Source organism: Aeoliella mucimassa, from assembly GCF_007748035.1.
Taxonomy (GTDB): domain Bacteria; phylum Planctomycetota; class Planctomycetia; order Pirellulales; family Lacipirellulaceae; genus Aeoliella; species Aeoliella mucimassa.
The window spans coordinates 6,458,740-6,516,410 of sequence record NZ_CP036278.1 but is presented as its reverse complement, the minus strand read 5'-3'; the positions used below and the strand labels follow the sequence as shown (position 1 = coordinate 6,516,410).

Genomic DNA, 57,671 nt, shown 5'->3' with positions numbered 1-57,671 from the left:
CAGCGGTCGGTTGCCGTTGGCTCCGGCCGCTGCTTTGCTTTCTGGCTCACTCCCCCTGCCACCCAGGCACCCCGCGCCGTGTCCCCCCGATATTGCCGATGCAACTGCAAGAACTGCTCGAAGTAGCCGGACTGCTCGCCTCGAACGCCCGCTGGCTTGCGAACGAACAACCCTCGTTGGACGAACAGTCGATTGTCGACTACTGGGTCGCTTCGCGATGCCGATTCGACCGCTGGGGCTACGACTTACGAACCTACGCGAAAGCAGCCGAGAAATCGGACAGCCGCCCGCTGACGCCGCGACTGTACCGCCTGGCGTCCGAGATTGAAGTGAGCGAAGTGCTCGCCCGCACGCTGGCCGCGCTGGGCTACGCTCACGACACCGCTGCCGGCCGACAAGACACGGCGCCGATTACCACGAACATCCTGGCCGGGCATCGCGACATCACGAAACGCTTGAATGGACTGATCGCAAACCGCGACGATACCGCGTTCCGCGACGTGGTGCGGTTCCGCGACTTGCGAAGCAAGCTCCGCAGCCTGACCGACGAACTCGTGGCTTGTTACTTGCCGTTTGCCCAGGTCGCGCCGTTTGCCCATGATCCTCGCCAGGTGGTGAAGCACGGGCAGCGAGCCGCTAGCCGAGTGGCCCGCGGCGGCGAATCGGCCGATTGGTCGACACTGCGAGGCACGATCGCGACGTTCCGTAACCTGTGCAACGAGTACGGACCGAACAACGAAGAGAACCACCGCGTGGCGGCTGCCGCCATGGGGTTCTTCGCTCCCGAGCTGTTCGACAGCTACGGGCTGCTCCGCAGCACCTGGCTGCGGCGGCTCGAACGAGTGGAGGGGGAAACCAGCGTGCTGCTCGACGAATGGATGGCCACCGAGGTCTCGGCGAATCCTCAGCCGGTGAACCGCATCGCCGAGTTGTAGCTTGGTTTTCAAAGGGCTGCGTGCTAGCACTCCGTTGAGAACTGCTCTGTGACGGCTAGCCTTGGTCTTCTAAACTCGTCGCCCGAATAGTACTGCTTCCAGACCTGCGTCGGCAAAGGATTGCCCCTTATGCGCTCGATTGCCATTATCAACCAAAAAGGTGGTGTGGGAAAAACCACCACTGCTGTGAACCTGAGCGCTGGCTTGGCGAAGGCCGGTAAGCGTGTCGGTCTTGTGGACTTGGATCCGCAAGCTCACGCAACGCTGCACGTAGGGGTCGACCCTCGCAGCCCCCGGAACACGACCTACCATCTACTGACCGGCGACGCAGAGTTCGCTGGCATGTGGCGCACCGTGGACGACGGACTGAAGGTGGCGGCCGCGCATCTCGATCTAGCAGCGGCCGAAATCGAACTGGCTGGCGTCGTCGGGCGCGAAGTGATTCTCCGCGACAAGCTCGCGAAGGTGGCCGACGACCTCGACTACCTGATCATCGATTGCCCCCCATCGCTCGGCCTGCTGACGCTCAACGCCCTGGCGGCCGTGGAAGATGTGTTTCTGCCGTTGCAGCCGCACTTCCTCGCACTGCATGGTTTGAGCAAGCTGATGCAAACCGTCGGGCTGGTAGCCAGCCGCTTGAACGACCGATTGCGCATGGCCGGCGTGGTGCTCTGCTTGTACGAGTCGGGCACTCGGCTCGCGAACGAAGTCGCCAGCGACGTCGACGACTACTTCTCGCGCCTGCGGGACGAAGGTCCGGTATGGCAGCACGTGCGGCTGTTCAGTTCGAGGGTTCGCCGCAACATCCGCCTGGCCGAAGCTCCGAGCTTTGGGCAGTCGATCTTTGGGTACGACGCGACTTCGGCCGGAGCATCCGACTACCAGGCACTCACCAGCGAGGTGCTCTCCTACTACGCAGGGCGTGCGTTGTTGGAGACGACAACCGCCCCGAGCCCAGCCCCTCCGGTGCTGGTGGATCAGCGACGCGCGGCATAGGGAAACTGGCTATTTCTGGCATGGTTGGGTTATAGCGGTCGTGAGATATACGGCCGACAACTAAGCGCAAACTTGCTAGTGTTTGTCTGCTAGTTCCGCGTGCTGCAGGAAACCGATGTATCCTATAGCAATTCACCTAATGAGAGTATTTGCTGTGGATGCCCAGCGGTGACCAAGCACTAGGCATTTGCACAGGCAAGCAGCTGGATGGAAGCAGGGAGATCCTTCCATCCGACGCGAGCCAAGCCCCCCAGAGATTTACAGGCACGCGGGATTGAGACGATGCACAACGTACTTGCCCCCTTTGCGGACAGCGATCAAGGCGCGCCAGCCAGATGAATGCCAGTGAGACGCCTCAAGGGATGCTCTCTGCGCGGGAAGTAGAAGACATCCTGGAGAAGGCCATGCCGAAGGGGATGCGGCTGCCAAAGCCGGCGCACGTAAATGTGGCGGAGAGTCGCGACGAAAGCGACGACGACTAGTCGCGGTTGGCCAAGGCTAGCCCCCTACCCTGCCCTGCTCTACTGTACTTCGCGAACTTCAACCCGACTGCCGCGGGTGCTGACGACTTCGACCGTTGCGCCGCGATCAATGGCGCTACCCACGGCGATGACATCGACCAACTCGCCATCGAACTCGGCTCGTCCTGATGGCATCAACGGTGTGGTCGTTACGCCGCGATGGCCCATCAGGTGGGAGAACTCGGCCAGGCTCTCTCGATAATTGAGCTGCTGCAGTTCTTCGCCAGCAGGTCCGGTGAGCATGATCTCGTTGAGGATCGGAATGCTCGGCAGAAACCGGCGCAGCACCAGCCCCATTACCACCATAAGTATGCCGGAGGTCGCCACCACGGCGAGCGAGGTTTGCAGCTCCTGGTAGTCTTCGGCGGTTCGCGGAATCAGGTGGTGCTGTCCAGCCAGAACCAGCGAAGCGACCACCATCAGGGCGCCGCCGAGTCCGAAGATGCCGAGCCCCGGCAGCACGAACACTTCGAGCATGATGGAGAGCATGCCGCCGACGAACAGCAGGATCTCGAGCCAGGAGGCCGAGCCATCGGTCGCCTTGCTCCAGAAGAACAGCAAAATCGCGAGCGCGGCGATGAAGCCACCAATGCCCATGCCGGGGGTGTGGAGTTCGAAATAGATACCACAGAAGGCAATCACGATCAGCAGTACCGCGACGCCGGGCGAGGCGAGTCCCTCGGCAATTTCTTGAGTCCAGGTCACACGGACTTCGGGCGGGCTGGATTCGAAACCGTAAATCTGGTTGAGTTCTTCCGCGTTGCGAACCACATGGCTGACAATGTCGAAGGCGACGAGTTGGTCGCTATCGAGCTTGAGTACCTCGCCTGGCGTGGTAATCGGATCGCCGCGGCGCCAGTCTTTGCTGTCGCTTTGCTGTTTGGCTTCGTCTTCGCAAAAAAGTCGCTCGGCGCCGGTTTGGGTGTTGGTGTAGCGGAACACCTCGAGATCGGGATCGACCATGGCCAGCAGCAGCGACCAGGTTCGCGTGGTATTGGGGATCGTCGCTTGGATCGCATCGCGGAGCGCGGCGATCTGCGATTCGTCGAGCGGCATGCCGTTTTCGCCGCCGATTTTGGCTCCAGGGTGCACCACCAGTTGGTTGGCCGACAGGGCAACCAGTGCAGCGACTCCGCCCGCTTCTTCCGGCACGTAGGCAACCACTCGGCGGTTATCGGCACCGATCTCGGCCAGGTACGAAGCCAGCCCCATCGCGGCGGAAGGCCGGCCGCCGAAGCTGTGGATGCGGATGCCGATCCAGTTGCTGTCGTTCATCAAGATTTCGTTGTCGATCAGCCGCACCGCGCGGCGCTGCGACGAAGCATCGATAGGCCCTTCCAGCGTGTACATCACGGGACGCCAGTCGGCTACCATGCTGGCCGCTTCGGAGAGCGACCCATCCTTCAAGCCAAGATCTCTGGCAAGCTCATCTAGGGTATCGAGCTTCAGACGCACCGTGCCTGAATCGCGTGCTTCGCTGGCGGAGAGCAATCCCATCGATCCGGCCGGGATCAACGTGGTGGAATCGATCACGGTTTCCTTTTGCTCCAGTGCTTCGAGCTGGTCGGCCTCGATGTACTCGTTCCGCGCTTCGGTGGTCACCTTGAGCACTTCGACCGAGGGATCGATCAGACCGACGACAATCGCTTCGGGAGCGGTACGGCGGTCGCGGGCGATCTGGCGATAACCTTCGATCACCGCCGGATCGATCGGGCGAGTCGGATCTTCGTCGATGCCGGCTTCCCCGAACTCGGCGGTCGAGGCGATCGCGATCTTCTCGCAAGCGAGGGCGACCAGAACGTTGTGGCCTTTGATGCTCTGGGGAAGAAAGGCACAGGTCTCGATGCCGGTCATGTTGGTGCTGGTTAGGTAGCGGGCGATCGACTGGGCGCGGGAGAAATCGGTGCCTTGCCCAAAACCGTCGGCCCCGGCCAGGGGGACGAATTCGATGACAATCACCGGACGCTGGCCATTGCCCGGCTCGGCCAGCAGTTGCTTGCGAGTGCGGTCGAGCATGCTGCGAAAAGCCGAATCGGCGTTGCCGGTGATCGGCAGACGCAGCCGGAGCAATCGCGCAGGTCGCTTCTCCTCTTGCTGCTGTTCGGCGGGGTCAGCCGCATCGGCCTGGTCTGGCTGGGCGTGGGCGAAACTCCCCGCGACGACCGCAAATAGGCACAAAACAGGTACCAAAAGCAATGGTTTTGTGACTATTCTGGAGTAGGTATCGGTGGTCAGCGGCATGACAAAGCGTCCTAGCATGGGGCGGGTATCTGCGGCGAAATTATAGGTCTGCTGGTGCCTGAGGGCAAAGCGTTTCCCGCGATAGCGACTACGCCATGGATACGGGTATTTCGGCCTTTAGCGAGGCATATTGCCCTGAGAAACTAGGGAATTAAGCAAAGCGAATAACTGGCCGGTCGCAAGGCGATTTGTTAGGATAGAAAGATGGAACAGGTCTGGCTCCTTCTCTTTTGCTAGACGAAGTCGTCCCATGACTTAAACGGGTGCGAGAGGTACATGGCTACATCATCATCTTCCCCTGATCTACCCGTCAACATTGTGACCGGCAGCGCGGTGGCAGATAAACCGAATAAGGGACAGAGCCCCAAGCCACAGCGAGCGCAGGCGGAAGCTGCTGACGACCAGCTGCTCGAAGAAGATTCGCGTGGTTTTCTCGGCCGGTTTTTCACCAGTGGTGCAAGCTGGATGACAAGCTTGATCGTGCACATGGTCATCATCATCGCGCTGGCGCTGATGATCGTGCCGATGCCGCCGCAGGTGACCGCGCTGCTGTCGTCGGCCCCCTCGGAAGACATTAACGACGAAGTGCTGGATGTACCGGATGTCGACTTCAGCGAAGTCGACGTGGAGATCACTCCTGAAGAAATCGTCGACCAGCCCGACGTGGAAGCCATTGAAGAGGTGGTGAAAGAGTCGCTGTTCGAGGATCAGTTCTCCGCCCCGCCGGCTGCGGTGGAGCTTTCGGACTTCGGCCTCACCAGCGCTCCTGAGGTGGCGACCGCGGGCATTGGCTCGTACGACGAAGGCGAGTACACCGGCCGTGGCCATGCAGCCCGCGCAAAAGCCGTACGCGACGGCGGCGGCAACGCTTCGAGCGAAGCGGCCGTGGAAGCCGCGCTCGCCTGGTTAGCCGAACACCAGAACCGCGATGGCTCTTGGCACCTCGATCACCGGGGTGGTACCTGCCAAGGCCAGTGTGGCAATCCTGGCTCGATTGAAGACTCGTACCGCTCGGCGACTGCCTTGGCGCTGTTGCCCTTCCTGGGAGCTGGCCAAACGCGGTTCGAAGGCAAATATCGCTCGGTCGTGGGTCGTGGACTCGACGCGTTGGTGCGGATGGGCGAGAAGCCCCGCCAGGGGGCAGGCGTCTCCTGGGCCGACGGCGGCACCATGTACGCCCACGGCATCGCGGCCATCGCCATGTGCGAGGCCTACGGCATGACCAACGAAAGTCAGCTGGCCATGCCCGCTCAGGCTGCGATCGACTACATCGTGTCGTCGCAGAATCCCAACGACGGCGGCTGGCGTTACAACTACCAGATGGCCGGCGACACTTCGGTCACCGGTTGGCAGCTCATGGCCCTCAAGAGCGCCCACTTGGCCAACTTGCAGGTGCCTCACTCCACGGTGGAGGGAGCGATGCGGTTCCTCGACTTCGTGGAGCAAGACGACTACGGCAGCGCGTACGCTTACATGCCCGAAGGCAAGAACGGCGGCTATCGCCCTGGTATGAGTTCCGTCGGCCTGCTCTGCCGGATGTACCTCGGTTGGAAAAAAGACAGCCAGGGGATCACTCAAGGCGTCGAGCGGATTGCCAACGTGGGACCCTCGGCAAGCGACTACTACTACAACTATTACGCGGCTCAGTTGCTGTTCCAGTACACGAATGGCCGCGGCCCCATGTGGCGTCAATGGAACGAACGCCTGCGGGATCAGCTGATCAAAACGCAGGAGAAAGAGGGCCACCTGAAAGGCAGCTGGTTCGTGAACAACGGGCACGATAGCGAAAAAGGTGGTCGGCTCTACTGCACCGCTCTGGGGTGCATGACCCTGGAGGTCTACTACCGCCATATGCCGATCTATCGCACCGATGCGGTGGAGATGGAGTTCCCCGAGTAACTTGCGTCCGTTTGCACGGGGCGGCGGTTACTTGCTGTACTTGGCCTGCATCTGCACGTTGAGCTTACCGCTGACGAACGTGGTTTCGGCCGAGCTGTAGCTGCCAATGGTGGTGGCCATGGCGAGCGGTCCGCTAAGCGACATCGCCCGGGTGCGGCAGGTGTCGGACTCGACGACCAACTCCCCGGCCAGCGAAAGCTTGAGCTGTGTGGTCTCGGCGCCTGCGGTTTCCATCTCGATTTGGAAGCGAGCCAGGTTCTGGTCGACAACATGCTCCAGGAGCGTCAGTCGAAACGTGGCGACCGTGCCGAGGGTGCCATCGGCCGACAGCAGTGCGTCGCCGACCTCTTTGGGTACTTCCACGGTTTCGCCGACCTTCAGGGTGCGACCATCGAGGAAGTCGGCCATCGGATTCGGACGCCCGAGCGCTACCATGCTCTCGCTCACCAGCGAGAACTCGTCGGGCGTGGCAAAGCTGCCGTCGGCCCGGGTCACGGTGAGCGTATCGTCCGCTTCGCGAACGCAGGCGTACGTGTTGCCGACCACAGGTTGCTTGACCGATTCGGTATCTTTCCGGCGATCGTACTTGCTGAAGTACACGCGGGCAGCACTCGTTTTGCCTTCGCCGACGCGGTCGATCAGCACCGTGCGGTGCTGGGTACGGCCGATGGTGTTATCGCTGGTGTCGACCACCTGCTGGCCACGGCGGACCGTCGATTTCATTTCGAGCGAGACTTCCAGCTGCTGATCGATGCGATCGCCCTGCTTGGCGGGTGCCTTGGTGAAGGTTGCCTGCTTGGCGACGTTGGTCGGCAGCACCAGCGACTCGTAAGCGGCCAGCTTGGGGCGGTCGGTTTGAGCGAACGAGCAAACAGGCAGCGCAGCACTCAACAGCAGTGCAAACAACGAGCAAAGACGCATCGGGAACCTCGCCGGCAGGACGGGCAAAAGGAATCGCCGGCAAGAACGCCTCGCCGACGGCGAGGCGGATGATTCCTGGTTTGCTGGCAGAGGTCAAGGCCGACTTGAGCTGGCAAGGTCGATTTACCAGCACTGCTGGCAGCAGCAAAGAGAGGAGAAGCGGAGCAGCGCGACCCGCAGGCCGCGGCGACGATTAATCTTCGTCGTCCTTCGACTTCTTCTTTTTCTTCTTCATGGTGAGCTTGCGAACCCGCACCTTCGGCAAGCCGAGCGGCGAGTCGCCTTCTTCCCAGCGGCCCGACTCGACGAGCACCTTGAGCCGTTCCACGCGTGTCATCACGCTGCGGTTGGTTGCCATGCCACGCTTTACTTTCAGGCTCTTATCGATAGTCATCGTAACAATACGCTGGGTAAGGGGTTGCGTTTAGTCACCCTAAGGTGAGCAGCAAAAAACACTCGACGGCCCCGTAATATAGACGTTGGTGAGTCGAGGTAAAAGGGGGGAACCTGCACGCGGACGGGAATTTGGACCCCCAAACGCTAGCAAAATCGGCCAATTCGCGAGATTCTGGCAGCTGGCAGGGGGGGCAGGAGGCTCCTCCCCGCCGGGGGGATTGGGCTACTGCTCGCGTTTTGGCACCTCGGCGGCAAAGTCGCCCTCGCCCCGCAGCATGCGGCCAACCTGCCCGGTGAGCCACAGGTAGTGATCGCTGGGCAGGCCGGGTTCGGCGGCGAAGCTCGACTCCCCGACCGGCGGGTCGTTGCGGACTTTGAAAATGGCGGTCCCTTCGTCTAGCTCGTCGAACATCGCAACGTACTGCATGCGGGTACCCTGCTGGTGGTAGTTCCAAACCTGGCTCCAGAAGAACTCGCCGGCGAGCCTCGGCATGGCGTTCAGCTTGGCCTTCTGACCGCGAAGCTCCATCAGGTTGTGCCAGCTGAACCCAGGAAACGCGACCGGCAGGTAGTCGATCTTCCGCTCGTTGCACCAGGCCAGATCGTCGGGCACGACCGACTGGATGTGGCGGGCGGCCTCGGCCGGGGTGCCGAAGCGACCGACTGCCCACGGGCTAACGACCTCGGCCTGAGCCATCAAGTCGTGCAGGCGGGGATCGTCGATCGTGTCGCGATTGAGCGTGCGCCAGTAGGTGGGCACACCGAGCATCAGGCTAAAGCCGCCGTCGATGGCTTCGTGCTGAAAGAAATCGATCAGCTGTCGCCACTCGTCGAGCCCAGCGGCCCGGTCGTTAAAGCCGAGTCCCCAGAGGGCGATCAGTGGTTTGCCGCGATGCTTTAGATAAGCGGGATCGTGCTCGGCGTTGGCGACGTTCAAGGTTTGCTGCAGGTGCCGCCAGTCCTGTTTGACCTCGGCAAAGCGATTGGGAGTCATGCCGCTCAGGTCGTACATGAGCACCCACTGCCGGCCGGTGTCGCGGGCGGCTTGCTGGCTGTAACGCAGCACCGCATCCATCGTCTGGCGATGACGCTGATCGCGGCAGTCGGTCGGAAAACGCTGCACGAACACCCCGTCGATGCCATACTCCTGCATCCAGCGAAAGTGCATGGCGACCGTCGATTGTCGCGGCGAGCTGAACACCTGGGCCACACTGCCATCGGCATGACGAAACGGAGTGTCGATGCGATCCTCGGGAGAAAGCTCGCGGACGTCGGGCCAGAGGTCGATGGTGCACCGCCCTGGTTCGAAGCGGGAGCCGCTCGCGTAGTGACGCCAGTTGCCGCCAGCATCGTCCTGCGGCACCCGGAACCATCCTTGGTAACCGCACATGACTTTGCCTTCGAGGCCATCGACGGTTTCCGCCTGAACAGCGGTCGAGATGGTCAGAAACAACAGCGTGAGTAGCAGGCGTGTGATGTTCATGCGCCTGATCTTACCCGCAGGCGATTCGGGATACGACTATTTTCGCTTGGCTAGCTGCTGCTGGGCCCCGTGGTCGCGGTGGTTGCTGGAACCGTCGCCGGGGATGTGGCTGGAAGGGTGGCGGGAGCAGTCGCCGGAACGGTCGACGGCCGAGCGGGTGGCTTTGGCTCTTCCGCCGGTAGTTCGCCCCCTTCGACCGCCTTGAAGCGATAGATCAGCACGCGGCTGCCGTTGATCTCTTCGGCCCGCAGTCGCAACGTGTTGCCGAGCAGTTGCTCGCCATTGGGGTACTGATACAGCTTGGTGTTGCCATCGGGGCCGAGCATCACCACCTGGGTCCGTTTACGTCGTCGCCCTTTCGCGTAGAGCAGGCACTTGAAGTCGCTGGTCTGCCCGTTGTTGTTGGTCATCCGTTGTTCGACGATCAGTTGGCCGCGTTCGTCGATCTTCGTGGCAATGTCGATGGTGATATCGCCTAGACCAACATGCAACGTGCGCCAGACACTGAACTTGTAGATTTTGTCGGCTTCGATTTCGAAGTCGATACGGACTGCTTGCGGCCCGTAGGTGGCTTCGTCGAGCACGATGTTTATTGGCACTTCGTACGGTTCGTTGGAACCGATGGAGAACTCGCCGGAGCGGGGCAGGATCTCCCACTTCTTGTTCCGTCGTTCGCCGAATACCGAGAGTTCTTCATCGTCGTCATCGTCGTCGCCTTCGTCCAATCGTTCCGGCACGAAGATGGTGTACTTGCCGGTGACGCCTTGGGTGAAATGGTTCGAACCCCGAATGAGATTCGCATGAGGGCGAGCGAAGACGCTGGGGATGTTTAGCCGGTCGAACTCCACGGCCATCCGCCATTGGGTCACTGCGGGATTCAGGCCGATGATGAAGGAGGGATTCCGATCGATCTCCACCGAGACCTTGTCCTGGTCGTCGAGTTCTAAGGTCGTCCGGCGACCCCACACATCGATTTGTTCCACTTGTTCGCCGAGGTACAGATGTTCGGTCACAGGAGTATCGTTCCAGGCAATCATCAACACCTTCCCATTCGCGTCCTGAAACACGTAGTTTCGGCTATGGCTGGGCAGATCGAGCTCGCCGAGGTAATGGCATCCCCCCAGCAAACTGGCCGCGGTTCGCCACGGCAGCAATAGCTCGCCGGGCGTGCCATCGGTGTTCATCACCCCTTCGGGACCGGTGAACGGATTGCCCACGAATATGCCATCGGCACCGTGAATCTTGGCAGCCACCATCTGTCGCACGAACTGACGGACGTGGTCTTCGTGAAGCACCTCTTTTTCGTCGTCGTTCAAATCCTTCTCTTCGCGATCAAACGACGAATACATGGTGGGATCCACGAGCACCCAGCGGGCGGGTTTGCCTGGAGGGTGTTCGGCCATCTGTTTGTCGAGCTGGTCGGCCGAGAGCGGCGGAAGCGACGACATCTGTTCATATTCCCAGATCGGATCGTCGTGCGGCGGCAGCCACTCTTCCTCTTTGCCTTCCTGCGGCCATCGCCAGCCGAGTCCTAGCCGAACGTCCTGGCCGAACCGGAACAGGTGCTTGCGGATGCTCAGCAGTTTCTTGGGAAGCTCCGAGTAGCCGTAAAAGCTTGTGTCCCAGTCGTTGCCGAGCTGCCACCAGCGAAGTCGCAAGCTGAGCCGGGTCATCACGTGTTCAAACTGTGGTTGCCAGAACGACGGGTCGGTAAGCAGGATGTCGGCAATATCGGTCGGCGCGTTTGGATCGCGTTTCACAAGCGTGTCGACCAGCGGGCTATCGAGAATGCCGACCATCTCGATGTCGTTGGCCGAGGTTCGTTCGGCAAAGCGAATGATCTCTTCGCCCCGGTTGTGGTCCCCCACGGGATACCAGACGGGGAGCTTTACCCAGTGCACGCCGACGCGAGGGAGCAGCTCCGACAAGATGTCGAAGTTCAGTGGATCGTCCGCCATCGGCAGCGTCCAGCCGAATTCTCCATGTATCGGGCGGGGGAGCTTCGGTAGCACCGCCAGTGTAATCACCTTTTTCTCGAGCTGACGCTCGTAGTCGTCGACCACGTCGTTGTCGCTCGACGCTTCGCCCCCCTGCTCCTCGCGAAGCATCTCGACCCGGATCTTATAGAAGCCATAGTCTTCGATGTTGGGGGTCCAGTACTGGGTACCCTCGTAGCCGCTGGGACGGTTGCCGATAGCACCGACGATGTCGTCTGCGTTAAAGGTGTCTTCGACGATCAATCGGCCATTCAGGCGTTTGGTCGCGGTTTTGTCCTTGATTTCGCGGCTGGTTTCGTCGAGCAACTGGAAGCGAATCTCGGGATTCTGTTCACGAATGCCCGACAGCGTGCATTCCACACGCACTTCCTTGAAGTCGTTGTACACGTTGTACTGGCTGCCGGTTTTCACGACCATGCTGGGGAGCCGGTCGAGGATCACGTAGTCGAGAAACAGCTCAGCATCCAAATCGCCCCGGCGGCCGCGAGGAGCGTCGAGGTAGATCACCGCCCGGTCGATGTCGTCGGTCTTGGGACGAACCGAATCGATCTGCACGTCGTGCCATTTGCCATCGGAGATGATCGGATCGCTGTACTCCACCTGCAGACGTTCTTGTTGCCGATTGCGGAACTCGATCACCATGCGGGCTTCGGTTCGCTTGAGACCCGAGGCCTTCGCGCGGACGTAAATCTTGTAGCCGAACTTGGGGAGAATCGGGATGTCGGGAGTCGAAAGAAACGCTCCACCGCCATCAAAGTCGACTTTAAGACTGCGACCATCGTCGGCGGTTGGGTCGTCGATGATTTCAATCTTAGTGTAGTGGGGATATTCGGGGCTGGTTTGCCGCGTCCAATAGTCGGGCCAGGTGTCGTAGTTCGTGTCGTTCGACTCGTCGAACGAGTTCGCAAAAATCGCCGATTGCCCCACCTTGCGCCCATGCGCCAGCGGAGCTCCGATTAGCAGGGCAGCGATGGTCAGCAGCGAAAGCAAACGACAGAACATAAATAGCAAAATGGTTAAGGGCGAAGGCCGAGGGTAGTTGCCAATGGGTACCACGAAAATGTACCGTAGCACTACGGCCATGTTTGTATTCGGCCGAATCGCTCACCATAAACCGTCTGCCATTAATCGTGACAATCGTTAAAATAGGCTTGCCGACCCGCTCGTTAGCCAGTTCGCTCCGTCGAGCACTGATGACTGCCGCCCAGTTGCAGGCCGACGGGGTCGAGCTTGATTTCCGCACCGAGGTCCCGCTGAGCGATCTGTCGCAGACCGGCATCCGTCAGTTGCGCAAGTGGTTGGACGATGCCAACGTGCGTTTGGCCGCGGTTACTTACCCCACGCGGCGCGGATACGATGTCGCCGCCGAACTCGATCGGCGGTTGCAAGGCACTTGTCAGGCGATGCAAATCGCCGCCAAGCTCGGCGCCCGCGTGCTGGTGGGACGCATCTGCGACGATCTGCCGGCCGACGACGATCCCCGCTGCGAGGTGCTGCAGCAATCGCTCGAACTGCTGGCCCGCGAAGGCAATCGACTCGGCGCCCGCTTCGCGATCGAAACCAGTGATTTCGAACCGAGTGAGCTGGCCGCGTTGCTAGGGAAGTTCTCCGAAGGAACCTTGGCCACCGCAGTGCATCCCGGCAAGATCACCGCCGCGGGGCACGATGTGCATCAGGCCTTGGAGCAGCTGAGCGACTCGATTGCCTACGTCACTGCGGGCGACTCGATCCGCGAGTTCGGCACCGGCAAGTCGGTGGCCGTGGAGCTTGGGCGAGGCTCGGTCGACTGGCCCGCAGTCATGGCGCAGCTCGACGCCCAGGGCTATCAAGGTTGGGCCACAATCGATGGCTCGGGCACGAACGACCCAGAAACGTTCTTCGGCAATGCGGTGTCGTACCTGCGGAGCCTAAGCGGGTTCTAGCGCGGCCGAGCGAGTTGCCCGCCTGAGCAATCGGACAGCATGCTGGGGCGGTTACCACTCCAGATCTTCCGCCCGGCGCTTCTTGCTGTTGTAGTCGGTGCTGGCAATCCGCCCGTCGGAGACGTGAATCACCCGGTCGGCCATTTCGGCAATGATCGCGTTGTGGGTAATCACCGCGGTGGTGGTGCCGAGTTCTTCGTTGATGCGTTGGACGGCGTCGAGCACGAGAATGCCAGTATGCACGTCGAGCGCGCCGGTCGGTTCGTCGCACAGCAGCACGTCGGGACGCTTGGCCACGGCGCGGGCGATTGCCACCCGCTGCTGTTCGCCGCCCGAGAGTTGGGCGGGAAAGTGGGTGCGGCGTTTGGCCAGGTCGACCAGCGCCAGGGCCTCGATCGGGCTCATCGGGCTGGTGGCAATCTCGGTGATCAGGGCCACGTTCTCTTCGGCGGTCAGGCTGGGAATCAGGTTGTAGAACTGAAACACGAAGCCCACGTGCTTGCGGCGATACTGCGTAAGCGCCCGATCGTCGAACTTGGTCAAGGTTTGTCCACGGTACTCGATGGTGCCGCTGGTCGGCACGTCGAGCCCACCGAGGATGTTCAGCAAGGTGCTTTTGCCGCTACCGCTGGGGCCGAGCAGTACCACGAATTCGCCGGAGTAGAGTTCGAGGTCGACTCCCCGCAGGGCGTGCACGTCGACTTCGCCCATGTGATAGACCTTGGTCACGTCGCGGGCGGCGAAAACCAGTTCGCGTTTTTCGAGATTGCTGGACATCGTGGCCAATACCAACGCGGAAAGGGAGGACTACACGTGACGATTGTACCGGCAAAACGGCCGCAAGCGTAGCGAGTCGCCTGATGCTGGCAGCGGCGTTTGATTTGCGGCCACCGGCGTGGTGGCGTACAAAGAAAGGTGACCTTACCCCCCGCGCCCTACGAAGTTCGTCGGTAGACCGACGCTGGAGTCTTCATGCGATTGCTGAACGCCTGCCTATTTCTCGCCTTGTTGATGGCCGTGGTTTGCTCGAGCCGAAGCCAGGCGGCAGGTGGGCCTGAGAGCATCATGCTCGTGGTCAACAGCCATAGCGACTCGTCCATGGCGATCGCGAATCATTACATCCGGCTCCGCAAGATTCCCCCGCGCAACGTGATGTACCTTGATTGGCAGGGGGACACTACCAAGATCTCTGGCACCGAGTTTCGCGAGCAGATTCTGGTGCCGATTCTCAAGGAGATCGACCAGCGGAAGCTCTCCCGCCAGGTGGAGTACGTGGTTTACTCTTCCGACTTCCCCTACCGCATCGATTTCCGCGAAGAGTTCAAAGACAACAAGCCTCCGGCTCCGTTTAACTCTCAAGCGTCGCTCACCGGGGCGACTTACCTGTGGGTGTACGTGCAGCAGAACCAGCCTGGCATGGTGATGCCTTCGGTCAACTGGTACGTACCGCCAGAGGCTCGCAAGAATCAGGCGAAATGTACCACCTGTGGCAAGGTGGTCACCCGCGGTTTCGAGGCCCGCACCTACTGGTCGAAAGAAGGGGAGCCGACGACCGACCGCGAAAAGGGGCAGATGTACTTCATCTCCACCATGCTCGGAGTGACCGTCGACCGGGGCAACACCGTGGAGGAGGTCTGCAACTACCTCAGCCGGGCCAAAGCGGCCGATGCGACCCAGCCAAAGGGGACGTTCTACTTTATGAAGAACAGCGATATTCGCTCGAGCACGCGCCATGGGTGCTTCGCCGAAACGGTCGCCCAGCTGAAAGCCGAGGGGGCCCAAGCAGTGATCGAGGACGGCAAAGTACCGACCAACGCGAAAGACGTGCTGGGAATCATGGCCGGCACCGCGGGGTTCAAGGTCGACAGCTCGGTATCGATCGCCCCCGGGGCGATTTGCGAGCACTTTACCAGCTTCGGTGGCCAGTTCGATGCGATTTCGCAGACCAAACTCTCCGCCTGGCTGCAAGCCGGCGCGGCTGGCTCGAGCGGTACGGTTCGGGAACCTTACGCCGTGCAGGCAAAGTTCCCGCTCCCCAACATGCACCTGCACTACTATCGCGGTGCCTCGTTAGGCGAGGCCTATTACCAGTCGATCCCCGGGCCTTACCAGTTGCTGATCGTTGGCGATCCGCTGTGTCAGCCGTGGGCCAAGCCGCCGGAGGTGGAAGTCGCCGGAATCGAGCCCGGCCAAACCGTCCGCGGGCAGTTTCCCCTGCAAGTGAAAGTCACCCCGCAACCAGGCACCCAGGTGGAGCAGTATCAGCTGTTCATCGATGGGCTGCTGCTGGCGCAGGTTCCCAAGGCCGTGACGGTGCCGGTCGACGTGACCAAAATGGGGCATGGCTGGCACGAGTTGCGGGTTGTAGCGTCGACCAGCGACGAGATTGGCTTCCGTGGTCGAGATGTTGTGCCGTTCTACGTGGCAGCTAGCGAAGAATCGCCAGAAGAGCCGGGCGAATCGGGCGCGGACTCGGCTGAATCGTCACCTGAGCAAGGGAATTCACCTCCGATTCAACTCCAAGTTTCCCCCTCCCCATTGGTACCTGCGGATTCGATCCTCAAAGTCCGCGTGATTGGCCCTGCGGATTCTCCAGGATTTGCAATTCTGCAGAACTATCGTCAGGTAGGTTACGTAGAGGGGAGTAACGGTGAGGTGGAAATCGACACCAAACTGCTAGGACGCGGCCCGGTGTCGTTGGTGGCCCAGGAATCGGCCAGCCCCGAGGCTCCGCTCGAAACGCCGGAAGCTGCCCCGCGATCGGCTCCTTACTGGTTGTTGATTCGTTAATCGACAATCAGGTTGGAATATGCCGAGCGTGGCGACCATGGCGATGGCAGTGACTTTTTTGGCCGAGCAGAGCCGCAATCCACCGCCAGCGAGGCTTGGGTTCGTTGACAGCTACCCCCTCACGGATAGGATGAATGGAGATTGCGCAGGCCCGGTTTCCCGGCCTAGCAGCATGTAACTCCTCGATGGAACGGTTCGGTTGTGTCGATCGGCACCCACGCCTGTATCGCCCGGCCGAGGCACCAGCTACCATTTTGATTGTTTTTCAGCGCTCAGGCTGTTTACCCAGTCGACCGCTAACGCACTTCTACTACCAAGTATTCGGGATAACCTGATGCAGCGCTATCGCGTTAATTACACCTTGTTGGTCGGTATTTTAGTAGGCTCCGTCGTGGCCGCAGGTGCCATCTACGGTGTCTGGCGTTGGCGAATGACCGGCAATGCCAGCAACTTGCTCGACCGCGCCGCGACGGCCAAGGAAGAGGGCGATATTCGCAAGGCCATTTCGATCTACAACACCTACCTCGACTTCAAGCCGGAAGACGAGGAGATCCTGGTCGACCGCGCGATGCTCTACGTCGACTACGCGAACCAGTTGGTGGAAGAGAAAGAGTTCTACGAGTTCAGCAAGATTCGGAATGTGATCTCCGACGCGCTGTTCAAGTTCTCGGGCCAGGACGATCTGCGACGCCATTATCTCGATCTGCTCTGCTCTCCGGAGCTGGAGCCCTATTTTGCCAAAGATTCGCTCGACCAGATCAAGATTCTGATCAATAAGAGCCCGGAGGATCAGGAATTGCTCGAGCGGCAAGCTCGCTGTCTGGTCTACAACAAGCAACCGCGCGAAGCAGTCGAAGTGTTCTACAAGTTGGTTGGTTACAACCCCAAGACGGAGAAGTTCTCTGTCGAAGAAGCGATTGCTCCCAACAACGCGAAGAACTACGCGATGCTGGCTCGTACGCTGAATCGCGATTTGGACAATACCAAGCTGGCGATGCGAGTCGAAGAGCAGATGGTGCAGGTCAATCCCGATTCGGCCGACGCTCAGCTTGAGTACGGGATGTATCTCGGGTCGGTAGACAAAGGCGAAGGATCCGATGCCGACTATGGCCAAAAAGCCTCCGATGCTTTGCAGAAGGCCTATAAGCTAGAGCCCACCAAACCCGAAGTGCTGCTCGCCCTGGCCGAAGAGGCCCTGCGCAACGACGACTCGGAAACCGCAGAAAAGTACCTGAAAGAAGGTCTGCAGAGCGACACCGACCTGGCCGTGTTCTACGCCCAGTTGGCTGCCATGGAAAGCAGCAAAGGCAAGCATCAGGCTGCCTTGGAAGAGATTGAAAAGGGTCTGAAAAAAGTTAGCGAGAATGGCAAGCTGCAGCTGTTGCTGGCGAAGATCGATGTTCAAATCGATTCCGGCGACCTCACCGGCGCTCAAGCCACGGTCAACGAGTTTGAGAACGAGGCCAAGATGCAGAGCCCCCGGCTCGAATTGCAGAAAGCTCGACTGCTGGCCGCCAAAGACGAATGGTTGCCTGCGAGTAAAGCCTTGGAAGATGTTCGTTCGAAGCTGGTGGGCAACATCCGTCTGCAACTGCAGGCCGATCTGTTGCTCGGCATGGCCTATCAGAAGATTGGTTACGACGAAAAAGCCTACGAGGTCTTCAAACGCCTGGTGAATCAGTTCCCTGGCAACAAAATGGCCCTCGAGATGCTTCGCCAGGCCGAACGCCGGTTAAAGGGTGGCATCGCCGCCTCGGCGACAGCCGCGAGCAGCTTTGATGAGCGGCTCAAGGCCGAGTTGGCCAAAGACGAAGCCAGCCAGAACTGGAATGCCTTCGATCAGTATGTGCAGAAATGGTGTGACGACAACGATCGGACCGAAGTGCAGCGAAAGCTGATCGAGGCCCAAGTGCTTGTGAGCCGCAAAATGTACGCCGAGGCTCGTGGTAAGCTTCGCGAAGCGTATGAAATGGCCAAAGACGATTTGTCGGTCCAACGAGCAGTGGTGAAGTTGGTGGCGGTCGATCCCGAGCGGGGTCCCGAAGACGCGCTGCTGCTGCTTGATCGAACCATGAAGAACTTTGGTGATCAGCGACTGCTGCGGCTCGACCGCGCCGATTTGTACATGGCAATGAACAAGGAGACCTTGGCCGACGAGCTGATGTCGCTGACCGAAGGAATCGATGGCTGGAAAGATAGCGACCAAATCGAGCTCTGGAAGGGGATCGCTACTCGGCTGATCCGTGCCAAGCTCCGCGACGAAGGCGAGGCCGCCTGGAAGAAGGTGGTCGAGATGAGCCCGAACGACCTGCCATCGTTGATGCAGGTGTTTGAGCTGGCCGCTAGTCGCAACGACGATACCGCCATGCAGCAAGCCCAAGAGCTGCTGCTGAAAGCTGCAGGAAGTAAGGACGACCCGACCTACGCGTTTACCGAAGCGGTTCGCAATGCAGCGAAGTACCGGAATGATCCGAAGAACGAGAAGCTGAAAGAAGCGGCTTTCCAACAAGTGAAACTCGCCTTGCAGGAGCGTCCTGATTGGAGCGATCCCTACATCGTGCGTGCTTCGGTAAAGATGCAGGATCGTGACTTCCTGGGAGCCCTGGAAGACTATCGCGAAGGTTTCAAGCTTGGTCGAGGCAATGCGGCTGCCTTGGTGCAATACGTCAAGCTGTTGCAAGCTCAAGGCAATTACAAGGAAGCCTTGGATCAGCTGGAGCCTTATGGAGCGAGCGTCAGCGTGTTGCTGATCGGTCGCGACTATCCTCAGCTGTTGTTCCGATCAGGCAAGTTCCGCGACGCAGCCGAGGCGGCTGAGCGGTATGCGACCTCTGGCAAGGGACCGGAGAGTGCCAGCGTGCAACTCTGGTACGGTCAGTTCCTCGAAGCCCTTTCGGGCTTGGGGCTCGTTCCCGAAGAAGTCCGCAACGAATCGCGTGAGAAGGCAGGCGAAGCGCTGGCCAAGGCGGTGGAGTTGAATCCCGATTCGGCAGCTACCTGGATGGCTTACATCAGTAACCTGCTAGTGAACAGCGGCCGACTCATGGCGGAAGCCAACGACCTGGAAAAGAAGAGCGGTTCCGAGACAGAAATCAAGAAGTTGCGAGAGGAAGCCGCCGAATTGCGGAGCGTCGCTGAGTCGTCGTTGCGTAAGGCACAACTCACGCTGGAAGAGGATCAGCAAGCCCTGCTCGTTGCTCGTAGTTACGAGAACATGGGTCGCTGGTTCGATGCCGAGAACACCTATCGTCTGGCCTACGAGCAAAATCCCAATGCCGACGATCTCGCCAAGCAAATGGCCTTGTTCTACATGAGTCGCCGTTATCCGCTGCCAGATGGCAATGCCAAGGCGGTTTCGCTGATCAACGACATTCTCGAGCAGAACAACGAGGATCCCGAGTCGGTCTCCAAGCAAAATGCCAACTGGGCTCGCCGAGTCGCGGCTCGTATTTACGCTTCGACCGGTAGCTACCAGGACTCTCTGAAGGCGGAAAAGCTGTTGGCTTCGAATGCCGAAAACAAAACGCTTTCGGTGGAAGACAAACTAGAAATGGCCAAGCTTCTGGCCGGACGTCCCGAGCCTGTTTCGCGGAACAAAGCGATTCGCTTGCTGGAAGAAGTACAAGCCCAGCAACGTTTGACGCCCGACATGGATCTGATGCTCGGCAAATTGTACTTCGCGGTCGGCAACTGGCCAAAGTGCCGCGACCACATGATCTCGGTGCGTACGCGTTATCCCGATGCATTCGCGGTGCGTGACACTTACATTCGCATGCTGCTCGATCGTGGTGGTGATAGCGACCTGCGAGATGCCGAAGATCAGCTTCGCCAGTTGCAACGCATTGCTCCCACTTCGTTAGGCACCTACGAACTGGCTTCGATGGTGTACGATCGCGTCGGGAAGAAAGCGGAAGCCCAGCAAGCGGTCCGCAAGATGTTGCCCAAGAATATGGAGAATCTGCAGGAGAACGAATATCGTCTGATTGCTCGCATTGCTCAGCTGCTTACCGCGATGGACGATTTGTCAACGGCCGAGAATCTCTTGAAGTTGTTGGTTTCTCGCCCCGGTGCCTCGCTGGGAGATCAACTGGCGTTCGTCCAGTTCCTGGGCGTGCATCGCGACGCGGATAAAGCCTTCAGCATGCTCGACGAAATGGCCAAAGATGATACGTTGGTCGCAGTAGCCGAGTCGGGCATCAGCATCGTTCGTGCCCGTCGCAGCGAACTGCAGGACAAGTACGATGCCCAGATCGTAGGTTGGCTCGATCGTGCCGATCGTGAAGATCCCGGGGCTATTCCCATTGCTCTGGCTCGCGCCAGCCTGCTCGACGTGCAAGGCAACTACGAGCAAGCTGCGAACATCTATCGCGAGGTGCTGAAGAAAGATCGCCTGCAGGGTCGCCCCAAGGCGGCAGTGCTTAACAACCTGGCTTACTTCCTGGCCCTCGGCGCCGCGAAGGAGCAATCGCCCAACGAGGCGGTGAAGTTCCTCAACGAGGCGACCGAAATCATGGGCCCCACGTCCGACATTCTCGATACCCGTGCATGCATCCTGATCAATCGGGGTGAATACCAGAAGGCCATCGACGACATGGAATACGCGGTAACGGACAAGCCGACTGCGTCGAAGTACTTCCACAAGGCCTTGGCCCACATGGGGCTCAAGCAGAATAGCGCCGCCCTGGCGGCCTGGAACAAGGCCAAAAAACTCGGGCTCGATCGAGACTCGGTAGGCCAGCTCGAGGCCGACAAATACGACGAAATGGCCGCGAAAATCGCCAAACTCGAAGGGCGTAGCGGGGACCTGTAGTTTTCGCTTCGCTACGACTTCTGGTTTGTACTATGGCCAGCCCGCGATTAACATAATGGATTGCAGGCGTGGATCTGTTACATTCCATTCGCAGAGGATTATCCGGTGCGTAGCTATAGTTATTTCTGGGGTTTGGTTGGTGGATTGGCTGTGATGGCTGGTTCGGCGGTTGCACAGCAGTCGTCGGATACCTCGGCTTATGCCACCGGAGCAGGCGAGTACTTCGCTGGACGTTTCGACCAAGCCGCTGTGCACCTAACCGAAGCCATCGAGCAGGCCCCTGAGGATCCCCGCGGGTACTACTTGCGGGGACTCACCTACCTGGCCCAACAAGACTTGAAGCAAGCCCAGGCCGATTTGGCCAAGGGTGCCCAGTTGGAAGCCAGCATGGGTAGTTCGTCGCCACTGGTGGATCGATCGCTCGCGTCGGTGCAGGGCCAGGCCCGCATGACCCTCGAACGCATCCGTCGTGCTGCCCGCGATAGCGCCAAAGTGGCCGAGCGTCGGGCCGAAATGGAAGCCATCAAGCAAGCCCGTGAAGCGCGGGAAGCCAAGGTGCTGCGGACCGACTACCAGTTGCCGATCGAAGCTCTGGCCAGCCGCCTGACCTTATCCCAGGCGCGGCAAGTCGCGGTGAAGTCGCAAGCCGACGGCACCGAGGCCATGGTCGCCGAAATGAAGGACGACGCGGATCCAACCGCCGTGGATAATCCCTTTGCCGACGACGCCCGTACCAACGTGGTGGCCGATTCGGCCTCGCCGTTCGGAGATTCCGACTCCAGCGCTGCTTCGACTGGTTCGGACAATTCGGTCGACGTTCCTGAAGAAGCCCGCGGGTCGATGACCGTCGGTGGTTTGTTTGGCATGTTCCGTGGAGCAGCCAGTCGCAAGGTGCAAGAATCGACCGGTACGATCATGGGAGCCCTTCCAGTTGGGATGGGGCCTGGTGGTATGGGCCCCGGAGGGATGGGACCTGGTGACTTCGGCGATGCTGGCGGTTTCCCCGCTGGTGACGATGGTTTTCCGATGGAAGGCTCCGGCTCTCCTTTCGACGAAGCGTCGCCATTTGACGAAGCCTCGCCCTTGGACGAGGATGCGGCGATGGACGGGCAAGACTCGCCCTTCGGCATGACCGACGACGAAGGCATGAATGCCGACGAGTCGGAAGACGAAGAAGAAGAGGCCGATCCACGCCTCCGCGAGTCGAATCCAGGCACGCCGATGCAGTTCCGCCCTGCGGCTCCCGGCAATCGCGGCCAACTACAGCGCGGACGCTAAAGTCGCTAGGGATTGTAGCGATTACTTCGCCTGCAGCGGGCGCGATGTACGCCCCATTCGAGTGGCCTCGACCATTCGGCCATGGTATGTTGAACCAGCGGGCTCGCCCCCTGGTGCTTGGCAGCAGTCGGAGTGTGGGCCCCATGATTAAGGGCTCGCGCGCTGGGCGTTGCCTGCCGACAAGCCCAGGCACTTTCCCATGCTACGATCCAACTTTACTCGCAACGGCGATTGTCATGATGGCATCCACTCTTGTTTCCCCGTTCCGCATCGTATTTCCCCTGGTTTGCGGGCTTGGTCTGCTGGTTTTCACCGGATGCGATTCGGAATCCGACTCGTCCACTCCCGTCGCAGTGCAGGAAGTGAGTCCCCAAGAGAAGTTCGATCGCGTACTCGATAAACTTCGCGAACAACTGCAAGGCACCGGCCCCCGCCACCACACGATCCACGATAGTGCGGGATCGGGGATGGCCACGATTTCGTACGAAATCGAAGTCACGGAGACCGTCGACTCGGTGATCGAACCAGGCAAGCCGTTGAAGGCAACCATCGAGGTCACGCAGAACACCAGCTACTCGTCGCTGCGAACCGAATCCAGCGATGACGAAGCGGAAACCGAAGAACCCGATCAGTCGCCTGTCGATCCGTTGGAGTCTCTGGGAAAAGAAGAGAAGGACTTGCTCGGTGACGATTCGATCGGAGAGGAATTCTTGAAGCCGACGAGCCCCAAGTTGGACCTCCCCCGGGCGATTACCAAGCCGATTGAGCGCAGCAAAACGGTTACCTACCAGTTGATCTTCGAGAACAACCGCTGGCGGATGGCGGTTCCTCCCTCGAAAGACTCGCTCGACTCCACGAATCTGGCGATGCAAATGGCGCTCGATCGCCAAGGCTAGAGCGTATTAAGAGTCGCCCATCCAGGCTAATTGTCTGCGATTGTGGGATGAGCGTCCGACGTGGAAGTTCACGCACAGGCAGCCTGCACTCCGTGCTTAACGCTAGCGATTAGCCAGCAGACCCGTTGCCCGAAGGCCCGGTCGTTTGCAGGGTGCCGCGGCGGAACGCTTCGGCCATGGCCATCGGCACTTCGGCTTCGGCGAGCAGCACGTTCGCCCGGTTGGCTTGCACTTGGGCCTTCATCTCTTGCTCGTGGGCAATCGCATCCGCCCGGCGTTGTTCGGCCCATGCGCGGGCCTTGCGGGTGTCGGCCTCGGCCTGATCGGCCTGCAGACGCGCCCCGATTTGCTCACCAACATCGATGTCCGCGATGTCGATCGACACGATTTCGAACGCGGTATGGGCGTCCAATCCGCGGTTGAGCACCGCTTTCGAGATGCGATCGGGGTTCTCCATCACCTGCAGGTGATCCTGGGCCGAGCCGATGGCGGTAATGATGCCCTCGCCGACGCGGGCGATGATCGTCTCTTCGGTGGCCCCGCCGATCAGTTGCGAAAGGTTGGTTCGTACGGTCACCCGAGCGCGAATCTTGAGTTCCACGCCATTTTTGGCGACCGCACTCAGGGTGGTTTTGGTGGAGTTGCTCGCGTCGGGGCAGTCGATCACCTTGGGATTCACGCTGGTTTGCACCGCATCTAGTACGTCGCGACCCGCCAGATCGATCGCAGCGGCCCGGTCGAAATCGAGATCGATATCGGCCCGGTGCGCGGCGATAATCGCCAGAATCACCCGCGGTACGTTGCCGCCGGCCAGGTAATGGGCCTCCAACCGGCGAATGGTGATGCCGGTGGTCGGATCGGAACCAACGCCCGCCTGCTTGGCGCGAATCATCGCTTCGAGGATGGTTTTCGGGTTCACCTGGCGCAGGCTCATGCCGACTAGGCTCAGCGGATTGATCGGCACATTCGACACAAACGCCTGAAACCATAGCCGCAGGTAGTTGTACGACATCGCCAGAACGGCCACGCCGAGTAGTAGGATGATCACCCCGATGATGATCATGATCGGCAGATTATCAAACAGGCTGGGGGCCTGTTGCGGGGGGGCCTGGGCCAGGAGCAAGGGCGCGATCGCTGGATTCATTGCAGATTAACCTGATTTCGATAGCATGCCGACGGTGGGGTCGAGCGGAGGGGACTAGGCTGGCCTGGACGGCCGGCGATTCCCTCGCATTTCCCGGTATTCTAGCGGGCACGGAAGGCCGCGAGAAGCACACGATCTCGAAACTCGGCCATCTGTCGCTGCTTTTTGTGGTTCGCAGCCAAACGCAATAAATTGGCAACCAGCGGACGAATACCATCGCTAGCAGGGGAGTCTTGCCCGGTTTTTGGGGTTTGGGCACCGATTGACTAGCCTTGGTGGCTATTATCGGGGATACTAAGAGACTGGGGCAACGTGCGACTGATGCGCCCGCTCGTCATCAGTTTCACCGTTTGTATACGGAATTTTAGAGGAGTAACCCTTATCATGCGCTTGCAGCACGTTACACGCCGTCCGGCAACTTCTGGTTTCACGCTCGTCGAACTGTTGGTGGTGATTGCCATCATCGGCATGCTCGTCGGTCTGTTGGTGCCCGCCGTGCAGGCGGCCCGCGCGCGTGCCCGTCAGAACACCTGCCTGAATAACATCAAGCAGATCAGTCTCGGGGTGATGAACTACGAGTCGAGTAAGAGTCGGTACCCTGGCTATGTCGAACCGATGAAGGCCGCTGGTGGTTCCGCAGGGGTTCAGTACCTCCGCTGGGAGCCAGGTAACAGCGGGCAGGAAAATGCTAGTTCGGGATTCGTCCCGGTCACCTCCGGCAGTAATCCTCGGCAACAATCGCTGGTTGCCTGGAGCGCTCACATCTTGCCCGAAATCGACCAACAAGCCGTCTACGACGTGATGGTCGATGGCACCATTGGTGACCAGCAACGATTGATCAGCCCGATCGATATCTTCCTGTGTCCCGACGATACCGATGTAATCTCGGTCGAAGGGGCTGCCGGTCTAACGTACAGCGCCAACACTGGTGGTTGGGACTGGGACGGCACCAACTTCAATGGTGTCGGTAACTCCAACCAAGGCGACTCGAAGGACAATGGGCTGTTCCACAACCAAGTTTACAGCAACATCAAGATGCGGATGAGCGGGCTTCGTGACGGAGCCTCGAACACGCTGATGCTTTCGGAAAATCTGAACAAGACCTTCCGGATGACTTGGTTCGGTGTCCCTGCTGGTGAGTTGGGCGAGCAGCAACTCGGCATGGTGTGGGTCGCGACGACGCAGCCGACCTACGACTGCAGCAACTACTACAGCCAGAAAGCTTTCAACGACGACGGTGGCACCGTGAATTGGCCGATCGATAGCCCTTGCTACGCACGCCCCTTCTCGGGACATCCCCGCGGAGTGTGGAACGCTTCGTTCGCCGATGGCCACGGCCAAGCCATTGCGGCCGATATCGACTACACCGTGTATCAGCGGTTGCTGACCACCCATGGTGCCAAGGCGATCGATCCAGGCGTCGGTGCCAACGAATCTCCCACCGACGAAATCGTATTGCTCCGCCAGCTCCCCATGCTGTCGTCCGAGGACTACGGTAACTAAAGGGGCAACTGAGCCCGCGTCGCACGACAAGATGTTTCCACAGAAAGCCGCGGAGCAAACGCTCCGCGGCTTTTTATCGTTGGGTGGGGGCGCCCGATGGTCGTAAGGTCTTCGTCAATCACGTCGGGGCAAGCCATTTCTGGCCCCCAAAGGATCGTCGCACAACACTCCTTGTCGTTGGCGAAAGGGAAAGTTCTACCCATCGACACCCGTTCCATCAGTCGAAGCTCAGCCAACTTCGAACGACTCGCAGAGTCGAGCTACGATCCGCCAAGCGAAGGCCGACGCTGCTCTTGTTTCACCTAGCCAGCCGATGCCTTCGGCTGGGCGCCAAGCCGTCTTGGGCTTCCGCAATCCACACGTTTTTCATTGGGAAATGGCCACCCGATCTGCTATAAACAGATAGTGTTCGGGTGTATATGCGGTAGGCCGACAGGAGTTGGTTGGTGGTCGATGGAATTGGCTTTTGCCCCCAGTAGAACGGGGGTGGGGCGAAATGATTTTGGGGGACTTGAGAGCAATGTTTGTAAGTCGATTGATAGTCGGTGGTTACGGCGACGAGGGATTTTGTAGAACCAAGAATAAAGCCCCCACGAATCGATTTCCCGCTTTTGGGGGCACAACCCAGCGGGGGCGAAGCCGGTTGGGTCCAAAGTCGGATGGAGATTGCCTCGGCTGTTTTCCGAATGGTTTTCGGAGCGGGCAGCCAGCCGCGCGAAGGCCGAGTGCATGCTGCAAAGCTGGCGAGAATAGGCAGTTTGTGCCGCGACCTGGTCCTCCAGTGGATCGGGGGGAATGCGGGGCTGAGCCCCCTTCCGTCCGTCGCTGGTTCTGCTACAATACGGGGCTCGCGGTGTGCCGTAAGGCCCGCCCCTAGGGTAATTGGAGCCATTATTTGCGATGGTTCTATCCGGTTCGTGAGGGCGTTTGGCCCGCGAACTGGCACACGATATAGCGTTCACATTCGAAGTTGGTGATCACCATGCCAAAGCAGAAGACTCACAAAGGTACCAAGAAACGGTTCCGCCTGACCGCCAAGGGCAAGGCGAAGCACCGTCAGGCAGGCACCAGCCACCTGGCCGCGCGGATGGATCAGAAGCGCAAGCGGAACCTGCGTGGTACCACGACCACGACCGATACCAATAGCAAGATTGTTGCCAAAGCCCTGTGCGGTAACAGCTATTAATCGAGAGCGATTGGTGCTAGCGACAGCCGAAAGCTTTTAGCTCGCCCCTTACAGCTCACCCACAAGCGAGTCGGGCTCGATAACGTTTGCTCTCTGGGAGCAAAGGCCTGGCGCTCGCAACACAGCAGTCGCTCTGGCGAACACGCCGGTTAGCGACAGCCACGAGGATTCAATTCGATGCGTACTACGAACGGAGCGGCACGTAACCGCAAGAAAAACCGTCTCTTCAAATCCGTCAAAGGCTACCGCGGTGGACGCGGCAAGCTGCTGCGAACCGCGAAAGAAACCGCCGTTCGTGCTGGTGCCTATTCGTTCCGCGACCGTAAGGTCCGCGCCCGCGAGTTCCGCAAGCTGTGGATTCTTCGTATCAATGCTGCTGTTCGCGAGCGTGGCATGCGTTACAGTGTGTTCGCCAACGGTCTGAAGAAGGCCAACATCGAGCTGAACCGCAAGATGCTCTCCGAGATGGCGATTCACGACCCCGCGATGTTCGACGCCGTGGTCGAGAAAGTGAAAGCCGCCTTGGCCTAAGCCTTTTCAGGCTGTAGCCGATAGCCAAGTGTCATGGCTCTGCAGGACTTCATCGCCGAACTGGATGCACTGGCCGCCGACGCCGAAAAAGCGTTTGCCGGGGCTGCCGATGCCGATGCGCTCGAAGCCGCCCGGGTGGAGTTTCTCGGAGCGAAAGCGGGTCGGCTAAAAGCAGTGCAAAAGGGGATGGGCAAGGTCGACAAGGCCGACAAGCCCGCCGCTGGTCAGAAGCTCAACGCGGTCAAACAGCAGATCGAGCAAGCGTTCGAAGCGGCCACCCAACGGGGAGCCTCTGCGGACGCTGGTGAGTCGAAAGATGCGTTCGACGTCACGCTGCCAGGTCGCCGACCACGTTTGGGTCGGTTGCACCCGATCACGCAGACGATCGATCGCATGAAAGAGATCATGGGCCGGCTCGGCTTCACCGCCGTGGAAGGTCCTGAGATCGAAGACGACTGGCACAACTTCGAAGCGCTGAACATACCGCTCAGCCACCCCGCCCGCGATCCGCTCGACAACTTCTATCTGTCGGTCGCTTCTGCGGCCGGAGCGAAGCGGAGCGATCAAGGTGCAGGCCCCGATGGCAAGCCGCTGTTGCTGCGAAGCCAGACGTCGACCGTGCAGATTCGCGTGATGGAGCAGACCGCTCCTCCAGTGCGAATCGTGTCGCTCGGGCGCGTCTACCGCCCCGACACGGCCGACGCTACGCACTATCCCATGTTCCACCAGATCGAAGGCCTGCTCGTCGACAAAGGCGTGACCATGGCCGATCTGAAGAGCGTGCTGCGGATGTTCTGCCAAAGCTACTACGGCGAGTCCGAGGACCTGCACGTGCGATTCCGCCCGAGCTTCTTCCCGTTCACCGAGCCGAGTGTCGAAGTCGACATCAACTGGCAAGGTGGCTGGATGGAAATCGGCGGTGCCGGCATGGTCGACCCGAACGTGCTGCGGGCGGTTGGTTACGACCCCGAAGAAGTCACCGGCTTTGCCTTCGGCATGGGCGTGGAGCGCATCGCCATGCGGCAACACAACATCACCGATATCCGCGACCTGTACACGAACGACGTCCGCTTCCTGGCGCAGTTCTGATCGGAGAGGTCAGGGTGCAGATGCTCAAGGCACACCGCCAGCGAATGCGAGCATCCGCCACCCAACACACTCGAATCTCTAGCCTCCGGCCTCGCAAAAATGATCGTTAGCAAAGATTGGCTCTCCGATTACGTCGACCTGAAGATGCCGCTCGATGAATTGACCGAGCGCCTCACGCTTACCGGGTTGAATCTCGAAGGGGTTGAGAGCATCGATGGCGACGACGCGATCGACCTAGAGGTCACCAGCAACCGACCCGACTGCCTGGGACACATCGGCGTCGCACGGGAAGTCTCGGTGCTCTGGGGCGAGACGCTCAAGAAACCCGATCCGCAGCCCAAAGCCACCGGCGCCAAGGCATCGAGTGAGATCTCCGTGGAGATCACCTGCCCGGAGCTCTGCCCGCGATACACCGCTCGTGTCATCAAGGGAGTAAAGATCGGTCCCAGCCCTGCCTGGCTGCAAAAGCGACTGCAGGCCCTCGGCTGCGGCATCGTGAACAACGTAGTCGACGTGACCAACTACGTGCTCTTCGAGTGCGGACAGCCTTTGCATGCGTTTGATCTCGGCAAACTCACCGGCGGCAAGATCATCGTCCGCGAAGCCCACGACGGCGAAGAGTTCACCGCCATCGATCACAAAAACTACAAGCTCTCGGCCGGCACCTGCGTCGTATCGACTGGTGAGGGGGCCGATACCTCACGGGCGGTTGCCCTCGGTGGAGTGATGGGGGGGGCCGACAGCGAAGTGTCCGACGACACGGTCGACCTGTTGATCGAAGCGGCCGACTTCGACCCGCTGTCGATCCGCACCACTGCCCGCGCGCATCACCTGCATAGCCCGAGTAGTTATCGATTCGAGCGAGGAGTCGATCCCGAGGGAGTCGATTGGGCGAGTCGCCGGTGCTGCGAGCTGATTCTCGAACTGGCTGGCGGCACTCTGTGCGAAGGCATGGTCGAAGCGGGCAGCATGCCCGAGCCAACCGGCGAGATCAAACTGCGGTTCCTGCAAATTCCGCGGCTGCTCGGCATCGAAGTGCCGGAGGCCGAAGTGCGGAAGATTCTCACCGACCTCGGCTGCACCGAAACCCACGCCTGCGGCGAATGCGTGAAAGTGGTTCCTCCCACCTGGCGGGCCGATCTTACCCGCGAGGCCGACCTGCTCGAAGAGGTCGCTCGCATTTACGGGTACGACCAGATTCCCGAAGACGTGGGAGTGCGGATGGCTCCGTCGCACCGCACCCGGCGCGACATCGTACTCGACCGCGTTCGGCGGGTGCTCACCTCGGCCGGCTTCGACGAAGCGCTGACCCTCAGCACGGTAGAGCCCGAGCTGGTGGAGCTCCACCGCCCGTGGACCGATCAGTCGCCGCTGGTTACCAGTACTCCGGTGCTGCGTCGTGCAAATGCACTACGCCAAAGCGTGGTGCCAAGCCTGCTGACCTGTCGCAAAACGAACGTGGCGATGAGCAATCCGGTGATCGAGCAGTTCGAAATCGCCCGAATCTACCTGCCGCAGCCAGGCAACCTGCCCGACGAACGACTGGTGCTCGCGATCACGAGCGGGCAGGAGTTCCTCGACGTGAAGGGTGTCATCGAAGCGGTGCTGGCCGATACGGTTGGCTCCGACGCCCAGCTAAGCGTTTCCCCCACCGCCGAGGCGAGCAGCACCTTGCTCGAGCCAACCTGCACCGGATGGCTATCGTTGGGCGAAACCAAACTGGGCTACGTGGCCCAGCTATCGACCGAGGGGCTCGACCGGTTCGACTTGCGTGGTCCGGTGACCGTCGCCGAAGTCGACCTCGGCCCGCTGCTCGATGCGGCCGCACTCATTCCACGTGCGACGACGCTCGTGAACTACCAGCCGATGTCGCGCGACCTGAACGTGGTGTTCGACGAAAAGGTGCTGTGGGCCGACGTGGCCGCGATCGTCGACGCCGAAGGGGGCGACCTGCTTGAGGCCGTCGAGTTCCAGGAAGTCTATCGCGACGAAAAGCGGCTCGGCAAAGGCAAGAAGAGCCTGCTCTGGAGCATCACACTCCGCAGCAGCGAAGGCACCCTCACCAGCGAGCAAGCCGATACGGTCCGCGACAAAATCGTCGACACCCTCGGCAGCAAACTAGGGGGCGAACTGCGAGCCTAGCCCCCCGCCCGCTCCCGCTCCGCGACCCGCTTACGCAGGTCGGTTACATATCGCTCAATCCCCTCGATCGACCACTCGCTGTCGGGGTGCTGGTAGAAGCTGCAGAACTCGAGCGCGGTGATATGCATGTCGCTCGTAAAGAGCTTGCCATCTCGGTACTCGGCAATTTGCACCGGGCCGGGGAAGGTGACTTGAGTCTTGTTGTCACCATAATAAGTTTGGGAGCCATCTTCATGCAAGTAAGAACTCGGGCCGTAAGCCATCTTGTTTAGCTGGACCGTGTGGTAAATATAAACGTACTCCACTAGTACGGGATCGCTTCCAAGTTGTGGGTTTGGCAAGAGTTTGAATAGGAGGAGTGTAGCGAAACCGGTACGGTTAAATCGAAGGACCGGCTCTGGTTGCTCACTGCTTAATGCTGGAATGGCTCCTGGTCTAGTAGGGAAATAGATCGGGTCCGTCAGATCTATATGTGTGGTCCATTGTCGTGCTCTTAACATCCGGACTTCAGAGCTTTGAAAGACGAGTGTCAGTACCATGGCCAGAAGTAAAATCAGGTAAAGTAGCGACCCCGTGCTGAATCTCGATTTAAGGGGATTCCATTGCACGAGTGGTGGAAGGAGTGAACAGTTATTAAACCATTCGCGGGTGGGTTGTTGCCTGCAAATGAGTAAAGCACCGAAAGCAACAAGAGAGGCAATGAGCGATTTCGGTGTATTCCACAGAATCGCCTTGGCATCGCCATAGTGCCCTTCAAGGACTGCGGTCCAGAAAGGAGGGAAGTCTTTAAGCGTCCACAGCAGGGCAATCACAAACACAACAACCGAGAGTACCGAAACAGACGCTCGAGCCCATTTTCGACGACGTAGCATGCCCCATCCCAAGGGGATCAGTAGCCCGCTTGAAAGTGGTAATAGGAGAAGATCGCCACCGATGTACCGAAGCCAGACCACGGTTAGCCAAAAAACTGCTATCGCAATGAGCGATAGCGCCATAACGCGTACCATCCACGGCATTCGCAATTCTTCGTCGTCGGGAGTGAGTTCGGTGGGTGAATTGTCTAAGCTCATTGCCGTTGCTACCTGTTGCCCCGCTCCGCGACCCGCTTACGCAGGTCGGTTACATATCGCTCAATTCCCTCGATCGACCACTCGCTGTCGGGGTGCTGGTAGAAGCTGCAGAACTCGAGCGCGGTGATATGCATATCGCTCGTCAAGAGCTTGCCATCTCGGTACTCGGCAATTTGCACCGGGCCGGGGAAGGTGATCCCGGAGGAGTCGCTATTGTGATATTCAAATGGCCTTGTTGAACAATTAGTCACAAACCTCCGTAAAAACTAACGTGGAATGGAACCACGTACCTTTTTTACGGAGATCGAACATGGCTACGAAAGAAAAACGAACCTACAAAGTCACGAACTGGAAGGAGTATAACAAGTCGCTCATCGAGCGTGGAAACATCACTATTTGGTTTAGCGACGAGGCGTTGGAGAACTGGGAACATCCTAACGACCAGACAAAAGTCGGTCGCCCTTTTGTCTTCAGCGATACGGCGATCGAGTGCTTGCTGACGATTCGCGAACTGCTGAAACTTCCCTATCGGCAGACTGAGGGATTCGGCCGCTCGCTGGTGGCGATGTTGGGCGTCGAGGCAGCGATTCCCAATTATTCTTCGCTCGCCAAGCGAGCCAGCAAGCTGAATGTTTCGCTCGATATCGCTAACAAGAGGGGCGACATCGATATCGTGGTGGATAGCACCGGCATGAAAGTGTTTGGCGAGGGCGAATGGAAGATGCGGACGCATGGCAAGTCGAAGCGGCGGACATGGCGGAAGCTGCATTTGTCGGTGAATCCTGACACCCGCGAGATTGTGGCGGAGATTTTGACCGAGAACAGTTGCCACGATGCCGATGCGGTTCCCGAAATGCTGGAGCAGGTGGAGCAGCCCGTAAAAAAGTTTCACGGCGACGGTAGTTACGACAAGTGGAAGGTTTATGAAGGGCTGGAATCCGAAGGCATTGAGCCGGTGATTCCGCCGCAGCACAACGCCAAGATCAAACAACATGGCAACTCTGCGGAGGAGCCTTTGCCCCGGGACGAGGCAATTCGTCAGATTCGACGCAAGGGGCGTAGGAGTTGGAAAGAGGAAGTGGGCTATCATCGTAGAAGCTTGGCGGAAACGACCATGTACCGAGTGAAACAAAGCTTTGGGAGCCATCTCAAAAACCGAGTATTCGAAAACCAACAAACGGAAGCCCGCTTGCGCTGTAAAATCATCAATCAATTCACCCAACTCGGGCTTCCACAGTTCGAGTGGAGTTAGTCAACAAGGCCTATTCAAATTGCCAGTCACTGCCATACTGTGAGGAATGCATTGCACCCCCTGGAGAAGGACGTACTTCGCCTTCGTTTGAAGAGTGAAAGAGTGCGAACCCCAATTCTGCAGGCTCTCCAGTCAGCGATTGATTCGGAACGACCCAGTACTGTAACTGACGAAAACCGTGGTCTGGTGTCGTTTGTGTTGCTTCTGAATAGGAAGCAATGGTCAGAAGGCGCGAGAAACCTTTGGGGAAGTAGATCGGATCGTTCTGGTCAATACTCTCCGCCCAACGTTGAGTTCGCATGACTCGCAAGTAGGGATCACGCATGAGTGCCGCTGACGATATGGCTACCACGAGAGTTAGATAGAGTAACGTAGTGATCCGAAAGTTCCAGTGAAGAGGATTCCATACAACGAAAGGACAAATGGGTGGATTGTTTCTAAACCAATCGCGGCAGCTTACAGCTACTACGCTGAGGTGCACGAAGTACAAGATCAGCAGCGCACAGAGGATCGGTATCAAGTGGAGCTCTGCCAGCTTCTCCTGTGTCAATTGCGAACTCAGCAACAATTTTGCCAGCTCGATCACATAGTGAATGGTTACTAGTAGTGCCACCAGTAGATACCCAAACGAGAATATTGCGACGCATACTCTCGCCCAGTTCCGCCGTCGCAGTAAACTCCAGCCTAGCAAGGTCGAAATACCACCCCATACAAGCGGTGTCGTCTCTCTATTGGTCCAGTGCCACAATGCGCCAAGAGTCAGCCCACAAACGCCAGCCGCAATGAGCGATAACGCCGTAACGCGTACCATCAGCGGTGCTCGCTCCTCGGCGTTGTTGTAGGGGAATTCGGCGGATGAGGAATCAGAGTACATTGTAGTTGCTACCTGTTGTCCCTCTCCGCGACCCGCTTACGCAGGTCGGTTACATAACGCTCGATCCCCTCGATTGACCACTCGCTGTCGGGGTGCTGGTAGAAACTCCAGAACTCGAGCAGTGTGATGTGCATGTCGCTTGTGTAGAGTTTGCCATTGTAGAACTCAGCGATTTGACATGTACCAGGAAACGAGAGGGAGTCGCCCTGCTGGGATCGGAACGTTATCCTATCGGATTCATCGAGAGGAGAATTCCACGATCGTTCCAGATGCATTGTTTTGCGATTGGAATCCCATCGGTTGAACAATACAAACACTAACTTCGGCTGAACTTGGAAAGCATCGCCCTCAGTCATTTCGTAAAACAATTGGCACTCAATGCCAGAGGTCGAAGTTTTCTCGGAAGGTGCGTACGGGTTCGATAAGGTTAGTGGGGCAGCTCCCGCTGGAAAGTAGACCGGGTTGTTCAAGTCGATGGCCGCTGCCCAGCGAGCGACTTTCATCCGACGAATGCCAGGGTGATACATCGCACATACCAGGCAGATGGCCACGCCAAGTGTTACTAGCAGCAGAGATCGCAGCCGGATTCGCCAGCGATTCGGGGGCCACACGATGAATGGTGGCCGATTCGTCGCATTTTGAAAGTAGTCGAGCGTCTTTTGTTGTAGGAGGTGGTTCCAAAAAGCACCGGCTACTGCCGTCATCAATCCAAAAAATGCCACTGCATAGAGCCTTCGCCAGATACCGGTGAGACCTGGGTCGGGAGAGAGTTGAATGCCATCGCCGGGAACGAACAGTGTGAAGACAGTTCCGATAGCAAATAGGGGGAATAACAATCCAAATGCCCCAGAGACCCAAAAGCGAGCCCACTCTCGGCGGCGCAACAGTCCCCAACCCAGGAGCACAGCGGCGAAACTCAGGTTGAGGTTTAACCCGCGACCTGTTGCCAGGTCGAGCACTTGATCGATCATGCCGATAAAGCCGAGCAGTAGAAGTGCTCCCGCAATCAATCGCACGCCGAGCGGTGCTCGCTCGCTTTGCTGTGAATCGGTATTCGTGTTTTCTGGGGACATTCCTCCATTCTGACCACGGGGATCCTCGCGCGTAAAGCGTCGGATTGCGGGATTCCCGATGTTTGGCGAGGGTGTCGACTCCCCACCTTCGCGGATAAGATCAAGGAGAGCCAACTCCCGTTCCGTTCCCCCCTGCCCTCCCCTATAGCTATGCCCCGCGCGCTTTACACCGACTATCCCTGGCCGAACGCCGCACTTGAGCAGTCGATCCTTTCGCAGGTGGATTGCGAGGTGGTGGTCGCTCCGGCAGGTGACGAAGAGACCCTGATTCGCTTGGCGGCTGATGTCGACTGCATCATCACCTGTTGGGCGCCGGTGACTGCGCGGGTGATCGACGCGGCGAGTCACTGTCGCCATATCGCGCGGACCGGTATCGGGCTCGACAACATCGATGTTGCCAGCGCGACCGAGCGTGGCATGATCGTTACCAACGTTCCCGATTACTGCATTCCCGAAGTGGCCGAGCATACGCTTGCGTTGCTGTTCGCCCTGGGGCGGAAGATTCACGTCTACTACCAGCTAGCCCAAGCCGGCGAGTACAACCGCCAGGCTGGCATGCCGATGGAACGGATGGAGGATCAAACCGTCGGCGTCGTCGGCACCGGGCAGATTGGCTCACTGGTTGTCGAGCGGCTGGCCGCGCTCGGCATGCGGGTGCTGGCGAACAATCGCTCGCAGCAGGTGCCGGCTGGGTGCGAGTGGTGCCCACTCGAGCAATTGCTGGCCGAGAGCGATTACGTGCTACTGCTCTGCCCGCTGACCGACGAAACGGCCAACCTGATCAGCACGGCCGAACTAAAAACGATGAAGCCTACCGCGTTTCTCATCAATACATCCCGCGGTGGACTGGTCGACCATCAAGCGCTCGCCGAGGCCCTCGAGGCGGGCGAGATTGCCGGCGCGGGACTCGACGTGCAGGTGCCTGAGCCGCCCGATCTGTCGGTGCCGCCGTACAACGATCCGCGGGTGATTGTGACCCCGCATGCGGCGTTTCTATCGACTCGTGCGCTGCACGAATTGCGGTCGCGAGTCGCGCAGCAGGTGGTCGCGGTTTTCAAAGGCGAAACGCCTGAGTGCATTGTGAATGGCCCCACCTGAGTCTCGCCGGGCATAAATTTGGGCGGTTAATCCGCGCAGCCCCTACAGGTTGACCTAGCAGCAAACCGTTTTTTGACCCCTGCCAGAGTCCGGCGTATATACCTGCGTAGAGATTCACTTTGCCCAAAAACCAGGGGGCCAGCGCACAACGTGCACTTTGGCCGCCGGTGCAACTGGAAGGCCCGCGTAACCAGGAATGGAAACTCCTCTTTCTCCATCCGACTGCCCAGCCGAGGGCAACACACGCGACGCGCTCAGCGAACTGAGGCTGCGTGCGCAATCGTCGTTGGAGAAGCAGCGCGCTCGCATGCAGGAAATCGAGTCGTCGTTCACTGGCAAACTGCAGGAAGCGGCCGAACAACTCGCCGGCGAACTGGCCGACCAATCGGGCGGCGAAGCCGATGCTTCGGTGAACGAAGCCCGCGAACAGCTCGATCAACAACGCGAGGAACTCGACAAGCAACGCGAGGAATGGGAGTCGCAACTCTCGGAGACCGATGCGGACCTCAGCCAGCGAATGGACGAGTTGGATGCCAGGCTGGCCGACATCGCCGAGCAGGAAGCCGCCTGCGAAACAAGACAACACGAACTGACCGCGGCCGAAGAGGCCCTGCGAGTCGAACGCGAAGCGTTTGAGGAATCCAAGTCGCAAGGATCCGAAGCTTTCGAATCGCTGGAGGCTGAGCGTCAGGCAATCGAAGAGCAACGCCAGGCGGTCGAAGGCGAGCGGGGTTCACTCGACGAACAACGGCAAGCCCTCGACTCCGAACGCCAGCAGCTGGAAGAAGCGCGGGCCGAGTTGGAAGCGAGTCGCGAAGCCTGGAATCAAGAACGCGAATCGGCCTCGGACGAAACCGACCAACGGGTCGCCGATCTGGAAGCCGAGCTGTTCGAGCTGCAAGGCCAAATCAACGATGAACAACAAGCCCGCGAGCAGGAGTCGCAGCAACGCGACGAACTGCAGGCGGCTGTCGACTCTACTGCCCAAGAGCTGGAGCAGGTTCGCAACGAGCTGAACGCCGAACGCGAAAAGGCGGAAGGCGAGCAGAGCGAGCTGAATACCGAGCGGGAAGCATTCGAAGCGGAACGCAACGAGTGGAATGCCGAACGGGAGAAGTTCGAAGCCCAGCGCAATGAGTGGAACGCCGAGCGGGAGAGGCACGAGGCAGAACGCAACGAATGGCAGGCGTCGCTGGCCTCGTCGTCCGACGAGCAGTCGCAACGCATTGGCCAACTCGAAGCCGAACTGCACGAAGCCCGCGAGCAACTCAGTGGTTTGCAGGAACAGAGCCAGTCGACCGATTCCGAGCGTGAGCAACTGCTCAGCGATCTCGGTGGCAAGGACGAGGAAATCAAGAACCTGCGGGGCGAGCTCGACTTCCTGCAAGCGACGCTGGACGAAGAGCGACACTCCTGGCAGCAAGCTCAGCAAGCGGCCGCCGACGAGCAGGCCCACATGGCCGAGACCCTCGAGAAGGTGTCGCAAAAGCTGGCCGCGGCCGAAGCCAACCAGGAACCCTTGGACGAGATCCAAGGCAAGTTCGAGTTGGCCCTGCAAGACGCCCGCGAACTACGCGAACAGAATGCGAAGCTCGAACAAGAGCTGGAACGCCGTCCGGAGCAGAGCGCCGAAGAGTCGGCCGAGCTGATCTCGCTCCGCGAACAGCGCGACGAATTGAACGCCGAGCTAGAGCAGCTGCGCAATCAACCGCCGCAGGTGCTGGAGCCCAGCGACCAGGACTTTGCCGACCTGCAACGCCGTTTCGAAATGGCGGTGGACGACGTCCGTCAGCTGCGAGCGGAGAAAGAAGAGCTTGAGCAGAAGCTCGCCAACAGCAGTAGCTCCGGTGGTGGCAGTGTTGGTTCGGGCGCGGAGAAGTGGGAAGAACTCAAACGCAAGCTGCTGATGAGTCTCGAGGAAGAGTCGGGTGAGCTTTCGCCGGAACGCCGCGAAGAGCGAGCCTCGATCGAACATACGATTCGCATCACCGACGACGTGGTCGCCTCGAAGGATCGCGAGATCCACGAGCTGCGCGAGAAGATCGAGTCGGGCGAGTTGGTCGCTGCGGCTGCTCCGGTAGAGCACTCCGACGACGTGCAAGCGGCGGTCGACTCCGACGCGGTTATTCAGCAGCAGCGTGCCAAGCTGGCTCAGCTCGAAGAAGAGCTTAACGATAAGCTCCGCGAGGCCGAGTTGGAACTCTCTGTCGAGCGTGCGAAGCTCGCTCGTGAGCAGGCGCAGCTCGCCGAATGGCGGATCGAGCTTGAGTCGCTTCGCGACTCGCTGCCTAACAACACGGGAGGTTCCTCCTCCGATGGCGGCGGTGGCAAAGGCCGCGGGCGTTGGTTCAGCAAGCTTGGCCTCGGCGGCGACGATTAGCCCTCTCGGTCGGCACTCAAAGTGTAACCGCTTACCATTTGTCCTGTCCGGTGATCGCCAGCACGGTGGTCCACATCTCTTGCTCGGGATCGATGCGTTTAATCTGCCCGGTGCTGATCGACAGCGGTACGTGCACGGTGTGATTCTGCCAGAGCCCGACAAACATGTCGGTCTTGCCAGCCATAGCGGCGTTGGCCGCTTGCCGGGCTAGTTGCTCGCAGAGCAGGCTGTCGGCGGCGTTGGCCGCCACGCTGCGGATGTGGTAGCTGGGGTCTAGGTACTTGACGCTAGCCGGCGTGCCGCGGGTGGCAAAGTAGTTGTTGATCTCTTGCTTGAGATACAACCCAATGTCGCCGAGTTTGCGATTGCCCGACTTGTCGTACTCGTCCCCTTGGCGGGCAAGCAGGTGCTGCCCTGCCCCTTCGGCGACGACGATCACTGCGTGACTGCGAACCGCGAGCCGCCGCTCGAGTTTGGCAAGCAAACCGTGGTCGCCTTCAAGTTCGAAAGGAACTTCGGGGATGAGCGTGAAATTGACCTCGCCGCTGGCGATGGTCGCCGCGGCCGCGATGAATCCCGCTTCGCGGCCCATCAGCTTTACCAGGCCGATGCCATTGGGAACGCTGCGGGCTTCGACGTGAGCGCAGTCGATGATCTTCTCGGCCTCGGATACTGCAGTTAGAAAGCCGAACGTGCGGTAGCAGTACTTGATGTCGTTATCGATGGTTTTCGGGATGCCGACAATCGCGATGTCGAGTCCCCGCTTTTGCGCTTCGACAGCCATCGCGTGGGCGCCCTTCTGAGTGCCATCGCCGCCGATGCAGAACAGCATGTTGATGCCTTGTGACTCAAGGAAATCAACGGTCACCTTGGGATCTTGCGGACCTCGCGAGGTTCCCAGGTGAGTACCACCATGGTGATGAATGCGTTCCACCATTTCGCTCGTCAGTTCGAGCGGCGGCAATCCTTGCGAGGGGTTCAGGCCTTGGTAGCCATAGCGAATGCCGAGTACGGTTGGCACGCCGTAGCTGGTTTGCAACTGATAGAAGAGGTTGCGGACCACATTGTTCAGACCGGGGCAAAGTCCCCCGCAGGTCACGATTGCTGCCTTGCTTTTTGACGCATCGAAGTAAACCTTCTTGCGGGCTCCTGCTTTTTCGAACCCCAGTTCGATCACATCGTCGCCTTCGAGGTAGTCGATGTTGTACAGCACCCGAGCGGCCTCGGGCGTGAATCGAGTGGGGATTCCGTCGAACAACAGCGGCGAGTCGAGCTGCGGCTCGCCCAGGGTCGAGATTGCGAGGTCCGATTGTGTTAGCATAGTCGTAGCCTTAGATTGTCGCGCTTGCCTGACACGCCCAACATACCAACGAACGTTCGGTCGTGCGAGCGTCGAAGCCCCCCGCCCCCCTGCCCTGCCCCCCGCGGTCTGCTGCTGTGAATTACTTCTCCCACGCCCATCGCTGGCTCGACCGCGACGACTGCGACCCCTACTGGTTGGCCGGCCTGGCGGTGCCCGATTGGTTGGGCGTGGTGGCTCGGCGGACGAAATGTCGCACCAAGCACGTGGAGTCGGAGTTCGACTCGAACGATCCACGGCTGGCAGCCCTCGCCCGCGGCGTGGCTCAGCATCATGACGACGATCGTTGGTTTCATGAGTCGCGAGCCTTTGTGGAGTTGAACCTCCAGTTCAGCCAGGCGATCGTCGAAGCGTGCGACGAGCGGACCGATCTGCGGGCGGGCTTTCTGGCTCACATCGTGGTCGAATTGTTGCTCGACGACGTACTGGTCGGCGCCGAGCCGGAACGTTTGGATCATTACTATCACTTCATGTCGCAACTTGACAGTGAGTGGGTCGCGGGCGAAATCGCGCGCATGGCTGGCAAGCCGGTCGGGCGGCTGGCCGAGTTCATTGAAAAATACGTGGAGCTGCGTTTCATTGCCGACTATGCCGAGGACCGGTTACTGTTGTTTCGGTTGAATCAAGTGATGAGCCGAGTGCGGCTCGAAGGGCTGCCCGATTGCTTTGCCAAGCTGCTGCCTGGCTTCCGCGAACAGATTGCCGAACGTGCAGGCGAGCTGGTGCTAGCACCGCCTGCAGCGCGAACCTTTTGGCCCCCCAGCGCGTAATTTCAAACAGCGAGTCGGCAGGCGAACTGCTGGCGTTCGCAAATGGAAACACATTGGGGAACGGAGGACGAATCATGTTTGCAGCCACTGGCGCGCGAGGGGCCCGCGCGCAGGTTCTTTTCTTGGGGCTCGCGTTATCGGCCACCGTTGGCCGGGCTGAGCCACCTGTTGTTCAATTCGATCTACCTGGCGAGCTGGTTGCTCGCGACGTGATCGATGCCACGGTGCCGAGCGCTTCGCGCTTGGTGGAAGTCACCGTGCCGGTTTCGGTACGTGTTGCTCGTGGCAAAGTGAGCGATGTGCGGGAGGTGACCATCGAGATCGATGGTGCACCGGCCGAAATCGCTGTGCACGACTTTGCTCCCCAAACCACGCTCGGCAGCGAGCTGGCGGAGGATATCAAAGTGACCACGACCACCGAACATTCCAAAACGTTCAACGCTAGTTTGGGAGGTCAGTCGCCGATTCCCCTGGGTGGGGTAACCGCCCAGGTGACTCCGACGCTAACTTCCACGAACAACAACGCGACCAAGGAAACCGCGACCACCAGTCGGTACGCACCGAAAAAACCAGTGGTGGTGAGCGGAACCTTGAACGCCGGACGTGGGGCGTTTTTTCAAATGCGGCCTTCGTCGCAAACCACGCTCGAAGGACAACACGCGTTGTCGATCGTGTTTCGCGTGCCCGACGATTGGACCGGCGGGCCGCTCGAAGTGCGGTGCTGGGCGCGGGGCGAGCGGCAGATTCTGTGGTTCGACCAGCCGCAGGTTTGGGGTAGCACGCGGCGCGCAGTAACCGTTGCGGCCGAGCCACCTTGCCCCCCAAGGTCGTTTGCCAAACGGCATGTGGTTGCGAAGCAACCCACAACCGACCCCGGCGAGAACTGGGTGCCCGACATACAAGTGTCGCATCAACGTGCGAAGCACGAAGGCGAACTTGCTGCTAGCACTCCAGCGGAGGCGGATAAGTAATCCACCGTAAACGCAAAAAGGCCGCACCAGCACGATCCATCGCGCCTTGGTGCGGCCTTGAGCGTGATTCCGTTCACGCCGTGTGGCAGGTTTTTAGCGGAGCGCCGAATCCGGCACAACACCAATCTCCACACAGTTTTTCTTTTCTGGTCTCTTGCCTCTATGCTCTCTCGATTCCGACCCCGTAATTAATAGGGGCCAATCGTGGGAGGCTTGTTGAGGAAGAAATCGCGCGGACCACGTGTGGTGTAGTACGGGTACGCCACTTGGGCCGACGACGGACCAGGGTTGAAGTTATAGATGGCATCGGTGCGTCCCGCGATGGGGCCCCCGACCATGGTTCGCAATTGCTGGCAGCAGACACATTGTCCCTGACCACCACAACTGCAGCGGCTCATCAATTCGCGAGCACGATCGCGACAGTTGGCCAAGCAGCCACCACCATTGCAAGCGTCCTGGCAAGTTCCACAGCAGCCACCGTTGCAATCAAGCACGGTGCTGACGCAGCCATCGACCACGCCGGCGCAGCTGCCGCACATTCCGGCGCCACAACCTTGTCCGTAAGGCACGTCGATATCATTGAGGCCGATCGCCGGCTGGTCGTAACCAGCACGTTGGATGGCCGGGCGCGGTGCCGAATTCGAAACCGCCATGTGCGAAGGCATACCGCCTTGCGAGTGAAGTCCATTGATGGACGAGCAGCCGATGCTGCTCACGGCGCATAGCAGCACCGCGGCAAAAATGCGAGTCATCGAGATTTTCCCCCCTAAAAGCGAAAAGGGCGCGCAGGTGAATTCTGGATCGTGCGCCCTTGTTTTCCGTACCACTGGTATCGGCGGCACAATCCCTACACTCCAGGAATTTGCCCCGAGGAACCACCAGTGGTCATAATCTGGTACAATGAAGTGACAGCAATCGCTGAGATTGTGGGCCATTTTCTGTTTTACCAATGCTTGCCAAATTCCCATGTCGGACGAAAATCCCACCCCGCAGCAATCGCGTGGACCCCGTTTCGGGATCGGAGTGCTGTTGATGGTCACCACGCTGCTGGCGGTCGCCTCGGCGGGCATGGGTGGTCTGCTCCGTGGTACTGACCAGCGGGCGTTTTTCGTGATTTTCGTCAATGTGACTCCCGGCATCGTGCTCTTGCTCGTAGGTCTTCAGAAGCAACTCTCGCGTCGTCGCCGACGCTAGCACTGCCAGCAGCGTTGCTATTTTGCCAGCAATTCGCTGCTTGATCGCCCGCGTCGATCTTGGTGGAACCGGCCAACTTTGTTAAAAGCACCTGCATTCCCTGCAGGCTTTGCCTTAGCAGTCGCTTCCCCGCCTTGCTGATCGACCCCTCAACATGTCTAGTTTTCGTCGTGTGCTGAAACTCGCACTTCACCATCGTGTGAATGTGGTCGCTTGTATGATCACGTCGCTTGTCGTTGCCGTGCTTTGGGCGGGTAGCCTGACAGCGGTGTTTGCGGTGGTCGATATCGTGATGCAGGACCTCTCGATTCCGGAGTGGATCGATAACCAGGTCGACGACAGCCAGCAGGCGATCGTCGCTGCGGATGCCGAAATCGCAGCGCTTAGCGCCGATCCTGAGGGCAACCGCCTGGCGATTCAATCGGCCGAGCTCAATCGAACGCTTAACGAGCAGCGGGCAGAGAAATTCACCTGGCTCTCGCCGGCTGCGCATCGCTGGTTGCCAGCGACTCCGTACAAAACGCTGGTCGTGGTCTGCGCGGCCGTGATGGCGAGCATCCTGGTCAAAAGTGTATTTCGGGTGCTCAACATGGTGATGGTCGCCCGCCTGGGTAATCGGGTGGGTTTTGAATTGCGGAAGTTGTTTTACGATCATTTGCTTAGCCTCGATATGACCGCCTACAGCCATCAAGGCCGAGGCGACTTGATGAATCGCTGCACGACCGATCTCGACTCCATGAGCCGCGGCGTGCAAACCTTGTTTGGTCTGGCGATTCGTGAACCATTGAAGATGATGGCCTGCTTCCTCGGCGCGGCTTACATCAACTGGCGGTTGTTGCTGCTGACGATTCTCATTGCTCCTCCTTCGTTCTATTTGATTCGCTTGTTGGCCAAGGCCCTTAAGCGGGCGAACCGCCGGGCGATGGAAGAATTGTCGAGTATCTACGAAACGCTCACCGAAACCTTGGCCGGCATGAAGCTGATCAAGGCCTTTACGACCGAAGATTACGAACGCTCGCGGTTCGACCGTTCGGCTCACGTGTACTATCGCCGGCAGATGCGAATCGCGACCTACAACTCGCTGGTCAGTCCGGTGACCGAGACGCTCGGCATGGGCATGATTCTTATGGCAGTGCTCGCTGGTGGTTATTTGGTGTTGGGTGGGCATACGCATCTGTTTGGTATTCGTATTAGTAACTATCAGCTCACCAACGGGGCGATGAGCGCGTTCTTCGCCATGCTGGCTGGCATGAGCGATCCGGCTCGGCGGCTCTCCGGCGTGTTCAACGACCTGCAACAGGCGTCGGCTGCGAGCGATCGCGTTTACCAAGTGCTCGACACCGAGCCGAAGACCCAGGACCCGGCTAAGCCGAAGACACTGCCGAAGCTCACGCAGGCGCTGCGGTTCGAGAACGTCACCTTTGGCTACAACGAAGACAAAATCGTGCTCCGCGAGGTGAACCTCGACGTTGCTGCGGGCGAAACGATTGCCATCGTCGGAACCAACGGCTGCGGCAAGTCGACCCTGCTGCAACTGGTGCCGCGGCTGTACGATCCGAACGAAGGTTGCGTAACCATCGATGGCATGGACATTCGCGACGTGCGACTTCGTGAGCTACGTTCGCGAATCGGCATTGTTTCGCAAGAGACCTTGCTGTTCAACGACACGGTCGCGGCCAACATTGCGTATGGCACGACGAACGTCACGCAGGAAGAAATCGAAGCAGCCGCACGCAAGGCCCACGCCCATCAGTTCGTGACCGAGAAGCTGGCCAACGGTTACGACACCGTGGTCGGCCCCGGCGGTAACCGGTTGAGCGGCGGCCAGCGGCAACGCATCGCTTTGGCGCGAGCCATTTTGCGGGACCCCGAGATTTTGATTCTCGACGAAGCGACCAGTCAGATCGACATGGAGAGCGAACACCTGATTCATCAGGTGCTCGAGGAGTTCACGCAGAACCGCACGACGCTGATCATCACGCATCGCATGAGCACGATTTCGCTCGCCGATCGGGTGGTGGTGATGGACAAAGGCCAGGTGCTCGACGCGGGGAGCCACGAGTTGCTGCTCGCCCGTTGCGATCTGTATCGCCGGTTGTTCCATCTCGATTATCGCGAGAGCGCCTAAGCCGCGCGCACCCCTCCCGAAGTGCTGCGCACCAGTCGCGTGTTGCTCGGTTTCAAATGCCCCCAAAACCCGGAAAACGATCCGTGGGGGCAATTCTTACGTCGCACCGATATCGCGTAACGTGAGCTGTGGTCGTGACTTGCGATCAGGGCTGTCGACGTAAGTGGTTTTCAATTGCCCCCAGGGGTGGGGCACAATACCACGGCTCGCTGCTGAGCCAGAAACGCCAGCCAGGAAAGTTTGGTTGTCAAAGAGCGGTATGAACGCATGTTCATATATCCATTAGACCAACCTCACGGCGGAAAGCAAGCATTATTTTTGGCCACTTGCAGGGGGAGAGGTCGTTGTGTTCACGGGGGATGGTCCATTCGCATAGCGGGCCTTCTATAATGCCTGGGGGAGAATTCTGACCCCTATTGCATCCATTACCGTTGCGGTGAGCGCGTTATGAAACAGTCCGGACAATGTCCCAAGTGTGGTTCGAATCACGTGATTGAAGACGCCAAGGCGATCGATCACTACGACTACGGCGTGCAGCAGGAGATGCAGGTGGGGGTCGATCGCAATCCGAATGCCTGGATTTTCAAAGCGCAGGCCAAGTCGGCGGTGTCTGCCTGGCTGTGTGCCGAGTGCGGCTACGTGGAGTTCTATGCCGACGATCCGAATACGCTTGCCAAGGCAGTGCAGGAGGCGAAGGATCGCTAGCGAGCGGCTCGCTTACGCATTCAGGCGTGTGTTCCACTTGTCGTACATCGCAAGCGTCCGCTGCACTTGTTCGATGCGATCGGCCAGCGAACCCCGCAACAACACGTAAGGCCTACGAAGGCGATGGAGCTCGCCAAGCACCCGCCGCTGCATGATCGCCCGGTTGGCTTCGCCCGACCGATCGTCGGTGTCGTCGTAAGGGATGTCGGTGTCGCACACGAGCGCAAGGTCGTAGCGCTGCGGGGTGTGGTTCGCTAGGGTGCGGAGCGCGGGATGGGGCTGGCCGTGGTAGTAGCCCGCGAACACGGCCGTGGTGCTGGCATCGGTATCGACGAAGAAGTACTCGCGGGCGTCGTGGGCGAGTTGCTCCTCTCTCTCGCGATGACCGACCGCGATATCGACCAGTTGCTCGGGAGTGAGTCGCCGCTGCTGCTGGTGGGCCTCCCAGTATTCGCGGCCATACTCTGGCATCCACACGGTGCGAAACCGGTCGGCGAGCGCCTGGCACAACGTGGTCTTGCCCGTGGAGGGTGCCCCCAGCAGCACTACCCAGGTGACCAGGTCGCGATAGACCAGCGGGTCGACAAACTGCCGATGGTCGTACGGCGACTCGCGAATCGCCGTGGCCGAAATCGGCACCTGCTGCCGCGCCTCGTCGACCCGGCAATCGTGGGCGCCGAGCGCTCGGCTGACGTGCGCTCCGTAGAACTCGCTGGAGTAGAAGTTGGCGATCGGCCGCTCGGCGAGGGTTCGCAGGATGTACTGCTCGTGCATCGCTTCGATTTCAGGCGTGTTGCCCACCTGCATCGGACCGTCCCAGCATTCGATCACCTCAACACTGGGATAGAGTTGCCGAATCCAATCGGCCCGCACGCCGAGCGGGATCGGGGTGAACTCCGGCGCGTCGTAGATGAGCACGACCACCGAGTCGTTCTCGCGGAGCGCCCGCTCGATGATCGCCTGGTGTCCCAGGTGCAACGGGGCAAACTTACCCAGCGTCAGGCCGGTGGTCATCGCAAGGCTCGGTGGTTGAAGATAATTGCCAACTCGCTCGCCAGGCCACGTAGCCGGTGATCGCCATGCACAGGAACACCGCGTACAGGCCGGAGGTGAGCAGGAGTTGTTTCTGGTAATAGACGCCGATGGCGACGATGTCGACGGCAATCCAGTAGCCCCACGATTGTAAATGCTTGCCGGCCAGCAACCACTGGGCGACCAGGCTGGCGACCGTGGTAAAGGCATCGGCATACGGGAGCGACGCGTCGGTCTGCGAGTGCATGAACCAGCCTAAGCCGACGGTGCCTACCGCGACCACGGCCATCCATCCGAAGTTCGCCTGGTGCGAGATCCGCGTGACCGGCAGCGGGTTGTCGCGCACGCCGCCGCGGAGCCAGTGGTGCCAGCCATACAGTTGCAAGCCGACGTAGATGACTTGCAGCAAGGTATCGGAGTAGAGCTTGGCCTCGGCGAAAATGTAGATGTACAACACCACCGAGATCAGCCCGGTCGGCCAACAGCCGATGTGCTGCCGAATGGTGAGCCATACGCAGACAACGCCGAACAACACGGCCGTAGCTTCGATGAGAGTCATGGCTAAGGGGGACGCCTGTGCCTGCAGTGATTGGTGGTATGGTGCGAATATACTCACCAGGGGAGTGCAGGCACAGACGTGTGGACGTTTTCCCCCGTCGCCGCCTGAGCCTTCTCTGTTGGTTGAATGGCTCTATTTGTCGGTCGGTTTGTCCTCGGAGAAGACCAGGATGCCATACGAGGCAAGCTGCAGGGTCGCGCTGTAGGGCTGACCGTCGTAGGGATGTTCTTCCGCGACCAGGTCGACCACCTTGGTGTTGTCGAAGTCGTCGCTGTAGTGGGTGCTGTCGCTATTGAACCGCAGCTTCCAGGTGCCACCCCGCGGCAGGCCGATGCGATAGTCGGTGTGCTCGTTGGTCGCGAAGTTGGCCACCACGATCACGTCGTCGCCGGGGCCCCCTTCCTTCCACCGGCGGAAGGCCACGACTTTGTCGTTGTCGTTCAGGTGATGCACCTCCACACGCTGACCAGTAAGGCCGGCGGTGATGCCGGTTTTGTTCAATCGCAGGTGAATCAGGTCGCGATACAAGCGAACGATGCCGCGCCATTCTTTCTCCTGATGCCAATCGATGGGGCGGGTGTCGTCGAACCAACCGGTGCGAAGGAACTCTTGGCCTTGGAACAGCATCGGAATGCCAGGAGCGGTGAGTACCATGGCGCTCGCCAGCACGGTTCGCTTTTGGGCGTACCAGCTGTGTGGGTTTTTTTCGTCGATCTCCGAAGGGACGCGCGACTTGCCATTGGCTACTTCGTCGTGCGACTCGCTGTAGATCACGCGCTCGAACGCTGAATAGTTGAACTTATGGCACAACGCGTTGTGCACTTTGAACATCGAGCGATATTGGTCTTCCACCTGCTCGACCACGTCGCGAATCGGGTGCACGAACTCCGCATCCCACTGGGCGTTGAAGCCGGCCCCGCCCCACTCCTTGGGTTTGGTGAGCCAGTTGTTGTTCCGCATGTCTTCGGCGATGATCAGCTTGCCAGGGAAGCGGGCGTGCAGGTCGCTATTGATCCACTGGGCCAGCGACCAGCCTTCGGGGATCGAGGTGTCGTCGTTGCCATTGACCGATCGCATGTACAAGGTCATGTCGTAACGAAGCCCGTCCATGTGGAAGTCTTCGAGCCACATCACTGCGTTGTCGTGGATGAAGCTACGTACTTCCTGCCGCCCGTAATCGGGGCGGCTATCGCCCCAAGGGGTTGAGCTGCGCCAGTCGTTGTAGAAGTAGATGCCCCCTTTGTTGTTTTCGCTCCAGCCATCGAATTGCCACAGGTGCAAATCGCTGGGGCCAAAGTGGTTGTAGACCACGTCGAGAATGACTGCCAAGCCATGTTGATGGGCGAGCTTCACCATTTGCTTCAAGCCGTGCGGGCCGCCATAGGCCGACTCGACCGCGTAAATGTGAGCGGGGTTGTACCCCCACGAGTAGTCGCCGGCGAACTCGGCCGCTGGCATCAGCTGAATGCAGTTGATGCCAAGGCTGCGAAGGTATTCGAACTTGCGACTAGCCGACTCGAACGTGCCTGGCTTGTCTTTGGTATCGCAGCAAAAGGTGCCGACGTGCATCTCGTAGATGACCAGTTCGTTGAACGGATACATCTTGAACTTGTCCCCTTCCCAATCGAAGTGGGGATCATGCACCACGGAGTTACCGACCGAGTTGGTCACCTCGCGGCACCGGGGATCGATGCGGCTAAGTTTCATATCGCCGTTGAAAATGAGGTAGCGATACTCGTCGCCGATCTCGGCTTCGGCGACGTTCGCGTACCAATGGCCGTTGTCTTCGGCTTCCATCATCGTGGCCGACTCGTCCCAGTGGTTGAAGTCGCCAACCAGCGCGACGCGCTCCGCGTTCGGTGCCCACACTCGAAAGGCGACCCCTTGGTCGTGCGGCAGGCATCCCATTCCGACAATTTTTGCAGCGGGTTTTTCCAGAGTGATCGGCATGGCAGTTTCCAACAAAATGATTCAGGGAACGCTTCGCGGCACGACTCGCCGACGAGGACGAACCACCATAAGCACTTGCTGTGCCAAATCGCGGAGGTTCCGGAGGCACTTAAATTCAAGGCATAAGCGAACGCAGTGATTCACCACGGTCGCCCGAAAAGGGGACAGCATTGGAAGCGCGACGATCATCGGCTGATCGCCGCGCGATCAGTCCCCATCGCGGACACGACCCCGTTTATAATGCACGAGCTAGAACTGTTTCGGCCGACCGAGCTAGCTGCCGGTTCGGCCTACGAGCTTCGAAAGGGTGTGACGAAGATGAAGTACTCCGCGTTGTTTGCCTTCTGTTTGCTCTGGCCTGCGATCGTTGAAGCGGTGGAGCCTCCGGTCCCCAACGGTCGCCGGTTGCGAGAGATCGTTGCCGAACGCTATCCCGATGGGCAGTTCTACATCGGCGGAACCACCGGCTGGCAGAAGTACCAGCGCGAGCCGGGCGTGATTCTCGATCGCGAGTTCGACTACGTGACCCCCGAGAACGACTTCAAGCAGTCGACGATTCACCCCGCGCCGGACGTCTGGCGGTGGGACCTGGCCGACGCTTGGATCAAGCACTGCGCCGACCATCAGCAGGCGTTGCGCATCCATGGACCGATCAGCCCGCAAGCTTCCTGGTGGGCGTGCGACGACGACCGCACCGCCGACGAGTTGCGGCAGAACCTCGTGGAGTACACCACCGCGCTCTATCAGCGGTACGACAAATACGAGCAAGTTAAGTGGTTCGACGTGGTGAACGAAACCGTGCTTGGCGACGGTAGCTGGCACGGGCCGAAGCCGGGTAACAATCATTGGGAGTGCCCTTGGCCGAAGATCGGGTACGACGAAAGCCATCCGCTGCGGCCGCCGCTGTACATTAAGCTCGCGTTTGAGATTGCCAACGAGCACGCGCCGAACACCAAGCTGATTATCAATCAGCATGGCGAGATGGAAGACGCGATGTGGGACAAGATCAAGGCCTTGGTTCCGTATCTCCGCGAGCAGGGCCTGCGGGTCGATGGCATCGGCTGGCAGGCGCACATTCACGTGGGCTGGGAGAAGAAGCCGGGCAACCTCGAGAAGCTCCGCGCACTCATCGACTGGGCGCATGCGAACGACTTGGAGTTCCACGTGACCGAAATGAACGCCTGGCTCACGTCGACCAACCGCGATCTCGACGCCCAGGGCGAAACGTTTGCCGCCGTGGTTCGCGTGCTGCTCGAAAAACGCGACACCGGACTGGTGACCTGGAACGTGTGGAACATCAGCGACCGCGACGCGTTCGAGTCGCATCTGAAAAAGGAAGGTTGCTTGTTCGATCGTGAGTACCAGGCCAAACCAGGGTACTACGCGATTCAGAAAGTGCTGGAAGAAACGAAGTAGCGCCTAACGTGCGATGCTGCGCAGCCTATTCGTCAAGCACCTTCAGTCGGCAGTAGCAGGAGCGATTGATCGTAACGTCGGCCCGCTGGCACGAGGCTTCGAGATCGTCGACGTACTGGGCTGCTTCGCGCTCCTTGCCTTGCTTCACGAGCGACTCGACTAGGCCGTGCAGCGCCCAAGGATTCTTGGGATGCCGGGCGAGGTCTTCGCGATACACCGCTTCGCTCTCCGCGTAGTGACCTTGCTCGAGGAGCAGCGCGCCGAGCGCATGGCGGGCGGGTTGCATCCAGCCCCATGGTTCGTCGTAGTTCAGCGCGTCGTCCCGGCGGACCGCTTCGCGGAGGTGGGCGAACGCCTGATCGTACTCCCCTTTGCGATAGGCAATCTCGCCAGCGACCATCGCCTCGGCGATGCCAAGGATGTCGAGCGAGGTATTCTGGAACAGCAAACTCGACTCCGGCACTAGCTTCACTGCTTCGAGAAACTTTTGCTGCTCGGCTTCCGCCTGCTCGACTCGCTCGGTCGCCGCGTAGGCGAGCGTGCGCGCGTAGAGTCGCACCGCCCGCGACATCGGCAGGTACTCCGGCGGGGTCGGCTCGTTCAGGATGTCGTCCCAGCGGCCGAACCGAACCATCACGTGAAACGTGGTCGGCATGAACGCATCGAGAAAGTCGACCTGCTCCTTGAGCATCTCTTCCGGCACCTGCTGGTTGATCGCCCGCGCGGCCGCGAGCGCCTGCTGGCTCTGACCATCGAACATCGCGCCGTAGACCAGGAAGTGATAATTGTGCAGTCGATAGAGCGAGAAGAAATTCAGTGGCCCCTCGCGGTCGAGAAACACTTTGTCGACCTCAATCGCTTCGCTGTTCGACTTCACCACGCTCGCGTAGTCGCCCACCAGCACGTCGATGTGAGTCGGCATGTGCACCAGATGCCCACTGCCCGGCACGGCGGTGCGGAGCCGATTCGCGGCTGGCAGCGCCTTGCCTGGAGTCGGCGAGGCTTCCATCACGTGCACGTACATATGGCACAAGCCCGCGTGATTGGGCTGCGCGGCCAGCCCTCGCTCGATCACCTCCACGATCGTCGGCGTCTGCTCTCCTGGCTTGCCATCGACGCTCCAGTGTTTCCACGGTTGCAGGTTCATGAGCGACTCGGCGTACAACTCGGCGACGAACGGGCTGTCGCCATGCTCGGCGTAGGCCTTGGCCATCGCGTCGGCGTATGCCTGGTTGAACGGGCCACGCTGGTCGAAATCCTCCGGCACGCTCTCGCCCGAGCGTTTGTCGATCGCTTCGATCACCATCCGCTCGAGCGGCGACGCCTGTTCCAGGTGCTCGAGCGAGGTCTTGCTCACGGAGTCGGCGGCGAGCATCGTATCGCGAGTAATCTCCATATTATTGAAGTTCGGCCCCATCGCGTACGCTTTCATGGCATACGCGATGGCCAGTTGCGGATCGAGGGCTACCGCTTTGTCGAAGCAGCGAATCGCTTCCTCGTGGTTGAAGCCATAGCACATCGCCAGTCCGCGATCGAACCAAAGCTGCGCCTCGCGATTGTCGGTGGAGACCTGCTGGTGGATCTTGCCGATGTTGTAGTAGTTGTCGACCAGCGGAGCGGGGAGTTCGGCGACTGCGACGCTCGAAAGGCAAACAGCTAGCGCCGCGCAGAGAGAGAATAACTTCACGATCCGACCCCAACAGTTCAAGAGAATAGAACGACCCCCAGTGGTTCCATGAACTTAACCGGTAATCGCGAATCGGGCCAGCAGTTAATTGGTTTGTTTTTTCGCAGGCTGCAACGCTTGGAGTTTCAAGTTCGCGCGATTTGCTTGCGGTGCGCCGGGGGTGCTGCGGCCTTGCTCCACGTACTGTTCGAGCTGGGTTTGCAGTCGGCTGGCGACATCGGGATAGTCTGCGAGCACGCTTTTCTGTTCGCCGAGATCGGCGGTGAGATCGAACAACTCGCGTTTACCATTTTTGTGAGCGATAAGTTTCCAGTCGCTGGAGCGAATCGCCAGATCGCCGCGATGCGATTGATGCACGGTACCGGTTCGCGTCGGCGTAGCAGTGGTTCCTAGCAGTGCTGGCAGCATCGAGACGCTGTCCTCGCCGGCGTTGTCGGGCAGGTCGTGCTGCACGATTTCGGCCGTGGTCGCCAGCCAGTCGTTCAGGCAAACCGTATGCCCCCAGCGACTGTTTGCGGCCACCTTGCCTGGCCAGCGGACCACCATCGGCACGCGATGTCCCCCTTCGTAAATGCTGGTCTTCGCTGCCCGCAACGGGGCGTATGGTCGACCGGCCGCGCCGTTGTCGCTGGCGACAATCAGCAAGGTGTTATCGGCCAGGCCTTTTCGCTCGAGCGTCTCGACGATCGCGCCGAGCATCGCATCGCCCTGATAAAGCCAGTCGCCGTATTGTGGATCGTTCCGCACCAGGTCCTTCGCCCCGCTGACTCCCACGTACTCCTCGGCAGGCACCACCGGCGTGTGCGGCGGGCAGAGCGGAAAGTACAAGAAGAACGGCGTCTCGGCCTGTTGCTGTTCGAGCCACGTGACGGCCTTCTTCAGCAGGAGTGGTTGGTTCTCGACCGGCTCCACCTGTGCGATCACCTGGTGTTGCTCGATGATCATGCCGATGTTGCGGGCGTGGGTGAATCCACTGAAGTAGTCGAAGCCCAGCTCGTTGGGGCCCTGGTCGATGGTCTCGCCGATGGCCGGCACTTTGGACTTCTGCGGATTCGCGGCGTGCCAGTCGAGACCCAAATGCCACTTGCCGACGCAGGCGGTGTGATAGCCGTGCTGTTTGAGCAGCGAGGCGAGCGTGAGTCGCGTGGTCGGGATGATCGGCTTGTCGAACGTTTGCAGCACGCCGAACTGACCTATCCGCCATGGATACCGCCCGGTGAGCAGACCATAACGCGTAGGAGTGCACACGGCCGACGCGCTATGGGCGTCGGTGAATCGCATGCCTTCGGTCGCCAGGCGATCGACATTCGGGGTGCGCAGGGCCGAGTCTTCGCGATAGCAGGGAGGCTGCCCCCAGCCGAGATCGTCGAACAACACGATCACGACGTTCGGCAACGGTTCTGCGGCCCGCGCTTCGTTCGATAGGCAAGCGACAGAACTGATCGCGAGAAGCAGCAGAGTACGCAAGGTGAGAACGATTGGCATGGCATGGTTTCCGGAGGAGAGGATACCGCACCAGTGTACCAGCGCGGCGACCACCATGCCTGCTTCCAACGGATTGGCTACTTCGCCCCGCTCATCTGCTTGGCCAACTCCGAACGCTCGAGCGAACGACGATTCCGCAGCCAGTGCCCGATGCGTAGCGCCTGGCAACGCAGTGCGTAACGCGGGGTGTGGGTCAGGCAGTACGAAGGTTGTTCGGAGGTTTGGAGCCGCTGCTTGAAGTCCTGATTGCCGAAGCCCATGTCGAGCGACTGGTCGCCGCGGTGACAGCTGTCGCGAAGCGAGAGGGCGAGCAGCGTGAGCCCTGCCCCGTTCAGCGACTGAGCCGCATCGTAGCCCATCCGCAAGCCGATGATGCGTCCGTCGCAGTGGTAGTTGTAATTGAATGCGACCGGTTGGTTGTCGACCAGTAGTAGATTGAGGTCGAGCATGCCGAGCCGCGCGGCCGCCGCGTGCGCGGCCCGATAGAACTCGCGATAGCGGGCATGGCACAAGGTGTTGCCGTTGGTCGAACCACACTGCCAGCTTTGCCGCGACACTTGCTCGCATTGGTCGTACAGATCCCAGCGGGGGTCGCCACCATGATTGGCGACCGACTCGGGGCGATACCGCACGTATTCGACGTTCGGCTGATTGTCGGCCCGACGCGCCAAACGTCGTAGCTCCTGGCGGGTCTTCGTGGATCGGCTCGCCAGATAGGTTTGCCAGCCGTCGGGGAACTCGATGATCGCCCGCGACTGATGAGTCTCCGCTTGCGCCGGCAGGCCCGCCAGCTTCAGGCAGCGGTCGGTTGCGGCCAGGTGGGCGGGGCTGTCGTCGACCCAGTCGAGCTGCAAGCGATCCCAGTTGCGCGGGGTGGTTGCCAGATGATTCATCGCCAGGGCCATGGTGAGCGCGGGGTGCGCTGCGAGCGGGCCGAAGGAGTTACCCCAACCTTCGAGCGGATAGCCAAGCGTGCGAATCGGACCGAGCTTGTGCCATTGCGTACGCACGCACAGCGGAACGATGCCGATCACCTGCTGGTCGACCGTGACGATCAGCACGCGAAGCTGCTGGTCGCGACCAAAGTGTTGCCAATAGAGGGTGAGCCAGTCGAGCGTTTGGAAGAAATGGGCATCCGGCGTCTCAGCGAACAACCGATCCCAATCGGCGCGATACGCCTGAAGGGTGTCGATATCGTTGATCTCAAAGACTTCGGCCATCTTGGATTCACGCGGGGATACGGCAGTTAGCAACACTCAGGGGGAGTTGTACTGCAGCACGCGTGCCAGCCGCGTTCTAGAAGTCACCAGGCGAGCCGCGGAGCCTGAATTCGGCGAGGATTCCACGAGGTTTCGGGAAGTGGCCAAATTGAATCACCCCAGCGAGCGATGTGGTCGCAACGCATCATGTGGCATAAAAACAACACGAGCCGAAGGCGCCGGGGGGCGGGGAGAGGTGGTCGCTCTACCCCGTTTTAGCGCGTTCGGCTCGGTTGGAAAGCAGCACAGGCTCTTCGCTGATCGCACGAGGGTGGTTCGTGCGACCGCTATACGCTAGAAGCAACGCTCGAGTCGCACGGTCGCTCCGTGCAGCAGCAGGCTTCCATCGTTGTCGATCACTCGCACGTCGTTGATGCCGCGGGTGTCGAAGTAAATCTGGTCGGTCGGCAAGGCAATGCCGGTAGCACCGATCATGCGATAGTCGGCACCCAAACGCCAGGCAGATCCAATGCGACGGGTGACGCCGACGCCGAACTCGCCAAGGAAGGCCAGGTCGTTGGTGCTGGTGTTCACTCGCATCGACTGGCCCGCGTTGGGACCGTTGTTGATGGTCGCTGCGCCGGCCGAGCCACCTTCGAAGTAGTTCAACTGGGCGTGGTTGTTGTACAGGCCTGCCTTGGCGATCATCTGCACGCACCAACGCGAGCCGACGTATCGCTCGGTAATCCCGCCGAGCTGGAAGCCGCACAGTTGGTTGTCGGTGGAGATCGCAATGCGATACTCGTCGGCGTCGCCATCGATCATGGTTTCGCTGGGATCCGATTCGAACAACAGCGATTCGCTGAACTTCAGGTACCGGAAACCAGTGAGCGTGCGGAAGTGCCAGAGGCTGCCGCACTGCGGCTGAGGCATGAGGAACACGCCGCTGGCTTCAAGGTTGTAGAGGTCCCAGCTACGAGTCAGGCGGTGAATCTGCGCGTTGTTCACGTTGTCGGCCGCGGTGGCACCGTCGCCCACTCCACCACCGGAGTAGTCGAGTTGGTCGTAGTTACGGATGCCATCGAGGAACCCAGGGCTCAGGTCAGCGCCGAGCTGTTGGGTCGACTCGTCACCTGGGAACAATTGCCAGTAGGTGACTTGCCAGCCGTAGTTCGAGCAGGCATCGAACCGCCCGATCGAGGCTTCGACGCCGGAGGAGAATTCCATATCGGCATCGGCCGCATCGACGTACTGATTCGCTTCGTTCGCACTGTCGTACGAAAACGTGTAGGAGTCCTGCGGTTCACGCGTGACGAACATCGCACCGACCGAAGCGATCCAGCGAGCTGTGATCGGAGGGGTGCAAGTCACCTGGCAAGGGACGTCGCACGCGGGATAGGTCTCGCAGCAGGCGTTGCCATACGCAGGAGCGACCGAGTCGTAGCTCGGCAGCGCTTGGTTCTGCATTTGCTGCTGCATCTGCATCTGAGGTTGGGGCTGCGGCTGCGGAACCGATTCGTACTGAATCACCGGAGCCACGGTCGGCGTGTTATTGGCCACGTGAGTGGACAAGTAGTTTTGCCAGTTAACGTTGCCACCGACCTGCGGTTGCGCAGGAGGAACGTTGCCATAGATCTGCGCGGGGGGAACCGTTTGCGCTGTGGGATACGACCCTTGGTACGTTTGCGGGTAAGGGGTTTGGGCATGAACTTGGGTAGCAGCGACCAGCAGTGCTGCCGCCACCGCTATGCTACTCAACCGTAACATGTTGTTTCTTCCGATTCTGTTTGGAGAGGGGGATTAGCTTCCACCGTGTGGAACAAGAACCCATCACGAGCACAGAACCCGCCGGGCCGTCACTACTTATCGTGGCAGTTACTACCCGCTCAGAAGGAGAATGCGTCAAAACCCCGCGATGCGGCTCAAGTCGCAGCACATCAGCCGGATAAGCGGGGCGGATTGCCTAGCCGGCAAAGTCAGACAGCGGGCCAGAAAGCACAGGCGCGACGTTGGTGTTCGCCGCTTATTTCGTGGCTATTTCTGGCAGTTACTTCTCGCAGCTATTTCTGAACTACGACGATCCACCCGTTCGCCCGCAATGCCGAGAAGCACCAGGGATGCTTGAGCGGGTGCCGGCGGGTGACTTCGAGCGGAATCCAGCGATGGATCTTGAACCCAGCCTTGCGGAGCAGGCCGCGTAGCTCACTTGGGCGAAACACGTGCAGGAACATGTCGGGCACGCCGCGATACTCGAAGTAGCGATCGCCGACGTCCGAGTGCTTAGAGAACGGCCCAGTGAGCAAGCTCTTCATCACCCACCAAGGCCCACCTGGGTCGTAGAGATTGAAATAGAAGTTGTGCACATGTAGCACGAACTTGCCACCTGGTTTCAACATGCGATGGGTATGCTGCAGCATCTTCAAGCGGTTCGCGTGACCACGGATCATGCCAAGCGTACTGAACAGACACATCGCGTAGTCGACTGAGTTGTTGGCCACCTGGTCGCTGGTGAGTTCCACCAGGTTGGCCTTCAGGCAGGTGATGTCGAGTTGCTCGCGGGCGGCCTTCTCGGCGACCACTCGGAGCATCGGTTCGGAGAGGTCGATCGCGAGCCCCCGATGCCCGGCGCGGACCAGCGGCACCAGCGCTCGCGCGGTGCCGCACCCGAGGTCGGCCACTAGTCCCGGCGGCTGGAACTGCTCGGCGAGCACGCCTTCATCAAAACTAAATAAAGAGTTGAAGGCAAAGTACTCATCATAATCGTCGGCAATACTATCGCGGTGCGTAT

Annotated in this window: 44 protein-coding genes (1 of these 44 running past the window's edge); 23 read left to right on the top strand and 21 right to left on the bottom strand. The window is 59.7% G+C overall.

The features are described 5' to 3' along the window. Positions 1 to 98: 98 nt before the first annotated feature. The 3 genes from Pan181_RS25495 to Pan181_RS26410 all read left to right on the top strand — a co-directional run bounded on the left by Pan181_RS25495 (position 99) and on the right by Pan181_RS26410 (position 2,413). Entirely contained in the window at positions 99 to 935 is an 837-nt protein-coding gene (locus tag Pan181_RS25495; protein ID WP_145251778.1) for a hypothetical protein, read from the top strand. 129 nt (positions 936 to 1,064) lie between these two features. Next, positions 1,065 to 1,931, top strand: coding sequence for a ParA family protein (locus Pan181_RS25490; RefSeq protein WP_145251776.1), 867 nt, complete (start codon positions 1,065 to 1,067; stop codon positions 1,929 to 1,931). Positions 1,932 to 2,266: 335 nt separating this feature from the next. Next, positions 2,267 to 2,413 carry a hypothetical protein gene (locus Pan181_RS26410; RefSeq protein ID WP_197528713.1) on the top strand — a complete coding sequence of 49 codons (147 nt, stop codon included), beginning with the start codon at positions 2,267 to 2,269 and terminating at the stop codon, positions 2,411 to 2,413. Between the two features lie 39 nt (positions 2,414 to 2,452). Here the strand turns inward: Pan181_RS26410 and Pan181_RS25485 are convergent, their stop codons facing one another. Continuing rightward, the gene (locus Pan181_RS25485) at positions 2,453 to 4,711 is read right to left on the bottom strand and encodes an NfeD family protein (protein ID WP_145251774.1); all 2,259 of its coding nucleotides are present in this window, start codon (positions 4,709 to 4,711) and stop codon (positions 2,453 to 2,455) included. Between the two features lie 258 nt (positions 4,712 to 4,969). Between Pan181_RS25485 and Pan181_RS25480 the strand changes: the two genes are divergently transcribed. Next, positions 4,970 to 6,592 carry a prenyltransferase/squalene oxidase repeat-containing protein gene (locus Pan181_RS25480; protein WP_145251772.1) on the top strand — a complete coding sequence of 541 codons (1,623 nt, stop codon included), beginning with the start codon at positions 4,970 to 4,972 and terminating at the stop codon, positions 6,590 to 6,592. Between the two features lie 27 nt (positions 6,593 to 6,619). Here the strand turns inward: Pan181_RS25480 and Pan181_RS25475 are convergent, their stop codons facing one another. The 4 genes from Pan181_RS25475 to Pan181_RS25460 form a co-directional block, all read right to left on the bottom strand. Then, the gene (locus tag Pan181_RS25475) at positions 6,620 to 7,513 is read right to left on the bottom strand and encodes a hypothetical protein (RefSeq protein WP_145251770.1); all 894 of its coding nucleotides are present in this window, start codon (positions 7,511 to 7,513) and stop codon (positions 6,620 to 6,622) included. Between the two features lie 193 nt (positions 7,514 to 7,706). Next, positions 7,707 to 7,907, bottom strand: a complete 201-nt coding sequence (locus tag Pan181_RS25470) for a small basic protein (RefSeq protein WP_145251768.1) — start codon at positions 7,905 to 7,907, stop codon at positions 7,707 to 7,709. A gap of 225 nt (positions 7,908 to 8,132) precedes the next feature. Next, positions 8,133 to 9,392 carry a glycoside hydrolase family 71/99-like protein gene (locus Pan181_RS25465; protein ID WP_145251766.1) on the bottom strand — a complete coding sequence of 420 codons (1,260 nt, stop codon included), beginning with the start codon at positions 9,390 to 9,392 and terminating at the stop codon, positions 8,133 to 8,135. 50 nt (positions 9,393 to 9,442) lie between these two features. Further along, positions 9,443 to 12,391, bottom strand: coding sequence for a hypothetical protein (locus tag Pan181_RS25460; protein WP_145251764.1), 2,949 nt, complete (start codon positions 12,389 to 12,391; stop codon positions 9,443 to 9,445). 191 nt (positions 12,392 to 12,582) lie between these two features. Here Pan181_RS25460 and Pan181_RS25455 point away from each other — a divergent pair, with 191 nt between their 5' ends. Next, a complete protein-coding gene (locus tag Pan181_RS25455) occupies positions 12,583 to 13,311 on the top strand; it encodes a sugar phosphate isomerase/epimerase family protein (protein ID WP_197528711.1) in 729 nt (242 codons plus the stop codon). A 51-nt stretch (positions 13,312 to 13,362) separates the two neighbouring features. On the opposite strand, the gene Pan181_RS25450 is transcribed toward Pan181_RS25455, so the two are convergent. Beyond that, a complete protein-coding gene (locus tag Pan181_RS25450; protein ID WP_145251760.1) occupies positions 13,363 to 14,088 on the bottom strand; it encodes an ABC transporter ATP-binding protein in 726 nt (241 codons plus the stop codon). 195 nt (positions 14,089 to 14,283) lie between these two features. On the opposite strand from Pan181_RS25450, the gene Pan181_RS25445 reads away from it, so the two are divergent. The 4 genes from Pan181_RS25445 to Pan181_RS25430 all read left to right on the top strand — a co-directional run bounded on the left by Pan181_RS25445 (position 14,284) and on the right by Pan181_RS25430 (position 23,085). Further along, positions 14,284 to 16,101 (top strand): TIGR03790 family protein, encoded by a 1,818-nt coding sequence (locus tag Pan181_RS25445; protein ID WP_145251758.1) that lies wholly within the window; start codon positions 14,284 to 14,286, stop codon positions 16,099 to 16,101. Between the two features lie 334 nt (positions 16,102 to 16,435). Next, a complete protein-coding gene (locus tag Pan181_RS25440; protein ID WP_145251756.1) occupies positions 16,436 to 20,911 on the top strand; it encodes a tetratricopeptide repeat protein in 4,476 nt (1,491 codons plus the stop codon). Positions 20,912 to 21,016: 105 nt separating this feature from the next. Further along, the gene (locus Pan181_RS25435; RefSeq protein ID WP_145251754.1) at positions 21,017 to 22,189 is read left to right on the top strand and encodes a tetratricopeptide repeat protein; all 1,173 of its coding nucleotides are present in this window, start codon (positions 21,017 to 21,019) and stop codon (positions 22,187 to 22,189) included. A gap of 236 nt (positions 22,190 to 22,425) precedes the next feature. Then, positions 22,426 to 23,085 carry a hypothetical protein gene (locus Pan181_RS25430; protein ID WP_145251752.1) on the top strand — a complete coding sequence of 220 codons (660 nt, stop codon included), beginning with the start codon at positions 22,426 to 22,428 and terminating at the stop codon, positions 23,083 to 23,085. 109 nt (positions 23,086 to 23,194) lie between these two features. Here Pan181_RS25430 and floA read toward each other — a convergent pair whose 3' ends face one another. Beyond that, on the bottom strand, positions 23,195 to 24,148 hold the full coding sequence (gene floA / locus Pan181_RS25425) for a flotillin-like protein FloA (protein WP_231943894.1): 954 nt from the start codon (positions 24,146 to 24,148) through the stop codon (positions 23,195 to 23,197). A 465-nt stretch (positions 24,149 to 24,613) separates the two neighbouring features. Between floA and Pan181_RS25420 the strand changes: the two genes are divergently transcribed. From Pan181_RS25420 to pheT, 5 genes are all read left to right on the top strand, one after another. Then, positions 24,614 to 25,732 carry a DUF1559 family PulG-like putative transporter gene (locus Pan181_RS25420; protein WP_197529316.1) on the top strand — a complete coding sequence of 373 codons (1,119 nt, stop codon included), beginning with the start codon at positions 24,614 to 24,616 and terminating at the stop codon, positions 25,730 to 25,732. A 982-nt stretch (positions 25,733 to 26,714) separates the two neighbouring features. Continuing rightward, complete coding sequence (gene rpmI / locus Pan181_RS25415) at positions 26,715 to 26,918, top strand: 50S ribosomal protein L35 (protein WP_145251746.1); 204 nt, start codon at positions 26,715 to 26,717, stop codon at positions 26,916 to 26,918. Positions 26,919 to 27,095: 177 nt separating this feature from the next. Further along, entirely contained in the window at positions 27,096 to 27,449 is a 354-nt protein-coding gene (gene rplT / locus Pan181_RS25410; protein ID WP_145251744.1) for a 50S ribosomal protein L20, read from the top strand. Positions 27,450 to 27,482: 33 nt separating this feature from the next. Then, positions 27,483 to 28,538 carry a phenylalanine--tRNA ligase subunit alpha gene (gene pheS, locus Pan181_RS25405; protein WP_145251742.1) on the top strand — a complete coding sequence of 352 codons (1,056 nt, stop codon included), beginning with the start codon at positions 27,483 to 27,485 and terminating at the stop codon, positions 28,536 to 28,538. A 99-nt stretch (positions 28,539 to 28,637) separates the two neighbouring features. Further along, positions 28,638 to 30,680 carry a phenylalanine--tRNA ligase subunit beta gene (gene pheT / locus Pan181_RS25400; RefSeq protein ID WP_145251740.1) on the top strand — a complete coding sequence of 681 codons (2,043 nt, stop codon included), beginning with the start codon at positions 28,638 to 28,640 and terminating at the stop codon, positions 30,678 to 30,680. On the opposite strand, the gene Pan181_RS25395 is transcribed toward pheT, so the two are convergent. Next, on the bottom strand, positions 30,677 to 31,021 hold the full coding sequence (locus Pan181_RS25395) for a hypothetical protein (RefSeq protein ID WP_197528710.1): 345 nt from the start codon (positions 31,019 to 31,021) through the stop codon (positions 30,677 to 30,679). The two genes, pheT and Pan181_RS25395, sit on opposite strands and share 4 nt — an antisense overlap. Positions 31,022 to 31,758: 737 nt before the next feature. Then, on the bottom strand, positions 31,759 to 32,001 hold the full coding sequence (locus tag Pan181_RS25390; protein ID WP_145251736.1) for a hypothetical protein: 243 nt from the start codon (positions 31,999 to 32,001) through the stop codon (positions 31,759 to 31,761). Positions 32,002 to 32,060: 59 nt separating this feature from the next. Here Pan181_RS25390 and Pan181_RS25385 point away from each other — a divergent pair, with 59 nt between their 5' ends. Further along, the gene (locus Pan181_RS25385; protein WP_145244898.1) at positions 32,061 to 33,002 is read left to right on the top strand and encodes an IS5 family transposase; all 942 of its coding nucleotides are present in this window, start codon (positions 32,061 to 32,063) and stop codon (positions 33,000 to 33,002) included. A 10-nt stretch (positions 33,003 to 33,012) separates the two neighbouring features. Here the strand turns inward: Pan181_RS25385 and Pan181_RS25380 are convergent, their stop codons facing one another. Both Pan181_RS25380 and Pan181_RS25375 read right to left on the bottom strand, forming a co-directional pair. Further along, positions 33,013 to 33,876, bottom strand: a complete 864-nt coding sequence (locus Pan181_RS25380) for a hypothetical protein (RefSeq protein WP_145251734.1) — start codon at positions 33,874 to 33,876, stop codon at positions 33,013 to 33,015. An 8-nt stretch (positions 33,877 to 33,884) separates the two neighbouring features. Next, positions 33,885 to 34,949, bottom strand: coding sequence for a hypothetical protein (locus Pan181_RS25375; protein WP_145251732.1), 1,065 nt, complete (start codon positions 34,947 to 34,949; stop codon positions 33,885 to 33,887). Positions 34,950 to 35,099: 150 nt separating this feature from the next. On the opposite strand from Pan181_RS25375, the gene Pan181_RS25370 reads away from it, so the two are divergent. Beyond that, complete coding sequence (locus tag Pan181_RS25370) at positions 35,100 to 36,047, top strand: C-terminal binding protein (RefSeq protein ID WP_145251730.1); 948 nt, start codon at positions 35,100 to 35,102, stop codon at positions 36,045 to 36,047. Positions 36,048 to 36,243: 196 nt separating this feature from the next. Next, complete coding sequence (locus Pan181_RS25365; RefSeq protein ID WP_145251728.1) at positions 36,244 to 38,427, top strand: coiled-coil domain-containing protein; 2,184 nt, start codon at positions 36,244 to 36,246, stop codon at positions 38,425 to 38,427. Positions 38,428 to 38,458: 31 nt separating this feature from the next. On the opposite strand, the gene Pan181_RS25360 is transcribed toward Pan181_RS25365, so the two are convergent. Then, complete coding sequence (locus Pan181_RS25360) at positions 38,459 to 39,748, bottom strand: ATP-dependent 6-phosphofructokinase (RefSeq protein WP_145251726.1); 1,290 nt, start codon at positions 39,746 to 39,748, stop codon at positions 38,459 to 38,461. Between the two features lie 116 nt (positions 39,749 to 39,864). Here Pan181_RS25360 and Pan181_RS25355 point away from each other — a divergent pair, with 116 nt between their 5' ends. Further along, a complete protein-coding gene (locus Pan181_RS25355; protein ID WP_145251724.1) occupies positions 39,865 to 40,557 on the top strand; it encodes a hypothetical protein in 693 nt (230 codons plus the stop codon). Between the two features lie 74 nt (positions 40,558 to 40,631). Then, positions 40,632 to 41,528: a hypothetical protein gene (locus tag Pan181_RS25350; protein ID WP_145251722.1), complete on the top strand. Its 897-nt coding sequence runs from the start codon at positions 40,632 to 40,634 to the stop codon at positions 41,526 to 41,528. 188 nt (positions 41,529 to 41,716) lie between these two features. On the opposite strand, the gene Pan181_RS25345 is transcribed toward Pan181_RS25350, so the two are convergent. Continuing rightward, positions 41,717 to 42,280 (bottom strand): 2Fe-2S iron-sulfur cluster-binding family protein, encoded by a 564-nt coding sequence (locus Pan181_RS25345; protein WP_145251720.1) that lies wholly within the window; start codon positions 42,278 to 42,280, stop codon positions 41,717 to 41,719. A 214-nt stretch (positions 42,281 to 42,494) separates the two neighbouring features. Here Pan181_RS25345 and Pan181_RS25340 point away from each other — a divergent pair, with 214 nt between their 5' ends. From Pan181_RS25340 to Pan181_RS25330, 3 genes are all read left to right on the top strand, one after another. Beyond that, a complete protein-coding gene (locus tag Pan181_RS25340) occupies positions 42,495 to 42,722 on the top strand; it encodes a hypothetical protein (protein WP_145251718.1) in 228 nt (75 codons plus the stop codon). A 154-nt stretch (positions 42,723 to 42,876) separates the two neighbouring features. Further along, positions 42,877 to 44,850: an ABC transporter ATP-binding protein gene (locus Pan181_RS25335; RefSeq protein ID WP_145251716.1), complete on the top strand. Its 1,974-nt coding sequence runs from the start codon at positions 42,877 to 42,879 to the stop codon at positions 44,848 to 44,850. Positions 44,851 to 45,297: 447 nt separating this feature from the next. Next, the gene (locus tag Pan181_RS25330; RefSeq protein ID WP_145251714.1) at positions 45,298 to 45,555 is read left to right on the top strand and encodes a hypothetical protein; all 258 of its coding nucleotides are present in this window, start codon (positions 45,298 to 45,300) and stop codon (positions 45,553 to 45,555) included. 12 nt (positions 45,556 to 45,567) lie between these two features. Here Pan181_RS25330 and Pan181_RS25325 read toward each other — a convergent pair whose 3' ends face one another. The 3 genes from Pan181_RS25325 to Pan181_RS25315 form a co-directional block, all read right to left on the bottom strand. Further along, a complete protein-coding gene (locus Pan181_RS25325) occupies positions 45,568 to 46,569 on the bottom strand; it encodes an AAA family ATPase (protein WP_145251712.1) in 1,002 nt (333 codons plus the stop codon). Next, a complete protein-coding gene (gene pnuC / locus Pan181_RS25320) occupies positions 46,544 to 47,146 on the bottom strand; it encodes a nicotinamide riboside transporter PnuC (protein WP_145251710.1) in 603 nt (200 codons plus the stop codon). The genes Pan181_RS25325 and pnuC overlap by 26 nt, the downstream gene beginning before the upstream one ends. 132 nt (positions 47,147 to 47,278) lie before the next feature. Then, entirely contained in the window at positions 47,279 to 49,096 is a 1,818-nt protein-coding gene (locus Pan181_RS25315) for an alpha-amylase family glycosyl hydrolase (protein WP_231943704.1), read from the bottom strand. 240 nt (positions 49,097 to 49,336) lie between these two features. Here Pan181_RS25315 and Pan181_RS25310 point away from each other — a divergent pair, with 240 nt between their 5' ends. Further along, positions 49,337 to 50,512 (top strand): endo-1,4-beta-xylanase, encoded by a 1,176-nt coding sequence (locus Pan181_RS25310; protein WP_145251706.1) that lies wholly within the window; start codon positions 49,337 to 49,339, stop codon positions 50,510 to 50,512. Between the two features lie 25 nt (positions 50,513 to 50,537). Here Pan181_RS25310 and Pan181_RS25305 read toward each other — a convergent pair whose 3' ends face one another. From Pan181_RS25305 to Pan181_RS25285, 5 genes are all read right to left on the bottom strand, one after another. Next, a complete protein-coding gene (locus Pan181_RS25305) occupies positions 50,538 to 52,199 on the bottom strand; it encodes a tetratricopeptide repeat protein (RefSeq protein ID WP_145251704.1) in 1,662 nt (553 codons plus the stop codon). 84 nt (positions 52,200 to 52,283) lie between these two features. Further along, positions 52,284 to 53,684: a sulfatase family protein gene (locus Pan181_RS25300; RefSeq protein ID WP_197528709.1), complete on the bottom strand. Its 1,401-nt coding sequence runs from the start codon at positions 53,682 to 53,684 to the stop codon at positions 52,284 to 52,286. A 77-nt stretch (positions 53,685 to 53,761) separates the two neighbouring features. Then, a complete protein-coding gene (locus Pan181_RS25295) occupies positions 53,762 to 54,904 on the bottom strand; it encodes a GNAT family N-acetyltransferase (protein WP_145251700.1) in 1,143 nt (380 codons plus the stop codon). A 333-nt stretch (positions 54,905 to 55,237) separates the two neighbouring features. Further along, on the bottom strand, positions 55,238 to 56,650 hold the full coding sequence (locus tag Pan181_RS25290) for a BBP7 family outer membrane beta-barrel protein (protein WP_145251698.1): 1,413 nt from the start codon (positions 56,648 to 56,650) through the stop codon (positions 55,238 to 55,240). A gap of 293 nt (positions 56,651 to 56,943) precedes the next feature. Further along, a protein-coding gene (locus tag Pan181_RS25285) for a class I SAM-dependent methyltransferase (RefSeq protein WP_197528708.1) crosses the window boundary here: on the bottom strand, positions 56,944 to 57,671 show its 3' portion. Its footprint extends 55 nt past the window's final position; 728 of the gene's 783 nt are visible here — the last part of the coding sequence; the start codon falls outside the window, past its right edge; the stop codon is at positions 56,944 to 56,946.

Excerpts from the sequence above, each read along its gene's own strand:
- Pan181_RS25495 (WP_145251778.1), top strand. The coding sequence starts at position 99 with ATGCAACTGCAAGAACTGCTCGAAGTAGCCGGACTGCTCGCCTCGAAC.
- Pan181_RS25490 (WP_145251776.1), top strand. The coding sequence starts at position 1,065 with ATGCGCTCGATTGCCATTATCAACCAAAAAGGTGGTGTGGGAAAAACC.
- Pan181_RS26410 (WP_197528713.1), top strand. The coding sequence starts at position 2,267 with ATGAATGCCAGTGAGACGCCTCAAGGGATGCTCTCTGCGCGGGAAGTA.
- Pan181_RS25485 (WP_145251774.1), bottom strand. The coding sequence starts at position 4,711 with ATGCTAGGACGCTTTGTCATGCCGCTGACCACCGATACCTACTCCAGA.
- Pan181_RS25480 (WP_145251772.1), top strand. The coding sequence starts at position 4,970 with ATGGCTACATCATCATCTTCCCCTGATCTACCCGTCAACATTGTGACC.
- Pan181_RS25475 (WP_145251770.1), bottom strand. The coding sequence starts at position 7,513 with ATGCGTCTTTGCTCGTTGTTTGCACTGCTGTTGAGTGCTGCGCTGCCT.
- Pan181_RS25470 (WP_145251768.1), bottom strand. The coding sequence starts at position 7,907 with ATGACTATCGATAAGAGCCTGAAAGTAAAGCGTGGCATGGCAACCAAC.
- Pan181_RS25465 (WP_145251766.1), bottom strand. The coding sequence starts at position 9,392 with ATGAACATCACACGCCTGCTACTCACGCTGTTGTTTCTGACCATCTCG.
- Pan181_RS25460 (WP_145251764.1), bottom strand. The coding sequence starts at position 12,391 with ATGTTCTGTCGTTTGCTTTCGCTGCTGACCATCGCTGCCCTGCTAATC.
- Pan181_RS25455 (WP_197528711.1), top strand. The coding sequence starts at position 12,583 with ATGACTGCCGCCCAGTTGCAGGCCGACGGGGTCGAGCTTGATTTCCGC.
- Pan181_RS25450 (WP_145251760.1), bottom strand. The coding sequence starts at position 14,088 with ATGTCCAGCAATCTCGAAAAACGCGAACTGGTTTTCGCCGCCCGCGAC.
- Pan181_RS25445 (WP_145251758.1), top strand. The coding sequence starts at position 14,284 with ATGCGATTGCTGAACGCCTGCCTATTTCTCGCCTTGTTGATGGCCGTG.
- Pan181_RS25440 (WP_145251756.1), top strand. The coding sequence starts at position 16,436 with ATGCAGCGCTATCGCGTTAATTACACCTTGTTGGTCGGTATTTTAGTA.
- Pan181_RS25430 (WP_145251752.1), top strand. The coding sequence starts at position 22,426 with ATGATGGCATCCACTCTTGTTTCCCCGTTCCGCATCGTATTTCCCCTG.
- floA (WP_231943894.1), bottom strand. The coding sequence starts at position 24,148 with ATGATCATCATCGGGGTGATCATCCTACTACTCGGCGTGGCCGTTCTG.
- Pan181_RS25420 (WP_197529316.1), top strand. The coding sequence starts at position 24,614 with ATGCGCTTGCAGCACGTTACACGCCGTCCGGCAACTTCTGGTTTCACG.
- rpmI (WP_145251746.1), top strand. The coding sequence starts at position 26,715 with ATGCCAAAGCAGAAGACTCACAAAGGTACCAAGAAACGGTTCCGCCTG.
- rplT (WP_145251744.1), top strand. The coding sequence starts at position 27,096 with ATGCGTACTACGAACGGAGCGGCACGTAACCGCAAGAAAAACCGTCTC.
- pheS (WP_145251742.1), top strand. The coding sequence starts at position 27,483 with ATGGCTCTGCAGGACTTCATCGCCGAACTGGATGCACTGGCCGCCGAC.
- pheT (WP_145251740.1), top strand. The coding sequence starts at position 28,638 with ATGATCGTTAGCAAAGATTGGCTCTCCGATTACGTCGACCTGAAGATG.
- Pan181_RS25385 (WP_145244898.1), top strand. The coding sequence starts at position 32,061 with ATGGCTACGAAAGAAAAACGAACCTACAAAGTCACGAACTGGAAGGAG.
- Pan181_RS25380 (WP_145251734.1), bottom strand. The coding sequence starts at position 33,876 with ATGTACTCTGATTCCTCATCCGCCGAATTCCCCTACAACAACGCCGAG.
- Pan181_RS25375 (WP_145251732.1), bottom strand. The coding sequence starts at position 34,949 with ATGTCCCCAGAAAACACGAATACCGATTCACAGCAAAGCGAGCGAGCA.
- Pan181_RS25370 (WP_145251730.1), top strand. The coding sequence starts at position 35,100 with ATGCCCCGCGCGCTTTACACCGACTATCCCTGGCCGAACGCCGCACTT.
- Pan181_RS25365 (WP_145251728.1), top strand. The coding sequence starts at position 36,244 with ATGGAAACTCCTCTTTCTCCATCCGACTGCCCAGCCGAGGGCAACACA.
- Pan181_RS25360 (WP_145251726.1), bottom strand. The coding sequence starts at position 39,748 with ATGCTAACACAATCGGACCTCGCAATCTCGACCCTGGGCGAGCCGCAG.
- Pan181_RS25350 (WP_145251722.1), top strand. The coding sequence starts at position 40,632 with ATGTTTGCAGCCACTGGCGCGCGAGGGGCCCGCGCGCAGGTTCTTTTC.
- Pan181_RS25345 (WP_145251720.1), bottom strand. The coding sequence starts at position 42,280 with ATGACTCGCATTTTTGCCGCGGTGCTGCTATGCGCCGTGAGCAGCATC.
- Pan181_RS25340 (WP_145251718.1), top strand. The coding sequence starts at position 42,495 with ATGTCGGACGAAAATCCCACCCCGCAGCAATCGCGTGGACCCCGTTTC.
- Pan181_RS25335 (WP_145251716.1), top strand. The coding sequence starts at position 42,877 with ATGTCTAGTTTTCGTCGTGTGCTGAAACTCGCACTTCACCATCGTGTG.
- Pan181_RS25330 (WP_145251714.1), top strand. The coding sequence starts at position 45,298 with ATGAAACAGTCCGGACAATGTCCCAAGTGTGGTTCGAATCACGTGATT.
- Pan181_RS25325 (WP_145251712.1), bottom strand. The coding sequence starts at position 46,569 with ATGACCACCGGCCTGACGCTGGGTAAGTTTGCCCCGTTGCACCTGGGA.
- pnuC (WP_145251710.1), bottom strand. The coding sequence starts at position 47,146 with ATGACTCTCATCGAAGCTACGGCCGTGTTGTTCGGCGTTGTCTGCGTA.
- Pan181_RS25315 (WP_231943704.1), bottom strand. The coding sequence starts at position 49,096 with ATGCCGATCACTCTGGAAAAACCCGCTGCAAAAATTGTCGGAATGGGA.
- Pan181_RS25310 (WP_145251706.1), top strand. The coding sequence starts at position 49,337 with ATGCACGAGCTAGAACTGTTTCGGCCGACCGAGCTAGCTGCCGGTTCG.
- Pan181_RS25300 (WP_197528709.1), bottom strand. The coding sequence starts at position 53,684 with ATGCCAATCGTTCTCACCTTGCGTACTCTGCTGCTTCTCGCGATCAGT.
- Pan181_RS25295 (WP_145251700.1), bottom strand. The coding sequence starts at position 54,904 with ATGGCCGAAGTCTTTGAGATCAACGATATCGACACCCTTCAGGCGTAT.
- Pan181_RS25290 (WP_145251698.1), bottom strand. The coding sequence starts at position 56,650 with ATGTTACGGTTGAGTAGCATAGCGGTGGCGGCAGCACTGCTGGTCGCT.